General features: G+C 69.1%; 51 protein-coding genes and 2 tRNA genes (1 of these 53 cut by a window edge). 22 read left to right on the top strand and 31 right to left on the bottom strand.

Going from position 1 to position 56,582, the window contains the following annotated elements:
- Window positions 1–143: 143 nt before the first annotated feature.
- The 4 genes from IC63_RS00850 to phaC all read right to left on the bottom strand — a co-directional run bounded on the left by IC63_RS00850 (window position 144) and on the right by phaC (window position 4,046).
- Window positions 144–233: transfer RNA gene (locus tag IC63_RS00850), tRNA-Ser, on the bottom strand.
- Between the two features lie 65 nt (window positions 234–298).
- Complete coding sequence (gene phaR / locus IC63_RS00845) at window positions 299–949, bottom strand: polyhydroxyalkanoate synthesis repressor PhaR (protein WP_036716013.1); 651 nt, start codon at window positions 947–949, stop codon at window positions 299–301.
- Between the two features lie 134 nt (window positions 950–1,083).
- A complete protein-coding gene (locus IC63_RS00840) occupies window positions 1,084–1,557 on the bottom strand; it encodes a hypothetical protein (protein ID WP_036716009.1) in 474 nt (157 codons plus the stop codon).
- A 140-nt stretch (window positions 1,558–1,697) separates the two neighbouring features.
- Window positions 1,698–4,046 carry a class I poly(R)-hydroxyalkanoic acid synthase gene (phaC, locus tag IC63_RS00835; RefSeq protein WP_084115304.1) on the bottom strand — a complete coding sequence of 783 codons (2,349 nt, stop codon included), beginning with the start codon at window positions 4,044–4,046 and terminating at the stop codon, window positions 1,698–1,700.
- A 102-nt stretch (window positions 4,047–4,148) separates the two neighbouring features.
- On the opposite strand from phaC, the gene phaZ reads away from it, so the two are divergent.
- Together phaZ and IC63_RS00825 are read left to right on the top strand one after the other, a co-directional pair.
- A complete protein-coding gene (gene phaZ / locus IC63_RS00830) occupies window positions 4,149–5,492 on the top strand; it encodes a polyhydroxyalkanoate depolymerase (protein WP_036716008.1) in 1,344 nt (447 codons plus the stop codon).
- Between the two features lie 129 nt (window positions 5,493–5,621).
- Window positions 5,622–6,095, top strand: a complete 474-nt coding sequence (locus tag IC63_RS00825) for a pyridoxamine 5'-phosphate oxidase family protein (protein WP_036716007.1) — start codon at window positions 5,622–5,624, stop codon at window positions 6,093–6,095.
- 15 nt (window positions 6,096–6,110) lie between these two features.
- Here the strand turns inward: IC63_RS00825 and IC63_RS00820 are convergent, their stop codons facing one another.
- On the bottom strand, window positions 6,111–6,848 hold the full coding sequence (locus IC63_RS00820; protein WP_036716003.1) for an alpha/beta fold hydrolase: 738 nt from the start codon (window positions 6,846–6,848) through the stop codon (window positions 6,111–6,113).
- 240 nt (window positions 6,849–7,088) lie between these two features.
- On the opposite strand from IC63_RS00820, the gene thrS reads away from it, so the two are divergent.
- From thrS to IC63_RS00805, 3 genes are all read left to right on the top strand, one after another.
- Entirely contained in the window at window positions 7,089–9,041 is a 1,953-nt protein-coding gene (thrS, locus tag IC63_RS00815; RefSeq protein WP_036716000.1) for a threonine--tRNA ligase, read from the top strand.
- A 241-nt stretch (window positions 9,042–9,282) separates the two neighbouring features.
- Window positions 9,283–9,489, top strand: a complete 207-nt coding sequence (locus tag IC63_RS00810; RefSeq protein WP_036715999.1) for a cold-shock protein — start codon at window positions 9,283–9,285, stop codon at window positions 9,487–9,489.
- A 180-nt stretch (window positions 9,490–9,669) separates the two neighbouring features.
- Window positions 9,670–11,151 carry a class I adenylate-forming enzyme family protein gene (locus tag IC63_RS00805; RefSeq protein WP_036715996.1) on the top strand — a complete coding sequence of 494 codons (1,482 nt, stop codon included), beginning with the start codon at window positions 9,670–9,672 and terminating at the stop codon, window positions 11,149–11,151.
- A gap of 33 nt (window positions 11,152–11,184) precedes the next feature.
- Here IC63_RS00805 and IC63_RS16765 read toward each other — a convergent pair whose 3' ends face one another.
- Complete coding sequence (locus IC63_RS16765; protein ID WP_156965302.1) at window positions 11,185–11,535, bottom strand: hypothetical protein; 351 nt, start codon at window positions 11,533–11,535, stop codon at window positions 11,185–11,187.
- Window positions 11,536–11,708: 173 nt separating this feature from the next.
- Between IC63_RS16765 and IC63_RS00795 the strand changes: the two genes are divergently transcribed.
- The 4 genes from IC63_RS00795 to IC63_RS00780 are packed head-to-tail and all read left to right on the top strand — an operon-like array spanning window position 11,709 to window position 16,090.
- Window positions 11,709–13,961 (top strand): adenosylcobalamin-dependent ribonucleoside-diphosphate reductase, encoded by a 2,253-nt coding sequence (locus tag IC63_RS00795; protein ID WP_036715994.1) that lies wholly within the window; start codon window positions 11,709–11,711, stop codon window positions 13,959–13,961.
- A gap of 7 nt (window positions 13,962–13,968) precedes the next feature.
- Window positions 13,969–15,126: a bifunctional 2-C-methyl-D-erythritol 4-phosphate cytidylyltransferase/2-C-methyl-D-erythritol 2,4-cyclodiphosphate synthase gene (locus IC63_RS00790; RefSeq protein WP_036715993.1), complete on the top strand. Its 1,158-nt coding sequence runs from the start codon at window positions 13,969–13,971 to the stop codon at window positions 15,124–15,126.
- Window positions 15,126–15,614: a phosphatidylglycerophosphatase A family protein gene (locus IC63_RS00785; RefSeq protein ID WP_036715992.1), complete on the top strand. Its 489-nt coding sequence runs from the start codon at window positions 15,126–15,128 to the stop codon at window positions 15,612–15,614. Before IC63_RS00790 ends, IC63_RS00785 begins: the two co-directional genes overlap by 1 nt.
- A complete protein-coding gene (locus IC63_RS00780; protein ID WP_036715991.1) occupies window positions 15,614–16,090 on the top strand; it encodes a CinA family protein in 477 nt (158 codons plus the stop codon). The genes IC63_RS00785 and IC63_RS00780 overlap by 1 nt, the downstream gene beginning before the upstream one ends.
- Window positions 16,091–16,106: 16 nt before the next feature.
- Here IC63_RS00780 and IC63_RS00775 read toward each other — a convergent pair whose 3' ends face one another.
- The 10 genes from IC63_RS00775 to IC63_RS00730 all read right to left on the bottom strand — a co-directional run bounded on the left by IC63_RS00775 (window position 16,107) and on the right by IC63_RS00730 (window position 23,731).
- Window positions 16,107–17,138 (bottom strand): threonine aldolase family protein, encoded by a 1,032-nt coding sequence (locus IC63_RS00775; protein WP_036715990.1) that lies wholly within the window; start codon window positions 17,136–17,138, stop codon window positions 16,107–16,109.
- A complete protein-coding gene (locus IC63_RS00770) occupies window positions 17,135–17,575 on the bottom strand; it encodes a YcgN family cysteine cluster protein (RefSeq protein WP_036715989.1) in 441 nt (146 codons plus the stop codon). The genes IC63_RS00775 and IC63_RS00770 overlap by 4 nt, the downstream gene beginning before the upstream one ends.
- On the bottom strand, window positions 17,575–18,519 hold the full coding sequence (locus tag IC63_RS00765) for a bifunctional riboflavin kinase/FAD synthetase (protein WP_036715987.1): 945 nt from the start codon (window positions 18,517–18,519) through the stop codon (window positions 17,575–17,577). The genes IC63_RS00770 and IC63_RS00765 overlap by 1 nt, the downstream gene beginning before the upstream one ends.
- Window positions 18,520–18,560: 41 nt before the next feature.
- Window positions 18,561–19,004, bottom strand: coding sequence for a MaoC family dehydratase (locus IC63_RS00760; protein ID WP_036716142.1), 444 nt, complete (start codon window positions 19,002–19,004; stop codon window positions 18,561–18,563).
- Window positions 19,005–19,097: 93 nt separating this feature from the next.
- Entirely contained in the window at window positions 19,098–19,616 is a 519-nt protein-coding gene (locus IC63_RS00755; RefSeq protein WP_052041747.1) for a VOC family protein, read from the bottom strand.
- On the bottom strand, window positions 19,613–20,473 hold the full coding sequence (locus IC63_RS00750; RefSeq protein WP_036715982.1) for a TIGR01459 family HAD-type hydrolase: 861 nt from the start codon (window positions 20,471–20,473) through the stop codon (window positions 19,613–19,615). The genes IC63_RS00755 and IC63_RS00750 overlap by 4 nt, the downstream gene beginning before the upstream one ends.
- 97 nt (window positions 20,474–20,570) lie before the next feature.
- Window positions 20,571–21,488 (bottom strand): manganese-dependent inorganic pyrophosphatase, encoded by a 918-nt coding sequence (locus IC63_RS00745; RefSeq protein ID WP_036715980.1) that lies wholly within the window; start codon window positions 21,486–21,488, stop codon window positions 20,571–20,573.
- A gap of 92 nt (window positions 21,489–21,580) precedes the next feature.
- Window positions 21,581–22,300, bottom strand: a complete 720-nt coding sequence (locus IC63_RS00740) for a DUF1345 domain-containing protein (protein ID WP_232222461.1) — start codon at window positions 22,298–22,300, stop codon at window positions 21,581–21,583.
- Window positions 22,301–22,304: 4 nt separating this feature from the next.
- Window positions 22,305–22,637, bottom strand: coding sequence for a DUF4440 domain-containing protein (locus IC63_RS00735; protein WP_036715978.1), 333 nt, complete (start codon window positions 22,635–22,637; stop codon window positions 22,305–22,307).
- Window positions 22,634–23,731 (bottom strand): TraB/GumN family protein, encoded by a 1,098-nt coding sequence (locus IC63_RS00730; protein WP_084115302.1) that lies wholly within the window; start codon window positions 23,729–23,731, stop codon window positions 22,634–22,636. Before IC63_RS00730 ends, IC63_RS00735 begins: the two co-directional genes overlap by 4 nt.
- A gap of 196 nt (window positions 23,732–23,927) precedes the next feature.
- Here IC63_RS00730 and IC63_RS00725 point away from each other — a divergent pair, with 196 nt between their 5' ends.
- Window positions 23,928–24,215, top strand: a complete 288-nt coding sequence (locus tag IC63_RS00725; protein ID WP_036702044.1) for a co-chaperone GroES — start codon at window positions 23,928–23,930, stop codon at window positions 24,213–24,215.
- Between the two features lie 45 nt (window positions 24,216–24,260).
- Window positions 24,261–25,907 carry a chaperonin GroEL gene (gene groL / locus IC63_RS00720; RefSeq protein WP_036715976.1) on the top strand — a complete coding sequence of 549 codons (1,647 nt, stop codon included), beginning with the start codon at window positions 24,261–24,263 and terminating at the stop codon, window positions 25,905–25,907.
- A gap of 159 nt (window positions 25,908–26,066) precedes the next feature.
- On the opposite strand, the gene IC63_RS00715 is transcribed toward groL, so the two are convergent.
- The 5 genes from IC63_RS00715 to proS all read right to left on the bottom strand — a co-directional run bounded on the left by IC63_RS00715 (window position 26,067) and on the right by proS (window position 32,897).
- Window positions 26,067–27,293 carry a calcium-binding protein gene (locus IC63_RS00715; protein ID WP_036715975.1) on the bottom strand — a complete coding sequence of 409 codons (1,227 nt, stop codon included), beginning with the start codon at window positions 27,291–27,293 and terminating at the stop codon, window positions 26,067–26,069.
- A gap of 75 nt (window positions 27,294–27,368) precedes the next feature.
- Window positions 27,369–28,922: a Ppx/GppA family phosphatase gene (locus IC63_RS00710; RefSeq protein WP_052041746.1), complete on the bottom strand. Its 1,554-nt coding sequence runs from the start codon at window positions 28,920–28,922 to the stop codon at window positions 27,369–27,371.
- Between the two features lie 17 nt (window positions 28,923–28,939).
- Window positions 28,940–31,105, bottom strand: a complete 2,166-nt coding sequence (locus IC63_RS00705) for an RNA degradosome polyphosphate kinase (RefSeq protein ID WP_036715973.1) — start codon at window positions 31,103–31,105, stop codon at window positions 28,940–28,942.
- A 59-nt stretch (window positions 31,106–31,164) separates the two neighbouring features.
- On the bottom strand, window positions 31,165–31,485 hold the full coding sequence (locus IC63_RS19210) for a DUF1643 domain-containing protein (protein ID WP_408633538.1): 321 nt from the start codon (window positions 31,483–31,485) through the stop codon (window positions 31,165–31,167).
- 53 nt (window positions 31,486–31,538) lie between these two features.
- Window positions 31,539–32,897 carry a proline--tRNA ligase gene (gene proS / locus IC63_RS00700; protein WP_036715971.1) on the bottom strand — a complete coding sequence of 453 codons (1,359 nt, stop codon included), beginning with the start codon at window positions 32,895–32,897 and terminating at the stop codon, window positions 31,539–31,541.
- Between the two features lie 135 nt (window positions 32,898–33,032).
- Here proS and IC63_RS00695 point away from each other — a divergent pair, with 135 nt between their 5' ends.
- Together IC63_RS00695 and IC63_RS00690 are read left to right on the top strand one after the other, a co-directional pair.
- Complete coding sequence (locus tag IC63_RS00695; protein ID WP_084115297.1) at window positions 33,033–34,625, top strand: AI-2E family transporter; 1,593 nt, start codon at window positions 33,033–33,035, stop codon at window positions 34,623–34,625.
- Window positions 34,626–34,628: 3 nt separating this feature from the next.
- Window positions 34,629–35,348, top strand: a complete 720-nt coding sequence (locus IC63_RS00690; RefSeq protein WP_036715968.1) for a P-loop NTPase family protein — start codon at window positions 34,629–34,631, stop codon at window positions 35,346–35,348.
- Between the two features lie 182 nt (window positions 35,349–35,530).
- Here IC63_RS00690 and IC63_RS00685 read toward each other — a convergent pair whose 3' ends face one another.
- On the bottom strand, window positions 35,531–36,757 hold the full coding sequence (locus IC63_RS00685) for a Zn-dependent hydrolase (RefSeq protein WP_036715966.1): 1,227 nt from the start codon (window positions 36,755–36,757) through the stop codon (window positions 35,531–35,533).
- Window positions 36,758–37,406: 649 nt separating this feature from the next.
- Between IC63_RS00685 and IC63_RS00680 the strand changes: the two genes are divergently transcribed.
- From IC63_RS00680 to IC63_RS00645, 8 genes are all read left to right on the top strand, one after another.
- Entirely contained in the window at window positions 37,407–38,645 is a 1,239-nt protein-coding gene (locus tag IC63_RS00680) for a DEAD/DEAH box helicase (protein ID WP_036716131.1), read from the top strand.
- A gap of 93 nt (window positions 38,646–38,738) precedes the next feature.
- Entirely contained in the window at window positions 38,739–39,311 is a 573-nt protein-coding gene (locus IC63_RS00675) for a thymidine kinase (protein WP_036715962.1), read from the top strand.
- A 177-nt stretch (window positions 39,312–39,488) separates the two neighbouring features.
- Entirely contained in the window at window positions 39,489–40,598 is a 1,110-nt protein-coding gene (locus IC63_RS00670) for a D-alanyl-D-alanine carboxypeptidase family protein (protein ID WP_232222467.1), read from the top strand.
- A gap of 14 nt (window positions 40,599–40,612) precedes the next feature.
- Window positions 40,613–41,227 carry a dTMP kinase gene (gene tmk, locus IC63_RS00665; RefSeq protein ID WP_036715960.1) on the top strand — a complete coding sequence of 205 codons (615 nt, stop codon included), beginning with the start codon at window positions 40,613–40,615 and terminating at the stop codon, window positions 41,225–41,227.
- Complete coding sequence (locus IC63_RS00660) at window positions 41,224–42,327, top strand: DNA polymerase III subunit delta' (protein ID WP_036715958.1); 1,104 nt, start codon at window positions 41,224–41,226, stop codon at window positions 42,325–42,327. The genes tmk and IC63_RS00660 overlap by 4 nt, the downstream gene beginning before the upstream one ends.
- 18 nt (window positions 42,328–42,345) lie before the next feature.
- Window positions 42,346–43,182 (top strand): TatD family hydrolase, encoded by an 837-nt coding sequence (locus tag IC63_RS00655; protein ID WP_036715956.1) that lies wholly within the window; start codon window positions 42,346–42,348, stop codon window positions 43,180–43,182.
- Complete coding sequence (locus IC63_RS00650; protein WP_036715954.1) at window positions 43,179–43,985, top strand: MBL fold metallo-hydrolase; 807 nt, start codon at window positions 43,179–43,181, stop codon at window positions 43,983–43,985. Before IC63_RS00655 ends, IC63_RS00650 begins: the two co-directional genes overlap by 4 nt.
- A complete protein-coding gene (locus tag IC63_RS00645; protein WP_036715952.1) occupies window positions 43,982–44,926 on the top strand; it encodes an AEC family transporter in 945 nt (314 codons plus the stop codon). The genes IC63_RS00650 and IC63_RS00645 overlap by 4 nt, the downstream gene beginning before the upstream one ends.
- Here IC63_RS00645 and IC63_RS00640 read toward each other — a convergent pair.
- The 7 genes from IC63_RS00640 to IC63_RS00610 all read right to left on the bottom strand — a co-directional run bounded on the left by IC63_RS00640 (window position 44,923) and on the right by IC63_RS00610 (window position 52,401).
- Window positions 44,923–45,477: a hemerythrin domain-containing protein gene (locus tag IC63_RS00640; protein ID WP_036715951.1), complete on the bottom strand. Its 555-nt coding sequence runs from the start codon at window positions 45,475–45,477 to the stop codon at window positions 44,923–44,925. The genes IC63_RS00645 and IC63_RS00640 overlap by 4 nt on opposite strands.
- Complete coding sequence (locus tag IC63_RS00635) at window positions 45,474–46,445, bottom strand: ABC transporter permease (protein ID WP_036715950.1); 972 nt, start codon at window positions 46,443–46,445, stop codon at window positions 45,474–45,476. The genes IC63_RS00640 and IC63_RS00635 overlap by 4 nt, the downstream gene beginning before the upstream one ends.
- A gap of 6 nt (window positions 46,446–46,451) precedes the next feature.
- Window positions 46,452–47,729 carry an ABC transporter permease gene (locus IC63_RS00630; RefSeq protein WP_408633537.1) on the bottom strand — a complete coding sequence of 426 codons (1,278 nt, stop codon included), beginning with the start codon at window positions 47,727–47,729 and terminating at the stop codon, window positions 46,452–46,454.
- Between the two features lie 47 nt (window positions 47,730–47,776).
- A complete protein-coding gene (locus IC63_RS00625; protein ID WP_084115295.1) occupies window positions 47,777–48,937 on the bottom strand; it encodes an ABC transporter substrate-binding protein in 1,161 nt (386 codons plus the stop codon).
- A gap of 57 nt (window positions 48,938–48,994) precedes the next feature.
- On the bottom strand, window positions 48,995–50,086 hold the full coding sequence (locus IC63_RS00620) for an ABC transporter substrate-binding protein (protein ID WP_036715946.1): 1,092 nt from the start codon (window positions 50,084–50,086) through the stop codon (window positions 48,995–48,997).
- A gap of 94 nt (window positions 50,087–50,180) precedes the next feature.
- Window positions 50,181–51,260 carry an ABC transporter substrate-binding protein gene (locus IC63_RS00615; protein ID WP_036715945.1) on the bottom strand — a complete coding sequence of 360 codons (1,080 nt, stop codon included), beginning with the start codon at window positions 51,258–51,260 and terminating at the stop codon, window positions 50,181–50,183.
- A gap of 37 nt (window positions 51,261–51,297) precedes the next feature.
- Window positions 51,298–52,401, bottom strand: coding sequence for an ABC transporter ATP-binding protein (locus tag IC63_RS00610; RefSeq protein WP_036715944.1), 1,104 nt, complete (start codon window positions 52,399–52,401; stop codon window positions 51,298–51,300).
- A gap of 188 nt (window positions 52,402–52,589) precedes the next feature.
- On the opposite strand from IC63_RS00610, the gene IC63_RS00605 reads away from it, so the two are divergent.
- A complete protein-coding gene (locus IC63_RS00605; protein WP_198026209.1) occupies window positions 52,590–54,161 on the top strand; it encodes a calcium-binding protein in 1,572 nt (523 codons plus the stop codon).
- A gap of 42 nt (window positions 54,162–54,203) precedes the next feature.
- On the opposite strand, the gene IC63_RS00600 is transcribed toward IC63_RS00605, so the two are convergent.
- Both IC63_RS00600 and metH read right to left on the bottom strand, forming a co-directional pair.
- Window positions 54,204–54,290 (bottom strand) — tRNA-Leu (locus IC63_RS00600).
- 49 nt (window positions 54,291–54,339) lie between these two features.
- A protein-coding gene (metH, locus tag IC63_RS00595) for a methionine synthase (protein WP_036715939.1) crosses the window boundary here: on the bottom strand, window positions 54,340–56,582 show its 3' portion. It continues 1,477 nt past the right edge of the window; the window shows 2,243 of its 3,720 coding nt (coding positions 1,478–3,720); its start codon lies beyond the right edge, outside the window; its stop codon occupies window positions 54,340–54,342.

The raw sequence follows: 56,582 nt of genomic DNA, 5'->3' as shown, positions 1-56,582 counted from the left end.
GGTTCGGAGAATATCGGCCCTGAGAGACCGCTTCCTGGCCTTCTGGCGCCAAGGCCGGTGCTCAGCCCATCCCGCATAACCCTCGAAAACAACGGAAAAATCCGGCCGTAGCCGGATCGGGAGAACGCTTTCGCGGGGGCAAATGGCGGACGGTGAGGGATTCGAACCCTCGAGACGGTTCCCCGCCTACACACTTTCCAGGCGTGCGCCTTCGACCACTCGGCCAACCGTCCGTGCCCGCGGGGTTTAGCCTGCCACCTGGCGCTGTGCAAGCGGACTTGGCGGCCGGGCGCGGCGGTCAGAGGCGCGAGATGCGGGCCTGCAAGGCGGCGAGTTCGCGGCGGATTTCCTCGGCTTCCGACCCGGACGCGGCCTTGCCCTTGTCCGCCCCCCTGCCCGCAGCCCCGTTACCGGGGTCGCGCCCGCGCGCAATCGCCGTGGGCGCGACGGCCGGGGCGGCGGCTTCCTCCTCGTCAGGGGCGGGGCTGGATCCGCTCCACCCGCCCATCATGGCGCGCAGGAAGGCGCGCTGCTGGCGCTGCATCTCGGCAAAGCCGGGCATCGAGGCCATCGGGTGCTGCAGGCTCGACAGCTGCTCCAGCATCTTGGACTGCCCGTCGCGCAGCATCTCGAAGCTCGCGGCCAGGAACTGCGGCACCACCGACTGCGCCTGGGCGGTATAGCTGCGGACCAGGTCGGTCAGCACGTCCACCGGCAGCACGTTCTCGCCCCGGCTTTCGTGTTCGGCGATGATCTGCAGCAGATATTGCCGGGTCAGATCGTCGCCCGAGCGCAGATCGACGATGCGAACCTCGCGCCCCTCGCGGATCACGCGGGCGATCTCGTCCAGGGTCACGTAGTCGCTGGTTTCGGTGTTGTAGAGCCGGCGGCTGGCATAGCGCTTGATCAGCAAGGGCCGGTCGGCGGGCTGGTCGGTATCGGAGGTCATCTGGATCGCGCCTGCTGCGTTTGCAGCATGATGACCGCGGGCGCCTGCGATTGCAAAGAAAAAAGCGCACGCCCCGGGGGGGACGCGCGCGTTGCGGTCACGACCCGTCCGCAGGGGACGGGCGGTGCGGGCGATCAGCCCTGGGTCTTGCCGGCGACGTCGGCCGCGGCGTCCTGAACCTTGCGGGTCGCGTCCTGGACGTTGCGGGCAACGTTGTCGGCCATGCGCTGCATGTCGCCCTGGGCGCTCTTGCCGGCGTTCATCAGCAGGTCGACGGTTTCCATCTGCACCTTCTTGGCGACTTCGGCATAGGCCGACATGTGCTCGGCAGCCAGCTCGGCAGCGGCCGACGCGAAGTCGGACATCGCCTTGGCATAGTCGGCCGGTTGTTCCTTCGAGGTCGCCAGCTCGCCCATGCGGGCGATGGTGTCCTTGGCCCAGGCGGCCGAGATCTCGGTCGAACGCTCGGCGGCCGACAGGGCCACGCGGGTCATCTTCTCACCCAGCTGCGACTGGGTCTTGAACGCCTCGGTCATCGACGAGGTGTCGACCGGGAGGTTCTGCATCATGTCCTGGAAGCCTTTGGTGAAATCGGGGGTCTTGGCCATGGTATCTCTCCATCTGCGGCGGTGTGAGTCTGTCTTCTGAAAGCAAGATACATGCTGCAGCGCAGCATTTCAAGAGGCTTATGCTGCAGCGCAGCATTTTGTTGTGACGAGGGGCGACGGTAGGACGCCCCCCTGCCCGCTCAGGCCTTTTCCAGCACGTAGGTCCCGGGCGCGGGCGCCAGCGATACCGATGGCGCGCGGGCGGCGATCATCTCGCCGGAACGGCCGGACAGCCATTCCTCCCAGTGGCCCCACCAGCTGCCCTGGTGGAACGTGCCGCCCTCGCGCCAGTCCTGCGCCGTCCCGTCGAACCCCATATCCGAGGTGTAGTGGCCGTACTTGACCTTGGTCGGCGGGTTGATGATCCCGGCGATGTGGCCGGATTCCGACAGCAGGAACGTCTTGTCGCGCGAGCCCATCTGTTTGACGCCGGTCCAGCTATGCAGCCACGGTGCGATGTGATCGCTTTCGCAGGCCACGGCACACAGCGGCAGGGTCACCTCGGACAGATGGACCTTGTGGCCGAGGATCTCGAACCCGCCCTCGGCCAAGGCGTTCGCCTGGCACAGGTCGCGCAGATACTGCTTGACCATCTTGCCGGGCAGGTTGGTACCGTCCCCGTTCCAGTAGAGCAGGTCAAAGGCCGGAGGCGCCTCGCCCAGCATGTAGCTGCGGATCGCCGGCCCCCAGACCAGGTCGTTGGCACGCAGGAAGCTGAAGGTGCGCTGCATCAGCTGCGCCGAAAGATAGCCGGTTCGTTCGACCTCGTCCTCGATCCCGCCGACGAAGTCGTCCTGCAGGAAAGTCATGAACTCGCCCTGATCGGAAAAATCCGTCAGGGTGGTGAAGAAGGTAGCCGATTTCACCCGGTCGTCGCCACGCTGGTTCATCAGCGCCAGGGTCGCCGACAGGGTGGTGCCGGCGATGCAGTAGCCGACGGCGTTCAGCTGCGGCTCTTCGGTCAGTTCAAGCGCCTTGCCGATCACGTCCAGATAGGCCGCGACATAGTCATCCATCGCCAGGTCGGCGTGGCTGGCGTCCGGGTTCTTCCACGACACCACGAACAGCGTGTAGCCCTGGTCCACGATCCAGCGCAGCAGGCTGTTCTGCGGTTTCAGGTCCATGATGTAGTATTTGTTGATCCACGGCGGGAACACGATGATCGGCGTGCGGTGGACCTTGTCAGTGGTCGGGTGGAACTGGATCAGTTCCAGCATGTCGGTGCGATAGACGACCTCGCCCGGGGTGGTGCCGATGTTCTCGCCGACCCGGAACGCGTCGCGGTCCGACAGCGAGACGACCAGTTCGCCATGGCCGGATTCGACGTCGCGGACGAGGTTCTCCAGGCCCCGGACCAGGCTTTCGCCCTCGGTCTCGATGGCCTTTTCCAGCGCGTCGGGGTTGGTGGCAAGGAAGTTCGTGGGCGCCAGCATGTCGATCATCTGGCGGGTGAACCATTCGATGCGGCGGCGATCGACGTCGTCCTCGATCTCCAGATCGGCGGCGGCGCGGCGCAGGGCGTCGGCGTTGATCTGATACTGTTTCATCACGAAGCTGTAGAACGGGTTGGTCTGCCACAGCGGGTTCTTGAAGCGCCGATCGTCGGGCGCCTCGGTGTCGGGCGCCGAGAGGTTGCGCGCAAAGGCCCCCTGCGCGGCGGCCACATGGCGCAGCGTCTGGCCCCAGAACCGGACCTGCTGTTCGATCAGCCGCGCCGGCTGTTCGGTGGCAAGCTTCAGCCAGGCCTGCGCCACCGAGCCATAGAGTTCCGGTCCCGGTCCCTCGACCCCGGGGCTGCGCACCGGCTTGGCCGCCATCGCGAACAGCAGGCGCTGGCCCAGCGTCTCGATCCGCTCGATGTTCTCGGCCAGGCGCGCGGGAAGCTCGGCCAGCGCGAAGGGGTTGGAGCCCTCGTCGGCAGCGCGTGGTGCGGCCTTGGGCGCGGCTTGATCCGAGGCCGCGGGGCTCGAGGAGGGCGGATTCGCGGCGGGGGACTTCGGCGCGGCCTGCGGCGATCCGGCGGCGGACGCGGCCCGGGCGGCGGCCCGGTCAGCAGTCCGCTCGGCGGCGGGGCGCGCAGCGTCGGTCGCGCCCCCACCCGCCTGAGCGGGTCTGCGCGCGGGTTCGCCGCCAGCCTTTCCCTCGCCGCCCGACGAAGCCGTCCGCGCCGCGGGCGCAGCGGTCGCAGCCGAAGCGCCGTTCGCCGCTGGTATGGCCGCACGCGCGATGCCCTGACGCTCTGGCCTGCTTCCGCTGGCCGTCTCGGCATGGTGAGTCTGGGTACTCGCTGAACTGCGCCCCGGCGTCCCGGCGGCCCCTGCGGCCTCGGAGGCTGACGTCGGACCGGTGCGGCCAGCGCCGGGCTTGGCGGTCTTCGCGGCAGAAGCGGCCTCTGCCTCCTTGTCGGCCGCAGCGGCCCCGGCCGGGTTCCCGGCCCTGCCTCCCGCCGTCTTGCCTCTTGCCGCCCTGTCGTTCCGCTTTCTTGCCATGACAAAAGATCCTCCATACCCTGATGTCCATTAAATCCCGGTTGACGAAAGTCGTAAACCAGACTTTGCACGTCACAGGTGTTTGGGAAGGGAAGTGCGGTCATGGCTTACAAGGGATACCGTGGCATCGTCTCGTATGATGCGATGGAAACCATCCGGAACACGAACGAATGGATGGGGGCCTCGGCGCGCGCGATCGCGTCCTACCCGATCTTCGCGCTGGTGCCCTCGCCGATGTTCAAGATGCTGTCCGCCTGGGGCCGGGTGACCGAACGCAGCTTTGCGCGCATGGTCATCAAGCCGGACTGGGAAATCCCGCCGATCCCGGGGGCCGAGGGGCAGGACCACCTCGTCTATGTCGAACCGGAACTGGAACGCCCCTTCGGCGATCTGGTCCGCTTCCGCGTCGCCCGGCGCGAGCCGATGGAGCGGCGGGTGCTGCTGGTGGCGCCGATGTCGGGCCATTATGCGACGCTGCTGCGCTCGACGGTGACCTCGCTCTTGCCCGATTGCGACGTCTGGGTGACCGACTGGCACAATGCCCGCGACATCCCGGTCAGCGAGGGCAAGTTCGACGTCGAGGACTATACCCGCTACCTGACCGACTTCATGACCCATCTGGGCCCGGACCTTCACGTCATCGCTGTCTGCCAGCCCGCGCCGCTGACGCTGGCCGCGACGGCGATCCTGGCCGAGGACAACCCCGCCGCCCAGCCTCGCACCCTGACCCTGATCGGCGGTCCCATCGACCCGGACGCGGCGGCCACCGAGGTGACCGATTTCGGCAACCGGGTGACGATGGGCGAGCTCGAGCATCTCGTCATCCAGCAGGTCGGCTTCAAGTATCGCGGCGCCGGGCGGATGGTCTATCCGGGACTGGCGCAGCTCTCCTCCTTCATCGCCATGAACGCCGACACCCATCGCAAGGCCTTCGTCGACAAGATCTTAGCCGAGGCCACCGGTGCCGGGTCCGAAGGCGACAAGCACAACATGTTCTATGACGAATACCTGGCCGTCATGGACATGACGGCGGAATTCTACCTGTCCACCGTCGAACGCATCTTCAAGAACCTGGAAATCGCCCAGAACCGCTTCTCGATCGACGGCAAGCCGATCGACATCGGCAAGATCAAGGACGTCGCGGTGATGACCGTCGAGGGCGCCAATGACGACATCTCGGCCCCCGGCCAGTGCGTCGCGGCGCTGAACCTGTGCACCGGGGTCTCGGACGACCGCAAGGCCCAGCATCTGGAACCGGGCGCCGGCCATTACGGCATCTTCGCGGGGAAAAGCTGGCGGCTGAACATCCGGCCGCTGGTGCTGGACTTCATGGACGAACATGCGGGCTCGGCGCCCCGCCAGCATCCCAAGCGCCGTCGCGGCGGCCAGGTCACCGGCGACACCCGCCCGCTGGGGCCCGAGGACGACGCCAAGATCGGCGTCTGATCGCCCGCTGCGTTCCGCCCCCAGTTCCCGCGGCCGGGGCTGGGGCCGGTTGGACGGAACCCGGCGGTCCGGTCGTGGTTAGGCTCGCGAACGTCCGGCGCCCCTGCCGGCGACGCAAAGGAGCGCAGCATGAGCGACCGCGATACTTTCTGGAAACGACTCGACGGCATCAACGCGGGGATGCTGGGCTGCGCCCCCGACTGGCGGCTGGTGCCGATGTCGCACTACGCCGACCGGGATCAGTCGGTGCTGTGGTTCATCACCGCCGATGGCACCGATCTCGTCAAGGCGGTCGAGGGTGGCCCGCAACAGGCCGTCCACGTCGTCAGCGAAGGCGGCGACAAGCTTTATGCCCGGATAGAGGGCACGCTGGAACTGTCGAACGACAAGGCCAAGCTCGACGAAATCTGGAACGCCGTCGCCTCGAGCTGGTTCGAGGATGGCAAGCAGGACGAGGACGTTCGAATGCTGAAGCTCAAGCTGTCGACTGCCGAGGTCTGGGCCACCACCGGCGGGCTGGGCTTCCTGTATGAGGTTGCCAGGTCCAAGGTCACCGGCGCCAAGCCCGACATGGGCGACCAGTACGAGATCGCCTTTTCCTGACCGTCGCGGCCGGGGTCATTCTCCACTGACTTCGGCCACCGCGTCGCGGATCATCTGCAACTGCTCGGGGGCCGAGAACCTGTGATCGGCCCCCTCCACCATCCTTAGCTGAATGTCGGGGCCGTCAGCGTGCTCATGTAGCGCCTTGGCATCCGACGCGGGCACGTCCTCGTCAGCGGTTCCCTGCAGCAGCCGGACCGGCATCGTCAGCAGCAGCGGCGCGGCGAAAAGGCGATGCTCATCCCCCTGATCGAACAGCCTTTGCGAAAACACATAGTCGTCGCCATAGGCGCTGGGCCGGGTGATGACCCCGTCGCGCTGCAACTGCGCACGGTCGGCGGCGGTGAACGCGGACTGCATCCGCGTGGTGAAATCCGGCGCGGCGGCAATCGTCACCAGGCCTGACCAGCGACGCGGGTCCTCGCGCGCCAGCAGCAGCGCCAGCCACCCCCCCAGGGACGATCCGACCAGCACCTGCGGCCCGGGCGCCAGAGCGTCGATCAACTCGCGCGAATCGTCCAGCCAGTCGCCGATCCCGAAATCCTCGACGGCGCCACCGCTGTCGCCATGCCCGGCAAGGTCAAAGCGCAGGAAGGCGCGGCCGGTTTCGGCGCACCAGGCGGCAAGGTCCTCGGCCTTGGTGCCGTGCCGGTCGGACCGGAACCCGTGCAGGAAGATCACGCCGGGCAGGCTGCCGTCGACTCGGTCATAGGCCAGCCGGCGTCCCGCGCGGGTCTCGTAAAACTCTGTCATGGCTGGCCCCCTGCATGTGCCCTTTCCCTATTTCACGCCGTCAGGGGCCTGTGAAGCCTCGCCCCGACCCTGCGCACAGGTTTTCCCGTCGCAACGTGGCTGGATTTTCTCCACACCGGCGCGGCCGCAGGACGCCCGGACGTGCGCCCCCATTGACACCCGCGCCGCCGCTTGCCACAGCACCCGGCACATACCCGCAACCGGGCGTTCCGTGGGCGCCGAACCGACGAGGAGCCAGTCGTGGCCGACCAGATCTCCCTCACCTTTCCCGATGGCAATGCCCGCGACTACCCCGCCGGGGTGACCGCGGCCGAGGTCGCGCAGTCGATCGCCCCCAGCCTCGCGAAGGCCGCGATCAGCGCCACGCTGGACGGCGCGCATGTCGACCTCGCCTGGCCGATCCGCGGCTCGGGCCGGATCGCCATCAACACGATGAAGGACGAGGCGCCGGCGCTTGAACTGATCCGCCACGACCTCGCCCACGTCATGGCCCGCGCCGTGCAGGAGCTGTGGCCCGACGTCAAGGTCACCATCGGCCCGGTCCGCGACTATGGCTGGTTCTACGACTTCGACCGCGCCGAACCCTTCACGCCCGAGGACCTCGGCGCGATCGAGGCGAAGATGAAGCAGATCATCGCCGCCCGCGACCCGGTCCGCACCGAGGTCTGGGACCGCGCCCGCGCCGTCGCCCATTACGAATCGACCAACGAGCCCTACAAGGTCGAACTGATCGCCCGCATCCCCGAGGGCGAGGACGTGCGCATGTACTGGCACGGCGACTGGCAGGATTTGTGCCGCGGCCCGCATCTGCAGCACACCGGCCAGCTGCCCGCCGACGCCTTCCGTCTGACCCACGTCGCCGGCGCCTACTGGCTGGGCGACGCCAGCCGTCCAATGCTACAGCGCATCTATGGCGTGGCCTTCCGCAACCGCGACGAGTTGAAGGCCCACCTGACCATGCTGGAGGAGGCCGCGAAACGCGACCACCGCAAGCTCGGCCGCGAGATGGACCTGTTCCACCTGCAGGAGGAAGCGCCGGGCCAGGTCTTCTGGCACCCGAACGGGTGGACGATCTACACGACGCTGCAGGACTACATGCGCCGCCAGCAGCGCCGCGGCGGCTATGTCGAGGTCAACACGCCCCAGGTCGTGAACCGCAAGCTGTGGGAAGCCTCGGGCCACTGGGAGAACTACCAGGAGAACATGTTCATCGTCGAAGTGGACGAGGAGCACGCCCGGGAAAAGACCGTCAACGCGCTCAAGCCGATGAACTGCCCCTGCCACGTGCAGGTCTATAACCACGGGCTGAAATCCTACCGCGACCTGCCGCTCAGGATGGCCGAGTTCGGGTCGTGCAACCGCTACGAGCCCTCGGGCGCGCTGCACGGGATCATGCGGGTCCGCGGCTTCACCCAGGACGACGCGCATATCTTCTGCACCGAGGCGCAGATCGAGAGCGAGTCGCGCAAGTTCATCAGCTTCCTGTCGGGGATCTACGCGGACCTCGGCTTCACCGACTGGCGCATCAAGCTGTCCACCCGCCCCGACAAGCGGATCGGCACCGAAGAGAGCTGGGACCACGCCGAGGCGGCGCTGGCCAACGCGGTGACGGCAGCCGGGCACGAGTACGAGGTGTTCCCCGGCGAGGGCGCCTTCTACGGCCCGAAGCTCGAGTTCGTGCTGACCGACGCCATCGGCCGGGACTGGCAGTGCGGGACGCTGCAGGTCGATCCGAACCTGCCCGAGCGGCTGGACGCCTATTACATCGGCGAGGACGGCGCCAAGCACCGCCCGATCATGCTGCACCGCGCGGTGCTCGGCAGCTTCGAGCGCTTCATCGGGATGCTGATCGAGAACTTCGCCGGCAAGCTGCCCCTGTGGCTGGCGCCCCGGCAGGTGGTCGTCGCCTCAATCGTCTCGGACGCCGACGATTACGTCCGCGAGGTGGTCGAGGCGCTGAAAGGCGCGGGGATTCGCGCCGAAGCCGACCTGCGGAACGAAAAGATCAACTACAAGGTCCGCGAACATTCCGTCGCCAAGGTCCCGGCGATCATGGCAATCGGGATGAAAGAGGTCCAGGAGCGCACGGTTTCGCTTCGCCGGCTCGACCGGCAGGGGTCGGAATCGCTGGCCCTGGCCGATGCCATCGCGGCGCTGATGGCCGAGGCGACCCCGCCCGATCTGCGGGGCTGACTGCCGCCTCGTGCCGGGCAGATCAGGGGACCGGCAAACTCTTGCCGGTTCCCCCGCGCAGGTAACGTAACGTCACCCGAGTCGTTAATTTGTCACTTGAATTTGGCGGCGAATCGCGCAACCTCGCAGGCGCGTGAGCGAAACTTTCTACCGCCTCCCTTCACGGGGCAGCCGGACTGCGAAAGGGCTGCACGGCCCGGAACGGCAATCTCGCCACCGGGAGACTGAAGGAGACAAGGTCATGGCGACCGGCACCGTCAAATGGTTCAACGCCACCAAAGGCTATGGTTTCATCGCGCCCGATGATGGCGGCAAGGACGTCTTCGTCCATATTTCCGCCGTCGAGCGCGCCGGCCTGACCGGGCTGAACGACAACCAGAAGATCGAATACGAACTGCAGTCCGGCCGCGACGGCCGCGCCTCGGCGTCCGATCTGAAGCTGCTCTGATCCCGCAGCTCCGCAGGGACCGCCCGTTACCTTTGCGGCCTGCCCTCACGGGCGGGCCGTTTGCGTGTCCAGGGGGCTTTGCCCCTCGTGGCCGTGCCGGCCAGTTCACCCCAGGATATTAGCGACCGCCCGAACGCGCCGTCCTTGCGGCCCGCGCGCGAGGGCGGCAAAGCTGCGCGCATGACTCAGGGCTTCAATCTCGCGGAACACGTGCTGGCGGCCGGCCAGGAGATGCCGGACCGGCTGGCGCTGGCGGTGGTGTCGTCCACCGGAGCGGATCGGTGGTCCTATGGGCGGCTGACGGCCGCGGTGCGCGGGGCGGCCGCGGGGCTGCTGGCCCGCGGGCTGCGTCCCGGCGACCGGGTGCTGCTGCGGATCGGGAACGAGCCGGCGTTTCCGGTGGCCTATCTCGCCTGCATCGCGGCGGGTCTGGTCCCGGTGCCGACCTCGGCGATGCTCACGGCGCGCGAAGTCACCAAGATCGCGGCCGAGATCACCCATGCGCTTACCATCGCCGGTCCCGGCATCGCGCTGCCCGAGGGCCACCCCGCGCCGGTGCTGGCGGCCGCCGAACTGGCCGCGATGGCCGGGCTGGCGCCGGCCGACTGGAACCGCGGCGATCCCGACCGGCTGGCCTATATCGTCTATACCTCCGGCACTTCCGGGCAGCCGCGGGCGGTGATGCACGCGCATCGGGCGATTCTCGCCCGCGCGATGATGTTCGACGGCTGGTACGGGCTGACCGGCGCCGACCGGCTGTTGCATGCGGGCGCGTTCAACTGGACATTCACGCTGGGCACCGGGCTGATGGACCCGTGGACAGTGGGCGCGACGGCGCTGATCCCTGCCGAGGGAACGGCGATCGAGCAGATCCCGCTGCTCGCCCGGCGCCACGGCGCGACGATCATCGCGGCGGCGCCGGGTGTGTTCCGGCGGATGCTGCGCGCCGACTGGGCGCCGATCCCGTCGCTGCGCCACGGCCTGACCGCGGGCGAGCGGCTGGACCCCGACCTGCGCCGGGCCTGGACCGACCGCACCGGCACCGGCCTGCACGAGGCGATGGGCATGTCTGAATGTTCCACCTTCCTGTCCGGCTCGCCCGCCCGGCCGGCGCCCGAGGGCACCGCCGGCTATCCCCAGCCGGGGCGGCGGGTGGCTATCCTGGGCGATGACGGAGCCGAGCTGCCTCCCAGACAGCCGGGCGTGCTGGCCGTGCATCGGTCCGACCCCGGGTTGTTTCTCGGCTATCTGGGGCAACCCGAGGAAACCGCGTCCAAGTTCCGCGGCGACTGGTTCCTGACCGGCGATCTGGCGGTCGCTTCGGACGACGGCGCGATCGCCACGCTGGGCCGCGCCGACGACATGATGAACGCCGGCGGCTTCCGGGTCGCGCCCTCAGAGGTCGAGGACGTGCTGGCCCCGGTCCCCGGCACCGGCGACGTGGCGGTGACGGAACTGCCGGTGCCGGGCGGCGCCTCGATCATCGCCGCCTTCTGGACCGGCCCGGCCGACGGGGCGGCGCTGCAGGCGGCGGCCGAGACGGGACTCGCCCGCTACAAGCAGCCGCGCGAGTTCATCCATGTCGATGCCCTGCCCCGCACGCCTACCGGCAAGATCAACCGTCGCGCCTTGCGCGCCGCCCATCGCAAGGATGGCGGGTGACGCCGACGCCCGGCTCGGCGGCGGCGCCCGCGCTCAGTCGGGGAAGCGGATCTCGTCCATCGGGAAGTCCATGACCGCCTGCAACGGCTGGTCCAGGTCCTCGCTGAACGCAAAGACATGCAATGCGTCGTCGTGGATCGTCGCCCGGCAGAACCGCCCCTCGGCGGCCAGGGCCTTGGGACATTCCGGCAGATCGGCGTGGTCCACCGTCGCCTCGAACGTCTCGTAGTTCATCACCGCCATCGGAACGGGCCGGCGTGGCGCAAGGTTGATCGGGGCGGCGACGCCCTCGGTCTGGGGGCCGGTCTTGTAGTCGCCGGGCTGCGAAGCCGCTGCGGGCACGGCGAGGCAGGCGATGACTGCGGCAAGGATCATGCGGGCCATATGCGGCACCTTTCTGTTGAGTCGCGGTTTATCCCTAGAAGTTTCGTCGGGTTCTGATCCTGTGGCAGGGTGTCGCAGCCTGTCCAGCTTGTTGGGCCCGGTCATGGCAGGCTTGTTTCGGCAACGCCAATCGCGCATGAGTGACCTCCGCCCCACCGACCCCGGACCCTGCCATGACCCGTCTTGCCGCCCCCATCGCTGAACAGATCTGGGATATGAAATATCGGCTCCGGTCCGCCGACGGCACGCCGCTGGACGGCTCGGTCGAAGACACCTGGCGCCGCATCGCCCGCGACCTCGCCAGCGTCGAGGCAGACCCCGCGTCGTGGGAGGACCGCTTCTACGCCGCGCTCGAGGATTTCCGCTTTCTGCCCGCCGGCCGGATCATCTCGGGCGCCGGGACCGGCCGGTCGGTGACGCTCTTCAATTGCTTCGTCATGGGCACCATCCCTGACAGCATGGAGGGCATCTTCCAGGCGTTGAAGGAAGCCGCGCTGACCATGCAGCAGGGCGGCGGGATCGGCTATGATTTCTCGACCATCCGCCCGCGCGGGGCCGAGGTGAAGGGCGTCGCCGCCGACGCGTCGGGGCCGCTGTCCTTCATGGACGTCTGGGACGCGATGTGCCGGACGATCATGTCGGCGGGCTCGCGCCGGGGCGCGATGATGGCCACGATGCGCTGCGACCACCCGGACATCGAGGCCTTCATCGCCGCCAAGCAGGACGCCGCCCGGCTGCGGATGTTCAACCTGTCGGTGCTGGTCACCGACGACTTCATGGCCGCGCTCAAGGCAGATGGCGACTGGCCGCTGGTCTTTGGCGGCCAGGTCCATCGCACCGTCCGCGCCCGCGCGCTGTGGGACCGGATCATGCGCGCGACCTATGATTATGCCGAGCCGGGCGTGATCTTCATCGACCGCATCAACGCGATGAACAACCTCGGCTATGCCGAGACCATCGCCGCGACCAACCCCTGCGGCGAACAGCCTTTGCCCCCCTATGGCGCCTGCCTGCTGGGGTCGGTGAACCTCGCGCGGCTGGTCAACGACCCCTTCGGCCCCGAGGCGGCGCTGGACGAGGACGCGCTGGACGATCTGGTCGCGACCGCCGTGCGGATGATGGACAACGTCGTCGACGCCAGCCGCTTTCCCCTGCCCCAGCAGGCCGCCGAGGCGCGCGCCAAGCGCCGCATCGGGCTGGGCGTCACGGGGCTCGCCGACGCGCTGATGATGGTCGGGCTGCGCTATGGCGCGCCCGAGGCGGCCGAGGCCACGCGCCGCTGGATGAAGCGCATCGCGCGGGCGGCCTATCTGACCAGCGCCGGGCTTGCGCGCGACAAGGGGGCGTTTCCGCTGTTCGACGCCGAGGCGTTCCTGGCGTCGGGCTTCATGCAAAAGATGGACGAGGACGTGCGTGCGGCGATCCGCACCCACGGCATCCGCAACGCGCTGCTGACCTCGGTCGCGCCGACCGGCACGATCTCGCTTTACGCCGGCAATGTCAGTTCCGGGATCGAGCCGGTCTTTGCCCACGCCTACACCCGCAAGGTGCTGCAGAAGGACGGCACCCGGACCGAGGAGGAGGTGGTCGACTACGCCGTCGCCCTGTGGCGCGAGCGGATGGGCGACGCGCCGTTCCCCGACTGGTTCGTGGATGCCCAGACGCTGGACCCGCTGGACCACGTCGCCATGCAGGCGGCGGCGCAGGAATGGGTGGATTCGTCGATCTCGAAGACCATCAACTGCCCCGAGGACATCTCGTTCGAGGCGTTCAAGGACGTCTATCTCGCCGCCTGGGACCAGGGCTGCAAGGGCTGCACGACCTATCGGCCGAACGAGGTCACCGGCTCGGTCCTGTCTGTGGCGCCCGCGCCTGCGCCCGAATCGCAGTTGCCCGCGGTCTATCTTGACCAGCCGATGAGCCGCCCGGTGGCGCTGGAGGGCGCGACCTACAAGCTCAAGTTCCCGGGCAGCGAGCACGCCATCTACATCACCCTGAACGACATCGAGGAGGACGGCCGCCGCCGCCCGTTCGAGGTCTTCATCAATTCCAAGAACATGGAACATTACGCCTGGACCGTGGCGCTGACGCGGATGATCTCGGCCGTGTTCCGGCGCGGCGGCGACGTGTCCTTCGTGGTCGAAGAGCTGAAGGCCGTGTTCGACCCCCGTGGCGGCGCGTGGATGGAGGGGCGCTACGTGCCCTCGATCCTGGCCGCGATCGGGGGCGTGATCGAACGCCACATGGTCGCCATCGGCTTCATGGCCGCCGAGGGGGCGGGGCTGAAATCGGACCCCACGGCCGAGATGCGCGAGGTGGGCGAGCCGCCGCGCGGGCCGTCCTGCCCGGCCTGCGGGACCCCGGGGATGCGGATGGTCGAGGGCTGCCTGACCTGCCCCAGCTGCGGCCATTCCAAATGCGGATGACCAGGCGATGAGCACGCACCCCCTCGCCGCCCGGACGGCGGTGCTGATCTCGGCCGCCGGGCGTGGCAGCCGGATGGGCGGCGATCTTCCCAAGCAGTGGCAGGCGCTGTCCGGCCGCACGGTGCTGGACCGGGCGATCGGCGCGTTTCAGGGATTCGCGCGTATCGTGGTTGTGGTCCACCCGGACGACATGGGACGGGCGATCGCGGAGCTTGGGGGCCGGGTCACGCTCGTCGCGGGCCGCGACACCCGCAGCGGCAGCGTCCGCGCGGGGCTCGAGACCCTGGACGGGTCCGGCCTGGGCCATGTGCTGATCCATGACGGCGCTCGGCCGCTGGTCGCACCGCCGGTGATCGACGCCGTACTGGATGCCCTCGCCGCCGGTGCCCCCGCCGCCGCGCCCGCGCTGGCGGTGACCGATGCGCTGTGGCGAGGGGCCGTTGACCGCGTGACGGGCTTTGCGGACCGCGAGGGGCTGTATCGCGCCCAGACGCCGCAGGGCTTTGCGCTGGACGCGATCCTCGCGGCGCATCGTGCCGACAGCCGGGGGGCGGCCGATGACGTCGAGCTTGCCCATCGCCACGGCATCCCGGTGACCATCGTGCCGGGCGACGAGGACAACCTGAAACTCACCTGGCCGGGCGACATGGCGCGGGCCGAACGGATCACGAAAAGGCGCAACATGGATGTGCGGCTGGGCAACGGCTATGATGTGCACGCCTTCGGACCGGGGGACCGGGTCTGGCTGTGCGGAATTGCGGTCCCCCATGATCTCGGGCTGGTCGGTCATTCCGACGCCGATGTGGGGATGCACGCGCTGACCGACGCGATCTATGGCGCGCTGGCGCAAGGGGATATCGGGCGGCACTTCCCGCCCTCGGACCCGCAATGGAAGGGGGCGGCGTCCGACATCTTCCTGCGCCACGCCGCGGAACTGGCGGGGCGGATGGGTTATCGCCTCGGCAATGCAGACGTGACGCTCATCTGCGAACGGCCCAAGATCGGACCCCATGCGGCGGCGATGCAGGCGCGGCTGGCCGAGATCATGGGCGTCGCGCCCGACCGGGTCAGCGTCAAGGCCACGACCTCGGAGCGGCTGGGCTTCACCGGCCGCGAGGAAGGCATCGCCGCAATCGCCACCGCCACGCTGATCGGGGGCGCGTGATGGACCGGCTGATCGCGACCGGCTTCGGGCTCGGCTATCTGCGGCCGGCGTCGGGGACCTGGGCCTCGGCGGCGACGATCCTGCTGGGCTATGCCCTGCACCGGATCGGGCATTTCCCGCTGGTGGCGCTGGCGACGGTGGCCGCGATACTCGCCGGGTTCTGGTCGGTGCGGCGCTGGACCGCGGGCATGGCCGACAAGGACCGCAGCGAAATCGTCATCGACGAGGTCACGGGCCAGCTGATCGCGCTGTGCGCCACCTCGGCCGGGTTCTGGTTCGCCGGGCTGCCCTCGGACGTGGTGCCGTGGCCGGGGCTGGTGGTCCCGTTCGTCCTGTTCCGGCTGTTCGACATCTGGAAGCCGTGGATCATCGGCCGCGCCGACCGCCGCGCCGATGCCGCGGGCGTCATGCTGGACGACATCTGGGCCGGGGTCTTTGCCGCGGTCTGCTCCGTCGTCGCGGCAGGCATCTCGCACGGGCTGATGTGATGGAATTGGCGGATCTCGCAACCCGTCTGCTGGCGCGGATGCGCGCCCGGGGCGAGATGATCGCCACAGCCGAAAGCTGCACCGGCGGGCTGATCGCGGCGACGCTGACCGAGGTGCCGGGGTCGTCCGACGTGGTCGACCGCGGCTTCGTCACCTATTCCAACGCCGCCAAGATCGATATGCTGGGCATCCGCCCCGCCACGCTGAAGGCGTTCGGCGCGGTCAGCGAAGAGATCGCGGCCGAGATGGCGGGCGGCGCGCTGGGGCGGTCGAGGGCGGCGGTCGCAATCGCGGTGACCGGGATCGCCGGGCCGGGCGGGTCCGAGTTCAAGCCCGAGGGGCGGGTCTGCTTCGGCCTCGCCGATGCGGGCGGGGTGCGGACCGAGACGGTGGATTTCGGACCGCTCGGCCGCCGCGCGGTGCGCGAGGCCACGGTGGACCATGCGCTGCGGATGGTGCTGGTCGCCGTAGACTGAGGCGCCGGGCCCCTCGCTACAGGACCGCCCGCAGCGCCGCGATCTCCTCGTCCGTCGTCGCCCAGCTGGTCACCAGCCGGATCGTCCCGTTCCCGGCATCGTCGCCCCGGTTCGGCCAGTCCGCCGCCCGGAGCCCCGCCGCGCGCAGGCGGGCGATCTCGGTCCGCGGCAGGCGGACGAAGACCTCGTTCGCCTCGACCGGCCCCAGTGGCGGGCGCCCTGCCCCGCCCAGCACCGAGGCCAGCTCGGACGCCGCCGCGTTGGCGTGGCGGGCCAGGTCCAGCCACAGATCGCCGTCCAGCCAGGCCAGCATCTGCGCGGCCAGAAAGCGGTGCTTGGACCACAGATGCCCGGCCCGCATCCGGCGAAAGCTGAAGCTGTGCGCGCGTTCGGGATCGAAGAACACCACCGCCTCGAGCGCCATGCAGCCGCTTTTCGTCCCGCCCAGCGAGAGCGCATCTACCCCCGCGCGCCAGGTCATGTCGGCGGGCGCGGCGCCGGTCGCGGCCAGCGCGTTGCCCAGCCGGGCGCCGTCCATGTGCACGGCCAGGCCCGCCTCCCGCGCGACCCGCGCCAGCGCGGACACCGCCGTGGGGCCGTGGACGGTGCCCCATTCGGTCGCGTTCGTCACCGACAGGACGGCGTTGAGCCCGTCATGCTCGTCTTCCTGCGGGTAATCCGCGATCCGCGCCGCCAGCGCCTCCGGCGTCATCCGCCCCCAGTCGCCGCCGACCAGCGCCAGCTGCGCGCCCCCCGCCATCCAGGCCGGGGCGCCACTTTCCGAGGTCTCGATATGCGCCGTCTCGTGGCAGAAGATGCGCCCCCAGGGCGGGCACAGCTGCGCCAGCGCCAGCGCGTTCGCCCCGGTGCCGGTGCCCAGCAGGAATACCGCCGCTTCGGGGGCGTCGAACACCTCGCGCACCCGGTCCTGCGCCTGCGCGGTCAGCGCGTCCCGGCCATAGGAGGCCGCGATGCCGTCATTGGCGGCGGCCAGCGCGGCCATGATCCGGGGATGCACGCCCGAGGCGTTGTCCGATCCGAAATTCACGACAGATCCTCGATCACGTACTGGTCCCAGTCGTCCTCGGTCACCGCCAGCTCGCTGACCGTCCAGCCGCGCACCGAGGCGCCGGCGCGGTGGATCGACTCGGGGTCGCCCGAGATCAGGTGGTGCCAGTCATACAGCGGCTTGCCCTCGGCGCGCAGGCGATAGGCGCAGGTGGCGGGCAGCCACCAGGCAATCTCCTTCAGCTTGGCGGGGGTCAGCACCACGCAGTCGGGGACGAAGTCGTGGCGGTTGGGATAGGACGAACAGCGGCAGCTTTCCCCGTCCAGCAGGCGGCAGGCGACGCGGGTGAAATCGACGCTGCCGTCGTCGTCATACTCGATCTTGTTCAGGCAACACTTGCCGCAGCCGTCGCAGAGCGCTTCCCACTCGGCGGCGGACAGGTCGGCCAGCGGCAGTTCCCAGAAGCGTTCGCGCATCAGGCCGCACCCAGGATCCGGCGGGCGGCGGCCTCGTCGGCCTGCATCTGCGCGATCAGCGCGTCCAGCCCGTCAAAAGTCGCCTCGGGGCGCAGATAATCGACCAGCGCGACCGAAAGCTGCTGGCCGTACAGGTCGCCCTCGAAGTCGAACAGATGTGTTTCCAGGTTCGGGGTGTTCTCGCCGAACATCGGGCGCACGCCCAGGCTGGCGACGCCGCGATAGCTGCCGCGATGCGGGCCGGTCATCACGTCGACCAGCACGGCATAGACCCCAAGTTTCGGCAGGTGCAGCCCGTCCACGGCCATGTTGGCGGTCGGATAGCCCAGCTCGCGGCCGCGCTTGGCGCCGTGCACCACCTCGCCCTCGATCCGGTGCCAGTGGCCCAGCATCCGCTCGGCGTCGCGGGGGCGGCCCTCGGCCAGGGCGGTGCGGATGGCGGTCGAACTCGCCCGCGCCGCGCCGTGGGCGACCAGGGGCACGATGGTGACGCCAAAGCCCAGCCGCTCGCCCAGGGAGGCGAGCGCGGCGGCATCCCCCGCCCGGTCGCGGCCAAAGCGGAAATCGGCGCCGATGGCGACATGGGCGACGCCCAGCCCCTCGGCCAGCACCTCGCGGGCGAAGTCCTCGGGCGTCAGGGCGGCCAGCACCGGGCCGAAGGGCAGCTCATAGAGCTGGCTGACCCCGTGGCGGGCCAGCCGGTTGGCGCGGGCCTGGGGGTTCATCAGCCGGAACGGCGGATCGTCGCGGTTCACGAGCGCGGCGAAATATTCGCGCGGATGCGGCTCGAACGTGACCACGCCCAGCGGCGCGTCGGGCCGGGCGGCGCGGGCCGCGTCGATCACCGCGCGATGGCCCAGGTGGACGCCGTCGAAATTCCCCATCGCCACCGTCGCGCCCCGGGCCGAAGCCGGAAGGCCGCGCCAGTCGCGGTGAAGGTGCATCGGAGGATTCTGCATCGGCCCTCGGCGGCCACGCAGGCCCTTCAGTCGAACTTGCGCGAGGGTGCCAGGACGACCGCCTCGCCTTTCAGCACGACGGTATCGCCGACCAGGCAGCGGGTGGCAAGGGTGACGCGCCGTTTCCCGTGGTCGATCGATTCCACCTGCACCTCGGCCCGGACCACGTCGCCGGGCCGCACAGGGGCCATGAATTTCAGCGTCTGGCCCAGATAGACCGTGCCGTGGCCGGGCAGCTGTTCGCCGATCACGGCCGAAATCAGGCCGGCGGTCAGCATCCCGTGGGCGATCCGCCCCTCGAAGATCGTGTCGCGGGCATAGGCCTCGTCTAGATGCACCGGATTGCGGTCGGTCGAGACCTCGGCGAACATCTCGATATCGGCGTCGGTGACCTGCTTCTGCAGATACCGCATCATCCCGACCTCGAGATCCTCGATGACGATGGTGCCGCGCGGTTGGTTGTCCAGCATCATGATGCGCCCGTCGTTGCTGCATTGCGGCATAGCACCGGCGGGACCGTCGCGCAAGAAAATATCCGCCCGGGCGCGGGCGAACTAATATTGTTACCGCTGCGTTTCCGCCTCGGCCAGCAACGCTTCGAGGTCCAGCGGCCGGTTCACCATCGAGATGCCGCCGTGCGCGTCCAGCGGCCATTCTTCGGACGGACGGTCGCGATACAGTTCCACCCCGTTGCCGTCGGGGTCGCGCAGATAGATCGCCTCGCTGACCCCGTGATCGGCGGCCCCGTCCAGCGGGATGCCGGCGGCGATTACGCGTGCCAGAACCCGGCCCAGCGAAGCCCGGTCGGGATACAGGAAGGCGCTGTGATACAGGCCGGTATGGCCGGGCGGCGGCGGGGTGCCGCCGGCGGACTCCCAGGTATTCAGGCCGATATGGTGGTGATAGCCGCCCGCGCCCAGGAACGCCGCCTGCGGCCCGTAACGCTGCATCAGCTCGAAGCCCAGCACGCCGGAATAGAAGGCGATGGCGCGGTCGAGATCGGTGACCTTCAGATGGACATGGCCCACCCGCGTCCCGGGCGGCGCCGGCTGGGGCGGAGAGGCGACGGGCCGCGCGCTCACCGCAGCCGTCCGATGGCGTAGGTCGGCGCCAGGCCCTCGGCCTTCAGCCAGTCGGCCAGCAGCGCGTCCTCGGGTCGTTCCACGTTGCCCCCCATATGCTCGGCCGCGAGCCCGCCGGTCACGAAGATCGAATCGATCCCCTGTGCCACGGCCCCCGCGATATCGGTGCCGATCCCGTCGCCGATGGCAAGCTCGCGCCCGCCCGAGACGCCCAACCGGCGCCGGGCGAGGTCATAGATCGGGGCGTGGGGCTTGCCGAAATACAGTGCCTCGCCGCCCAGCTGTTCATAAAGCTGCGCGAGCGCGCCGGCGCAATACAGCCGCTGTTCGCCGAAATCGACGACGATGTCGGGGTTGGCGCACAGCAGCGGCAGGCCCCGCGCGGCAACCTCGCTCAGCGCCGCGTGATAGTCGGCGGGGGTTTCGGTCATGTCGTCGAAAAGGCCGGTGACGACCACGCCCTCGGCCTCGGCCGGGGCGACGCGGGTGATCGCGGCCGCGCGCGGGTCCGGGGTGTCGGTAAAGAACGACAGGTCCTTCTCGGGCCCCACGTGCCAGACGCGCCGGCCGACCCGGCCGGAAAACATCGCGTCCTGCGCCGCATCGCCCGAGGTCACGATGTCGTCCCAAGCGTCCTCGGGCACGTCCAGAGCCGCGATCTGCGCGGCCACCGCCCGGCGCGGACGGGGGGCGTTGGTCGTCAGCGCCACCTTGCCGCCGCCGCGCCGGAAATCCTGCAGCGCCGCGATCGCCGCCGGATAGGCCACCTTGCCGTTATGCACGCAGCCCCACAGGTCGCAGAACAGCACGTCATAGCCCTGGGCGATCTCGGCCAGGCTGTCGATGATCCGCGTCACGATGGCTCCTTTCCCGCCGCGTCGGGCGGTTCCAAATATCCTCCGGGGGTCCAGGTGTGGAAAACCCCCGGTCCGGCGGTCCTCACAGGCGATGGCCTTACAGCTTCAGCGCCGGGATGATCTGCTTCTTGCGGCTGACCACGCCAGGCAGGACGACGCTGTCGCCCTCGACCGGGACCCCGAAGGACGCGGCGGCGACCGCGCGGACGAAGTCGTTGGGCACCAGCAGGGTCGAGCGTTCGTTGAGGATGTCGACGATGAACAGCATCACCTCGTCGGCGCCGTCCTCGGCCGCGACGCCGGGCATTGCGGCCAGCAGCTGCGCCTTGCGGTCCAGCAGCACCTGCGGCGCGGTGGTTTCCAGCACGGAAATCCGTATCTGCTTGCCGCCAAGCTCGTATTCCTTGCTGTCCATCTTCAGCAGCGCCGCGTCCGAGAAGGACGAGACGTCGGATTTCGCCGTGAACATCTCGGTCGCATACTCGGGGATCGAGACGCCCAGAGCGGCCCCCAGTTTTTCGGCCACCCAGCGGTCATGCGGCGTGGTGGTGGGCGAGCGGAATTCCAGCGTGTCGGACAGGATGCAGGTCAGCATCACGCCCTTGACCCAGTCCGGCGCGCGGTCGAGGTCGTCGCCGATCAGGTCGTGCATGATCGTCGCGGTGCAGGCCAGCGGGCGGATGGTGATGTTGATCGGCAGGCGGGTCTTGATGCCGCCGGCCAGCAGGTGGTGGTCGATGATCTCGATCACCTCGGCGTCGTTGATCGAGGCCGGCAGTTCGCCCGGGTTGTTGGTGTCGACGATCACGCACTGATCGCCCGCCTTCACGTCCTCGATCACCTCGGGCAGGTCCAGCTTCCACTTGCCCAGCATCCACACCGCCTCGGTGTTGGGCGTGCCCTGCAGCACCGCCTTGGCCGGGGTCTTGCGGACCTCGGACAGGTACCAGGCCCAGATCAGCGGCGAGCCGGTCGAGTCGGTGTCGGGGGCCTTGTGGCCGAAAACCTGGATCATGGGTAACCTTTCATGGCGCGCGCGATGCGGGGATTTTGCGCGGCTTATAGGCCCGGCGCCGGGCGATGTGAAGAACGCGCCTTGCGGAGCCCTCAGCCGCCGCCCTGCCCCAGCGCCATGCCGGCATTCACCGCCAACGCGACGATGACGGCGTTGTAGAAGAAGCTCAGCACCGAGTGGAACAGCGTGACGCGCCGCATCGGCGTGGTGGTCAGACCGATATCCGAGGTCTGCGCGGTCATCCCGAGCGTGAAGCTGTAATACAGGAATTCCCACGGGCCGGGCTCGGTGGTGTCGCCGGGAAAATCGAGCCCGCCCGCGTCGCCGGACTTGCCCGCATCGCCGGTGGCGTCGGCGTCGCCATCATCTCCGGCGTCATCACCGGCATCCTGCACTTGCGCATAGAACATCCGCGCATAGTGGAAGGCCATCACCGTGTGGACCATCGCCCAGCCCAGCGGCACCGCCCCCAGGGCCAGCACCGGGCGCAGCCGCAGCCCGGACTGGGCTTGCGCCGACAGCACCGTTTCCGCGATGGCGAACATGCTGATGCCGGCCGCCCACAACGCCATCAGGACGATCAGCAGGCCGCCCTCGTCGGCGTCGGCGAAGTGCTCGCGCAGGTCGTCGCCGGACCGGCCGCGGATCCACAGGGCGGTGGTGGCGAGATAGACGACACAGAACAGGTCGGCGCCGATCAGGATGCGGTCGGTAGGCGGCAGGCGATACGCAAGCAATGCCGCCAGCACCCCGACGACGAAGGCGCCGTGAAAGCGGATGTGGCGGCGCAGCGCGCCCATGCGGTCCGGCACCGGCTCAGCCTTCGGGGGTCTGCTGGTGCTGGATCAGCTGCCAGCCCTCGGCCTGCCGCACCCAGGTCGAGGAGCACAGCGCCGCGTAAGCCGCGCCCTTGCGGGTCGCCGCGGCGCGATAGGCCAGCACGACGCAGTCCTCGGTCTCGACCCCGTGCCGGTCGGTCATCTGCACACCGTCCCAGCGCGGGGCGGTGTCCATCCCGTTCAGGATCGCTTCGCCCTGCAGCACGCTGCCCGCCAGCACCATGACGCAGGACGGATGCATCCGCCGCCGCGCCTCGGCCGCGCCCATCGTCCACCAGCCTTCTTCCAGTGCCCAGAGTTCGTCTGTCACGGCGCAGGTCCCTTCGTGATCGTCCAGCCGTCCCGTTCCAGCAGCCGCAGCACGCCCTTGTCGCCCGGCAGGTGCAGCGCGCCGAAGGCCGCCACGATCGGCTTGCCCTGCGCCGCGGCCTCGTCCGCCGCCTGGGTCAGGGGCGCGATCCAGGCGGCGTTGCGGGCCACCATCATCCGCTCTTCGGCCAGCGCGATCTGGCGGTCGACCTCGGCGCGGTCCAGTCCCGAGTTCTCCTCGGCGTCCAGCCGCATGAACTGCCAGATCGCCCAGATGTCGCCGCGGAAATACGCCTCGATCGTGGTGTGGGCATAGTCGTCGGCCAGGATCGCCCCGGGCAGGGCGCCGCGGATCATGTCCAGCTCCTGTTCGGGCGTGAGGCCGGCGAACAGGGTCAGCACGGTGTCCCAGGGCTCCAGCCCGTGGACCGGGGTGCCGGCGGCCTCGGCCACCGCCATCAGGTCGCGGTCCAGCCCCTCGACCGCGCCGGCGGTCTTGATCTGGTCGATCATGCAGGGCGAAATGCCCAGCATCATCGACACGTACCAGGGCCGCATCCGGCTGACCATGATCGCGGGGATGCCGCGGTCGGCCATTGCTTGGGACAGCTGCTTCCAGTCCTGCGCGTCCAGCCGCTCGGGCAGGGTCGGGCCGGTGGGGTCGATCATCAGGTCGGGTTCGGATTTCAGCGCCTGGGTGATCCGGGCCTCTTCCTCGGGGCCGGCCTCGACCATCAGCGCACCGGCCCCGGCGATCACCGGGGTCAGTTCGGCGATCACCGGGTCGTGGCGTGGGTCGTCGAAGTGATAGGTGCCGATGATCTCGATCCGGGCATCGCCGCGGGTGGTGGTCCAGCGCGTGCCCTGAGCATAGGGCGTGGCCGCCACCGCCGCGTCGATTTCGGCCCGGCGGTCGGCCGGCAGCTCGGCCAGCAGGTCGCGACCAACGCAATCCGGGTGATCCTGCGTCGGGGCCGGCATGGTGGTCGGCGGGGCGGTCCCGCCCGCCCCGGTCGCCGCGGCCACGGGGCCGCCGAGCCACAAGGCTGCCATCAGCACCGCCGCGCGGCCGATCCCTGTCCGTGTCAGGCGCATGATCCGCTCCGTCAACCTCAGCACCCCGGACCATGCCGCGCCGCGGGCCGGTTGGCCACCCCTGACGGGCCGTCCTTTCGGGGGCCTCATGATGGTTGACAGCCCGCCGGCCGCCGCCTACATCGCCGCCATTGGCACTCACCACCATCGAGTGCCAACACGCGACACTGCAACCTGTAACACCGGAGTGTTCACGATGGCATTCAAGCCGCTTCACGACCGCGTCCTGGTCCGCCGCGTCCAGTCGGACGAAAAGACCAAAGGCGGGCTGATCATCCCCGACAGCGCCAAGGAAAAGCCGTCCGAAGGCGAGATCGTCTCGGTGGGCGAAGGCGCCCGCAAGGATTCGGGCGAACTGATTGCGCCCAGCGTCAAGGCCGGCGACCGCATCCTGTTCGGCAAGTGGTCGGGCACCGAAGTGACGCTGGACGGCGAAGAGCTGCTCATCATGAAGGAAAGCGACATCCTCGGGATCATCGGCTGATCCCTCGCAGGCAGCGCTTACAACCCTATGACAAGGAAGAGATAAATGGCTGGCAAGGAAGTCAAGTTCAACACCGATGCCCGCGACCGGATGCTCAAGGGCGTCAACATCCTCGCGGATGCGGTCAAGGTCACGCTGGGCCCGAAGGGCCGCAACGTGGTGATCGACAAGTCGTTCGGCGCCCCGCGCATCACCAAGGACGGCGTCTCGGTCGCCAAGGAAATCGAACTGTCGGACAAGTTCGAGAACATGGGCGCGCAGATGGTCCGCGAAGTCGCCTCGCGCACCAATGACGAGGCCGGGGACGGCACCACCACCGCCACCGTGCTGGCCCAGGCGATCATCAAGGAAGGCCTCAAGGCCGTCGCCGCCGGCATGAACCCGATGGACCTCAAGCGCGGCGTCGACCTGGCCACCCAGCGCGTCGTCGAGGCGATCAAGGCCGCCTCGCGCCCGGTCTCGGACTCGGCCGAAGTCGCCCAGGTCGGCACCATCTCGGCCAACGGCGAGGCCTTCATCGGCCAGCAGATCGCCGAGGCGATGCAGAAGGTCGGCAACGAGGGTGTCATCACCGTCGAAGAGAACAAGGGGATGGAGACCGAGGTCGAAGTCGTCGAAGGCATGCAGTTCGACCGCGGCTACCTGTCGCCCTATTTCGTGACCAACCCCGACAAGATGGTCGCCGAGCTGGAAGACGCCTACATCCTGCTGCACGAGAAGAAGCTGTCCTCGCTGCAGCCGATGGTGCCGCTGCTGGAAGCCGTCATCCAGACGCAGAAGCCGCTGCTGATCATCGCCGAGGACGTGGAAGGCGAGGCGCTGGCGACGCTGGTCGTCAACCGCCTGCGCGGCGGCCTGAAGGTCGCGGCGGTCAAGGCCCCGGGCTTCGGCGATCGCCGCAAGGCCATGCTGCAGGACATCGCGATCCTGACCGGCGGCCAGGTGATCTCGGAAGACCTGGGCATGAAGCTGGAAAACGTCGGCATCGACATGCTGGGCCGCGCCAAGAAGGTCTCGATCAACAAGGACACCACCACCATCGTCGATGGCGCCGGTGAAAAGGCCGAGATCGAGGCCCGCGTCAGCCAGATCCGTCAGCAGATCGAGGAAACCACCTCGGACTACGACAAGGAAAAGCTGCAGGAGCGCGTGGCGAAGCTCGCCGGCGGCGTGGCCGTGATCCGCGTCGGCGGCATGACCGAAGTCGAGGTGAAGGAGCGCAAGGACCGCGTCGATGACGCGCTGAACGCGACCCGCGCCGCGGTGCAGGAAGGTGTCGTGGTCGGCGGCGGCGTCGCGCTGGTGCAGGCCGGCAAGGCGCTGGAAGGTCTGGAAGGCGAGAACGCCGACCAGAACGCCGGCATCGCGCTGGTCCGCCGCGCGCTGGAGGCCCCGATGCGCCAGATCGCCGAGAACGCGGGCGTCGACGGCGCGGTGGTCGCGGGCAAGGTCCGCGAGAGCCAGGACAAGACCTTCGGCTTCAACGCCCAGACCGAGGAATATGGCGACATGTTCAAGTTCGGCGTGATCGACCCGGCCAAGGTCGTGCGCACCGCGCTGGAAGACGCCGCGTCGGTGGCCGGCCTGCTGATCACCACCGAGGCGATGATCGCCGAGAAGCCCGAGCCCAAGGGCGCCGCCGGCGGCATGGGCGGCGGCATGGGCGGCATGGGCGGCATGGACATGATGTAATGTCCTGCCCCTGTGGCTGACAGGAAAGGCCGCCCTTTGGGGCGGCCTTTTTCATTTCGGCTGTGGCGTCACACATCGGCGTCACACGTCAGCGCAAGATGACGCCTGCGGCGGGCGGTCGCGCCACGATCCGGCGGATCGGTCCGTATGGGCGTCGGGTCAGGTGTACGTCGGCTGCCACAGCACCAGCGTGACACTGGCCGCGTCTGCCGTCGGCGTGCCGGTCAGGTCGAAGCTCTGGTCTTCGGATTCGAGGTTGACCGATGCGCCTGTGACGCCGGTCAGCCGCACGGCAAGCTGGCCGTCGATCAGGACGCTGGTGTCGCCGTCGGCCTCGACCACGTCGATGCGCCCTGCGAAGGCCGCGACGTCGGGCGTTTCGCCCAGGAATCCGTCGCTGACGATCAGCCGCATGCTGTCCTGCGCGGGGTCAAAGTCGGTCACGACCGAATCCGGTCCTTTGCCCGTCACCCAGCCCCTGAGATCGTCGGCGCCGGTTCCCGTGGTGACGATGTCACCGTCGGCAAAGACGATCCCGTCATTCCCGGCCCCGCCGTCCAGCGTGTCCACCGCATCGTCGATGCGCCATTCGTGCCAGTCGTTTGCCGTTGACGCATGTTCCATGTGGTTGGGGGAGCCGACGAGATGATCGTCGCCCTCGCCCCCGCGCAGGTGCCCCGCCCCGCTGACCGAGACCAGCACGTCGTCGCCTGCCCCGCCTTCGACCGGCGCAACCGTTTCAAAGACCTCGACGACGTCCTGGCCGGCGCCTCCCCGATACTCGGTGTTTTCACCGATATGGGCGACCACCGCGTGGCCGGCGCCAGCGCCCAGGATGGTGTCGCCGTCCGAGTCCCGGACCCAGCCCTGCGTCGCGCCGGACAGGTCGATCAGGTTCCCGCCGCCTTGCGCATCGACCACGACAAAGCCTGACCCGACGGTCAGCGTGTCATCGCCGTCCAGATCGACATGGCTCGCCCCGACCGCGACCTGATCGCCGCCAGGTGCCGTCCATGTCCCCGCCTGCGGATCGGGGACGACGACGCGAACGGGCATGGGATCGTCGTGATTCCAGCCCAGTTCCAGCCCGTCCGGCGGCGCGCCCGTATCGACGAGGATGTCGTCACGGCCGCCGCCGCCATCGACAAGGCCGCCATCGGGATCGGTCAGCACCAGCCCGTCATCGCCCGAGGTGCCGTCGAGCACGAACCCGCTGCCATCCTGGACCTGTTCGGGTTCGGGTTCCGGCTCCGGCTCGGGCTCGGGCTCGGGCTCAGGTTGTGGTTCCGGCTCAGCCGACGCGGTCTCGTCGCTGTCGAATGCCCCTGCCAATGCGGCAAGACCGACGCCCAGCAGCATCGGCAAAAGCAGGATCAGGTTGTCCATCGTCAACTCCCCAGGCTTGAAATACAGGTGCAGTCAGGCGGGGTCTTCCGGGCTGTCCAGTTGCCCGTTTCGCACCTAGCTCACCACGCCCTCGACGCCCATCGCCTTGCACAGCGTCTGAAACCGCGCCTCGGCGACCTCGCCCATCAGGGCACGGCCGGTGCGGGTCAGGCGCAGCGCCAGCGTGCCGGCGTCGCGGTCCAGCGTCAGCGCGCCCGCCTCGGCCGGGTCGGCGATCGAGAACATCGCGCCAAAGCGCATCGCCTTGCCCAGGACCTCGGCGTCGCGGATCTCGTCTTCGCTCAGCAGCTCGAACAGCGGGGTCATCGCCGACCCGGCCCGGCTGTTCTTGTAGCGGTGCAGCAGCGCCAGCCCCAGGAACACCCGTTCCGGGTGGCTCAGCGCCGCGAGGTTGGCGCGGGTGACGTTGTCGAAACACGCCTCGGCCCGGTAATCGGGGTGGGCGCGCCAGCTGGTATCATGCAGCAGGCAGGCGGCGCGGATCAGGCGGTCGCGTTCGGGCGCCACGTCCCCGAAAAGTGGCAGCAGGAACTGGTACAGCTTCTTGCCGAAGCCGGGCATCCGCGCCATTTGGCGTTCGGTAAAGCGCGCGGCCTCGATCAGCGGGTCGCGCTTGCGGATGCCGGGCGACATCTGTTCGTACAAAAGCCCCTCGCGGATCCCGTACGAACTGATCGCGATCTCGGCCGGCTTGAAGGTCAGCACCAGCTGCCGCAGCACCTGCATGGCCAGCGGCACCAGCTCGATCCGCGAGGTGGAAATGCCCGTCAGCGTCCTTAGATCGGCGATGTCGCGGTCGCCGATCCACTTGACCGTCGCCATCACGTCGTCCGGCGTCATCCGGTATTCGTGCAGCACGGTCATCGGATAGGCGCGGCGTTCCATGTCCAGCCGCGCGATCGCCCGCCACGACCCGCCGACCAGGTAGACCCGTTCATGGTCGGCGCCGACGGTGTCGCGCAGCCCGTCCATGATCAGTTCGATGTGCTTCTTGAGGTTCTTCGGCTCGATCTGCTGCAGCCGGAACGGCCCCATGGGCGAGGTTGCGCGGCGGCCGATCCGTCCGCCCTCGACCTCTGCCAGTTCCATCGAGTTGCCGCCGATGTCGCAGACCAGCCCGCGCGCGTCCGGCCAGCCCAGCAGCACGCCCTGGGCGGACAGCCGAGCCTCTTCCTCGCCGTCGATGACGATCAGCTTGAGCCCGGTCTGGCGTTCCACCGCCTTGTGAAAGGCCGGGCCGTCCTCGGCCTCGCGCACCGCGGCGGTGGCCACGCAGGTCAGGGCGGAAATCCCCATCCCCTCGGCCAGCGCGGCAAAGCGGGTCAGCGCGGCCATGCCGCGGACCGCGCCCTCGGGGTTCAGCCTGCCGGTGGCGGCGAGCCCCTGCCCCAGCCCCGCCATGACCTTTTCGTTATAGAAATAGGCCGGGCTGCGCGCGGCGCCGTCGAACACCACCATCCGGATCGAGTTCGAGCCCACGTCGACCACCCCCACCCGGGCCAGCTCGCGCGCCGACAGGAACGGCAGCCCCTGCTTGCCGAAGGGCGACACCCCGACGCCCTGGCCCGTCCCGACATGTGCTGCGGCATTCTTCTTGCGCTCCGGCATCGTTCCTCGCTCGCGGTTCAGTCGGCGGTGTGGGTGAGCGCGGGCACGTCGCCCGCACCGGCGGTTCCGCGTCCCGACAGGGACGGGTTTTCCATGAAGAACTTGTGACAGCTGAACAGGTCGTCACGGTCTTCGGGAAGATGACGCAGATAGCGGCCATCGGGTTGAAGCAGCCAGCTTTGCGCCTCGTCGGCCATGTTGGCGGCCATGATCTGGCTGGTGATCTGGGCCTTCACGGTGTCGTTCAGGCACTCGACCAGGGTTTCGACCCGGCGGGTCAGGTTGCGGTCCATCCAGTCGGCCGAGCTGATGAACACCCGCGCCTTGCGCGACGGCAGGGCGTGGCCGTTGCCGAAGCAGACGATGCGCGAATGTTCCAGGAACCGCCCGACGATGGATTTCACCCGGATGTTTTCCGACAGCCCCGCGATCCCCGGCCGCAGCGCGCAGATGCCGCGCACGACGAGGTTGATGCGGACGCCGGCCGCAGACGCCTCGTACAGCGCCTCGATCACATCGCGCTCGACGAGGCTGTTCATCTTGGCCCAGATCTCGGCCGGGCGGCCGCGGCGGGCAAGGTCGGCCTCGCGCCCGATCAGCTCGAGCAGCGTCGATTTCAGGTCGATTGGGCTGATGGCGAGGTTTTCCAGCCCCTCGGGCTGCACATAGCCGGACAGGAAGTTGAACACCTTGGTCGCGTCCCGGCCCAGCGCCGGGTCGCAGGTGAACAGCGACAGGTCGGTATAGATGCGCGCCGTGATCGGGTGGTAGTTGCCGGTACCGTAATGGGTATAGGTCACCAGGCGGTCGCCCTCGCGCCGCACCACGGTCGAGATCTTGGCGTGGGTCTTGTAGTTGGTGAAGCCATAGACGACATGCGCGCCGGCGCGTTCCAGCCGCCGCGACTGGCGGATGTTGGCGGCCTCGTCGAAGCGGGCCTTGAGTTCCACCAGCGCCATCACCGACTTTCCCGATTCCGCCGCCTCGCACAGCGCCGAGACGACCGGGCTGTCCCAGCTGGTGCGGTACAGGGTCTGCTTGATCGCCACCACGTCGGGATCGCGAGCCGCCTGCTGCAGGAACCGGATGACCATGTCAAAGGTCTCGTAGGGGTGGTGCAGCAGCATGTCCTTCTGCCGGATCGCCGCGAACATGTCGCCGTCGTGGTCCTGCACCCGCTCCGGCACCCGGGGGGTGAAGGCCGGCCATTGCAGGTCGCGGCGGCTGTCCAGCACCAGTTCGCGCATGTCGGCCATCCCCAGCAGGCCCTCGACCTCGACCACCTCGTCGGCGCCGACCTGCAGTTCCTGCATGATCACGCGGCGCAGGCGCTCGGGCGCGCCGGCGGTGATCTTCAGCCGGATGACGTCGCCGCGGCGGCGGCGCTTCAGCGCCGTCTCGAATTCGCGGACCAGGTCCTCGGCCTCGTCCTCAACTTCCAGGTCGCTGTCGCGCAGCACCCGGAAGGCGCAATGGCCGATGTCGCGGTAGCCCGGGAACAGCCGCGGCAGGTGCATCAGCAGCAGGTCTTCGAGCCGCAGGAAGCGCTGGCCGCCGGGCAGCGGGATGAAGCGCTTGAGCTGCCCCGGGATCGGCAGCAGCGCCTGCATCTGCCGGCCGTCAGATTCGCGCGCCAGTTCCAGCGCCAGGGAAAAGCCGGTGTTGGGGATGAAGGGGAACGGATGCGCGGTGTCGATCGCCAGCGGCGTCAGGACCGGGAACACCTGTTCGACGAAGTGTTCGCGCAGGAAATTTGCCTCGGCCGCAGTGACGCGGGAGCGGGACAGGATGACGATGCCCTCGGCCTCCATGTCGCGGCGCAGCTTGTTCCAGACGGTCTGCTGGGCGTCCATCAGCCGCCGCGCATCGGCGTTGATGAGCGACAGCTGTTCGGCCGGCGACAGCCCGTCATCCGAGGGCAGCGTGTTCCCCTCGCGCACCAGTTCGCGCAGGCCGGCGACGCGGACCGTGTAGAATTCGTCGAGGTTGGTGGCCGAGATCGACAGGAAGCGCAGCCGTTCCAGCAGCGGCACGCGCGGGTTGCGGGCCTCGTCCAGCACCCGCCAGTTGAAGGACAGCCAGCTGAGTTCGCGGTTGAAGAAGCGCGCCGGACCGACGGGCGCACCCTCGGGCAACGCACGGGGGGCGGGGAAGTCGGATTTTAGGAAATCGGCCTGGGTCATGGTCGGGCTGCGTTGATCCGCGGTGAAGCCAAACCATTTGGCCCGGCCGGTGAGGGCTGTCAAACAGTCAGGGCGCGCGGGGGGTGGTTTCCGCGGCCCTGCCCAGCGCGGACCCGTTCCCTCGTGGCGTCGGCGTGCGCGCCGTTCGCCGTCCTGCGCCGGGCAGCGCATGGCTCCAGGTGCGGACAGGAGTTACACTCAGGGTCAGGCATCGGGCCAGGTGTCCCGCCGTTCCCCCGATTCCCAACCCTCGCCCGTGTGCTGACCGACTGCCGCTGATCGGCGGTCGAGGGGTTCCGCATCACCCAGGCCAGCCGCGGCAGGTCCGGGTCCCACTGGCGGATCAGCGCATAGCGATAGGCGCCGCAGGCCGAAAACACCGCCTCGGAGGATACCCCCGCAGCCTGGTGGCGCCGGATCAACAGCGGCCCCGTCACCCCCCGTAGGAAGCGGCGAAGACCGGCGCGTAGATCTCGACCAGCCGGGCGACGGCGTCGGCGGGCGACATCTCGACCGACCCGCCGCTGCGGCGGCTGGTCAGCTCGACCACGTTGTTCGCCAGCCCGCGCGGGCCGACGGTGATCCGCCAGGGCAGGCCGATCAGGTCCATGGTCGCGAACTTGGCGCCGGCGCGCTCGTCGCGGTCGTCGTACAGCACGTCCAGCCCGCGCGCGGTCAGCTCGCGCTCCAGCGCCTCGCAGGCGTTGTCGGTCGAGGCGTCACCCTGCTTGAGGTTCACCAGCCCGACATGGAAGGGGGTCACGCCCTCGGGCCAGATGATGCCCTTGTCGTCGTGGCTCGCTTCGATGATGGCGCCGAGCAGGCGGGACACGCCGATGCCGTGCGATCCCATGTGGACCGGCACCCGTGCGCCGTCCGGGCCGACCACGGTGGCGCCCATCGGTTCGGAATACTTGGTGCCGAAATAGAAAATCTGCCCGACCTCGATGCCGCGGGCCGAGCGGCGGCGATCCTCGGGGATCTCGGCGAATACTGCTTCGTCATGGGTCTCGTCGGTGCGGGCATAGCGCGAGGTGAACTCTTCCAGCACCGCGCGGCAGGCGGCGGCGTCGTCATAGTCGATCTGGCGGTCGCCAAAGGTCAGGTCGGTGATCTGGCTGTCATAGAACACCTCGGATTCGCCGGTGTCGGCCAGCACCAGGAATTCATGCGTGTTCTCGCCGCCGATGGGACCTGAGTCGGCCCGCATCGGGATCGCCTGCAGGCCCATGCGTTCATAGGTGCGCAGGTAGCTGACCAGGTGCCGGTTATAGGCGTGCAGCGCAGCCTCGCGCGTCAGGTCGAAGTTGTAGCCGTCCTTCATCAGGAACTCGCGGCCCCGCATCACGCCGAAGCGGGGGCGGACCTCGTCGCGGAACTTCCACTGGATCTGGTACAGCGTCAGCGGCAGATCCTTGTAGCTGTTGACGTGCGCCCGGAAGATGTCGGTGATCATCTCTTCGTTGGTGGGGCCGAACAGCATCTCGCGGTCGTGACGGTCCCTGATCCGCAGCATTTCTTGGCCGTAATCGTCATAGCGGCCGGATTCGCGCCACAGGTCGGCCGATTGCATGGTTGGCATCAGGACCGGGATGTGGCCGGCGCGCTGCTGTTCCTCGTGCACGATCTGCTGTATGCGGTTCAGCACCTTCAGCCCCAGCGGCAGCCAGGAATAGATGCCCGCGGCCTGCTGCTTGATCATCCCGGCGCGCAGCATCAGCCGGTGGCTGACGATCTGCGCCTCGGACGGGTTCTCTTTCAGGACGGGCAGGAAATAGCGCGACAGACGCATGGGGGCGTGGCCTCTGGCAGGGGAACGCCGCCGGGGATAGCGGATCGGCCGTCCTGCGGCAAGCGCAGCGCGCTTGCATCGCCGTCCCGCGCAAGGCAGTCAGGCGGCAACTGCCATCCCCCGCAAGAGGCTGCCATGCGCGTTCCGGTTCAAAAGCAGGTCTGGTGGTGGACCGCCACCGCGGCCTTGGTGATGCTGGTCCTGTGGGCCCTGGGGGACGTCATGACCCCGTTCCTGATCGGGGCGGGCATCGCCTATGTGCTGGACCCGCTGGCCGACCGGCTGGAACGCAGCGGGCTGTCGCGCACCAAGTCGGTGGCACTGATCACGTTGATCGCCGGCCTGGCCTTTGTCCTGGCGCTGGTATTGGTCGTGCCGATGGTGGTGCGCCAGCTGACGCAGCTGGTGACCAACGCGCCGCACTACATTGAGGTCGCGCAGTCCTGGCTGACCGGCCGCTTCCCCGAGCTGGTCCCCGAGGGCGGCACGCTGCGCAACGCCATGACGCAGGTCGGCGCCCAGCTGTCCGACAAGGGCGGCACGATCATGGTGACTGTGCTCAGCTCGATCAGCAACATCGTGGGGGTGGTGCTGCTGGCGGTCATCGTGCCGGTGGTGGCCTTCTATCTGCTGCTGGACTGGGACCGGATGGTGGCGCGGCTGGACACGCTGCTGCCGCGCGAACACGCCGGCACGATCCGCTCGATCGCCCGGCAGATCAACGAAAGCATGGCCGGGTTCCTGCGGGGGCAGGGGCTGGTGACGCTGATCCTGGCGACCTTCTATTCGACCGCGCTGCTGTTGGTCGGTCTGCCCTTTGCGCTGGTGATCGGGATTTCGGCGGCGGTGCTGTCGATCATCCCCTATGTCGGCGTGTTCACCGGCGGCGTCACCTCGGTCGCCGTGGCGGCCTTCACCTTCTGGGACGATCCGAAATGGATCGTGGCGGTGCTGGCGATCTTTGTCGTCGGCCAGATCCTCGAGGGGAACTATCTGCAGCCCAAGATCATCGGCGGGCATGTCGGGCTGCATCCTGTCTGGCTGATGATCGCGCTGGCGGTGTTCGGCAAGCTGCTGGGCTTTGTCGGGCTGGTCGTCGCGGTGCCGCTGGGGGCGATCATCGGGGTGCTCGTGCGGTTCTTCATCGAACGCTACAAGGAAAGCTCGCTGTATACCGGCCGGGGGCTGGTGCCCGAGCCCGCCCCGCCGCTGCTGATCGAGGTGGTGCCGCGCGGCACCACGGCCGAAACGCGCCGCCGGTCCGAGGCCGCCCACGCCGCCGCCGTGGCCGAGGTCAAGGTCGAGGAAGCCCGCTTCGCCGCCCGCGAGGCGGCCGGGGAAGCGGCGCGCCGCGACGGCGCCAAGGTGGCCGTCGCCCGCGTCGCAGTGGCCGCACCCGGCCCGGAGGGGGCCGCCGCAACGCTCAGCGCCGAACCCGAGGTGCGCACCTGGGGGGGCAAGACCGCCGACGGCACCGACCCGGATGACCCGACCGGCAAGAAACGCCGCAAGGCCGAGCAGGAGCGCGCCGAGGCCGGGGACGAGGCGGCAGAGGCCCGCGCGTCCTTCCATTCCGGCCCCGTGGAAGAAGCCGTCCTGGCGCCGGGCAGCGCCCCCGAGGCGCCGCCACCGGCCCCAGGCATCGTGCCGGACGGCGTGACGGCGCCGCGAGACCCGACGACGCCAGGCATGGCCGTTGCCGGACAGGCCGCGCCGCGGTCCCGCTGAACCTTGGCCCGGCAACTGACCTTTGACCTGGGGCTGACGCCGGCGCTGGGGCGGGCGGATTTCCTGCCCGCGCCCGCCAATGCGGCGGCGCTGGCCATGGTGGACCGGCCGCAGGACTGGCCGCAGGGGCGGCTGTTGCTGGTCGGCCCCGAGGCGTCGGGCAAGTCGCACATCGCGTCCTTCTGGGCGGGCGAGCACGGCGCGCGGGTGGTGCGCGGCGGTGCGTTGCGGGTCGACGCCGCCGACGCGCTGGCGCCCGAGGCGGGGGCGCTGGTGATCGACGACGCCGACCGCGTCGCCCATGCCGCGGGCGCCGAACAGGCGCTGTTTCACCTGTGGAACCTGTCGGCGGCGCGCGGGACGCTGCTGCTGATGGCGGCGCGGGCTGCGCCGCGCGACTGGGGGCTGGTGCTGCCGGACCTTGCCTCGCGGATGGCGTCGGTCGCGGTGGCGCGGCTGGGCGCGCCGGACGAGGCGCTGCTGGGGGCGGTGCTGGTCAAGCTGCTGGCCGACCGGCAGCTGACCCCGGGTCCGGGCGTGGTCGAGGCGCTGGTGCGGCACATGGACCGCGACCTCGCGCTGGCCCGCCGGCTGGTGGCCGAGATCGACCGCACCGCCCTCGCCGAGGGCCGCGGGGTGACCCGGCCGCTGGCGCTGGACGCGCTCGCGCGGCTGACCGGGGCGGGGGGTGAGGCATCCGACCCCGTCGCAAATGGGAGCTAGCCTGCCGAGACGGACGGCCGATGTCCTCGTGGCCCAGGAGGTCGGCGCGGTAAGGACCCGGGTTATGGATGGGCAATGCAGTCAAGCGGCAGAACGGACTTACGTAAGCACCCGAATACAACTCGTGCCCGACCGAATGAGCTCCAGGGGCACAGCCGGCCACGTAAGTCCCTCCCCTCCCCTCACTCCCCGGCATCCAGCGCCAGCACCGTTTCCGCCAGGACTTCCGCGCCCAGCGCGATGCTGTCATTCTCGGTGAACTCCTCGGCGCAATGCGAGCGTCCGTCGCGAGACGGCACGAACACCATCGCCGCTGGTGCGATGCGGGCCATGAAGGCGGTGTCGTGGCCGGCGCCCGACACCATCGGCCGGTGGGTGGCGCCGACCCGATCCGCGGCCGCGGCGAGCCGGGTCAGCAGGCCGGCATCGGTCCGGGTCGGGTAATTGTCCGACACCAGCCGCACGGCGCCCGAGATCCCCTCGGGCAGCCGGCCCGCCCGCGTCTCGACCCAGGTCACGAAATCCTCCATCGCGGCGCGGTCGGCAGAGCGGGCGTCGATCAGCAGCCGGGCGCGGTTGGGGATGACGTTGGCGGCGCCGGGCTCGATGGAAAACTCGCCGACCGTGGCGGTGAAATGGCCGCGCGAGGCGCGGGCGCCGGCCTCGGCGTCGATGTCGGTGACCAGCCCGGCCGCCGCGACCAGCGCATCGGCACGGCGGTCCATCGGGGTCGTGCCGGCGTGGCCGGCCTGGCCGGTCAGCACCACCTCGATCCGCTCGATCCCGGCGATGGCGGTCACCAGCCCCAGATCGGTGCCGCTGCCTTCCAGCACCGTGCCCTGCTCGATATGCAGCTCGAGGAAGGCGCGCACGTCTGTCCGCGGCGCGACCGTCGTCGGATCGCCGCCCACGTCGCGCACCGCCTGTTCCAGCGTCCGCCCCTCATGTTCCCGGGTCAGCCACTCGACCGGGCGCACGCCGGCCATCCCGCGCGAGCCGATGCAGGACACGCCGAAGACCGAGACCTCCTCGGCCAGGAAATCGACCACCGCAAGATCGTGGCGCAGCGCGATGCCGCGCTCGGCCAGCATCCGCGCGACTTCGAGCGCCACCACGACCCCCGCGACGCCGTCGAACCGGCCGCCATCCGGGACGGTGTCCGAGTGGCTGCCCAACATGATCGTCCCCGCCCCCGGGACGGTGCCCGCCCGGGTGCCGATCAGGTTGCCGCTGGCATCGGTTTCGACCGACAGCCCGGCGCGGCGGAACGCGTCCGCGATCCACACCCGCCCCTCGTCGAATCGGGGCGAGAAGGCCCGCCGCGTCCACGGCCGCCCCGGATCGGTGATCGCGGCCAGCGCGTCGATATCGGCGGCGATGCGGTCGGCGCTGACCCTCAGGTTACGCATGAGGGGCAGCTTTCGGGACGCGGCCGGACCGCGGCAGATCGAGGTTGAACATGCAGGAAAAGCCTTTCGCAGCCGGGATCGGACCCGCCCATATCACCAATCCGCGGCACGCTCGGCAAGCGCCCAACGGTGCAGAATATCTGACTTTTCGCACAGGGACGCTTGACTTTTCCGCCGTATTCTCCAACTAGAGCCAGGTCCGAGACCCGCTGCCGCGTGAGCAGCCGCAGAACGCTTCTGCCAGGGTCCGGGCTTCGACGGTTTCCCCTTTCACGCAGGGTTGCCCGCGGGTTCGTATTCCACCCGCGCCCCCTACGTTGCCGCGCCGGCCTCTGCTGCGCGTGGCGTGTTTTTCGTGCCGCCCGATACGGGGCCGGCACGCGCAAGGACATGAGAGATGACCGACCATACCGACGCCGCAAAGGCGAAAAAACCCCAGCGCTCCGGCGATTTCCGCAGCCGCGGCCCGCGTCCGGAAGGCGCCGGCGCGCGCGCCGACCGCTCTGCCGACCGCCCTGCCGCGGGTGACAAGCCGAAATCGGCGGGCTTCGGCGCCCGCCGCGGCCCCGGCCGCGCCAAGAAGGCCCGCGCCGAGGCCGAGCCCTTCATCCGCCGCGCCATCCCCGACATCGACACGCCCTTCACCCGGATGGGCATCGACAAACGCGTGGCGATCAACCTGCCCGAACTGGGCCTGATCGAGCCGACCCCGATCCAGGCGGAATCCATCCCGGCGATCGTGGACGGCCGCGACCTGCTGGGGCTCGCTCAGACCGGGACCGGCAAGACCGCCGCCTTCGGCCTGCCGATGCTGACCCGGCTGCTGATCGCCGGCGAACGTCCGGCGCCAAAATCCTGCCGCGCGCTGATCCTGGCGCCGACCCGCGAGCTGGCGACCCAGATCGCCCAGAACGTCGAATCCTTCGCCAAGGGCACCGGCCTGCGCACCTTCCGGGTCGTCGGTGGCGCCTCGATCAACGTGCAGGTGGACCGGCTGGAACGGGGCGTCGACATCCTGATCGCTACCCCCGGCCGCCTGATCGACCTGATCGAGCGCGGCGCCGTGCAGTTTGACCAGACCGGCTACCTGGTGCTGGACGAGGCCGACCAGATGCTGGACATCGGCTTCATCCACGCCCTGCGCCGCATCGCCAGGCTGCTGCCGAAATCGCGCCAGACGCTGCTCTTCTCGGCCACCATGCCGAAGCTGATGGAGGAACTCGCCGACAGCTATCTGACCGATCCGCTGCGGGTGGCCGTCAACCCTCCGGGCAAGGCCGCCGAAAAGATCGACCAAGGCGTGCATTTCGTCAATCAGGGCGACAAGGCCGCGCTGCTGGCCGAATATCTGGCCAAGCATCCGGGCGAGCTGGCGATCGTCTTCGGCCGCACCAAGCACGGGTCGGAAAAGCTGTCCACGCTGTTGCAGAAATGGGGCTTCAAGGTCGCGGCCATCCACGGCAACAAGTCGCAGGGCCAGCGGGAACGGGCGCTGTCGAGCTTCCGCTCCGAGGAAACCCAAGTACTGGTCGCGACCGATGTCGCCGCGCGCGGGCTGGATATCCCGCAGGTGGCGCATGTCTATAACTACGACCTGCCCAACGTGCCGGAAAACTATGTCCACCGCATCGGTCGCACCGCGCGGGCGGGCCGCGACGGTCGCGCCGTTGCCTTCTGCGCCCCGGCCGAGGCCGGCGAGCTGCGGGCCATCGAGAAGTCGATGAAGGCGCAGATCCCGGTGATCGGCGGCGAGCCGCCGGCAGGACCCGTTCCCTCGCCGCGCAGCCCCGGCGGCCGGTCGGGCACGCGGCCCGCAGGCGCAACCCCGGCCCGCAAGCGCCCGGCCCGCCGGCCGTCGCGCGCGCCCAAGGGGCAAGCCAAGGCGTAATCTCTATGGGCCCGCAGCGGCGACGCTGCGGGCTTTTCTGACGGCCGCCCTGCGGGCTTGCAGAGCCGCCTTCGGCTTGGCAATGCGGCGCGCATGGCGAAGCTCTATTTCCACCACTCGACGATGAACGCGGGTAAAAGCACGCTGCTGCTGCAGGCGTCCTACAACTATCGCGAACGCGGCATGACCACGCTGCTGCTGACCGCCGGGCTGGATACCCGCGCCGGCGCCAGCCGCATCGGCAGCCGCATCGGCATTTCCGCCGAGGCGCTGGCCTTCGGCCCTACCACCGACCTGTTCGCGTTGATCGCCGAGCAGGGCGCGGGCGCCGCCTGCATCTTCGTCGATGAGGCGCAGTTCCTGGCCCCCGACCAGGTCTGGCAATTAGCCCGGGTGGCCGACGATCTCGGCCAGCCGGTCATGGCTTACGGCCTGCGCACCGATTTCCGCGGCGAGCTGTTTCCCGGATCGGCCGCACTGCTGGCGATCGCGGACGAATTGCGCGAGGTCCGCACGATCTGCCATTGCGGGCGCAAGGCGACGATGGTCGTGCGGCTCGGCCCGGACGGCGCGCCGCTGCGCGAGGGCGCCCAGATCCAGGTCGGCGGCAATGAAACCTATGTCTCGCTGTGCCGCCGCCACTGGCGCGAGGCGATGGGGCGCTGATCGGCGCCGATTCAGGAAATCTTTACCGCCCTGCTCTAGAGCCCGAGAAGCGGCGGCGTTGCGAGAGGCGGCTCGCTGCGTTAACCCTGTCGCCGAACAGGCAGAGGAACAACCATGCGCATCGGCTCGGTCTTCGGTATCGTGAACGTCCTGCTGGGCGCGGCCGTGGCGCTGGCGATGACGGCGCTGTCGGCGGCCGCCTTCGACACCAATGCCCGCGCGGCGTGGGTCTATGACGTCGCCACCGGCACCGTGCTGCTGGAAAAGAACGCCGACCAGCCGATCCCGCCGGCGTCGATGTCCAAGCTGATGACGGTCTACATGCTGTTCGAGGCGCTGCACGAAGGCCGGGTCACCAAGGACACCCAGTTCCCGGTGTCCAGCAAGGCCAAGGCGATGCAGGGCTCGACAATGTTTCTGGACGAACGCGACCGTCCGACCGTGGAAGAGCTGATCAAGGGCATCGTCGTGCTGTCGGGCAACGACGCCTGCGTGGTCGTGGCCGAAGGCCTGTCGGGCACCGAACAGGCCTTTGCGCGCGAGGCGACGGCGCGGGCCAAGGCGCTGGGGATGACCCAGACCCACCTGACCAACGCCTCGGGCTGGCCCGACCCCGAACATCGCATGTCGGCCCACGATCTGGGCATCCTCGCCCAGCATCTGATCGCTGATTTCCCCGAGGATTACGGTTATTTCGCGCTGCAGGAATTCGTCTATGGCGACCGGGCCGAGAAGAACCGGCACAACCGCAACCCCTTGCTTGCGCTTGGAATCGGCGCCGACGGGCTCAAGACCGGCCACACGCAGGAGGCGGGCTATGGGCTGGTCGGCTCGGCCGTGCAGGACGGGCGCCGGGTGATCTTCGTGCTCAGCGGCCTGCCCACCGAAAAGGCCCGCGCGGAAGAGGCCGAGCGCATCGTCAACTGGGCCTTCCGGCAGTTTGCGATGAAGACCGTGGTGCCGAAAGGCGAGCGGGTGGCCTGGGCGCCGGTCTGGCTGGGTGCCGCGCGGCGCGTGGCGCTGACCACGCAAGGCGGCGTGAACGTGCTGATCCCGGCTGGCGCTGCCTCGGGCGTCACCGCCGAGGCGGTCTTCGACGGCCCGATCGAGGCCCCGATCACCGCCGGGCAGAAGCTGGGCGAGCTGATCGTGACGATCCCCGGCTCGGTCGAATCGCGTCTGCCGCTGGTCGCGGCCGAGGACGTGGCGCGGGCCGGCTTCGTCGGCCGCCTGCAGAACGCCGCGCTGCGGCTCGGGCGCCGCGCGATGTCGGCCGCCGGCGTCTAGCTGGGCGGCAGGCGGTGTTCATCAGCCTCGAGGGCATCGACGGGTCCGGCAAGTCCACCCAGGCCCGGATGCTGGCCGACGCCCTGCGCGCCGAGGGGCGCGAGGTCGTCCTGACCCGCGAGCCCGGGGGCTCTCCCGGGGCGGAGGAGATCCGCCACCTGCTGGTCGATGGCCGCGCCGACCGCTGGTCCGCGGAAACCGAGCTCTTGCTGTTCACCGCCGCTCGCCGCGACCATCTGGAGCGGACCGTCCGCCCGGCGCTTGACCGCGGCGCCTGGGTGGTGACCGACCGGTTCGCCGATTCGACCCGCGTCTATCAGGGCGCGACCCGCGGCGATCTGCGCGGCCGCGTCGATGCGCTGCACCGGCTGATGATCGGTGTCGAGCCGGACCGGACGCTGGTGATCGACCTCGACCCGGCCGAGGCGCTGGCCCGGACGACCCGGCGCCACGCCGCGCCCGCGACGGCGGCCCCCGAGGATCGCTTCGAAACGATGGGCCTGCCCTTCCAGACCCGGCTCCGCGCCGGCTTCGCCGCACTCGCCTCGGCCCATCCCGACCGCATCCGCCTGATCGACGGCCGCGGCAGCGCCGAGGATGTCGCCGCCCGCGTCCGGGCCGCGCTGTGAGCGCCGCCGAGACCGACCCGCCCGTCGAATCCGACCGCGTCCCCGGCGCGCCGCATCCGCGCGAGACCCCGCGCGTCATCGGCCAGGATGCCGCGATCGGCAGCTTCATGGCCGCCGCCGACTCGGGCCGGCTGCCCCACGGCTGGCTCATCACCGGCCCGCGCGGTACCGGCAAGGCGACACTAGCCTGGGCCATCGCGCGCTGGCTGATCGCGGGCGAGGGCGGCGGGCTGGACCTGCCCCCCGACCACCCCGTCGCGCGGCGGATGCGGGCGCTGGCCGAGCCGCGGCTGCATCTCGTGCGGCGCAGCGTGGACGACAAGACCGGCCGGCTGCGGGCCGAGATCGTCGTCGACGACATCCGCCGGCTGCTGTCCTTCTTCCATCTCAGCGCCGCCGAGGGTGGGCGCCGCGTCGCGATCATCGACGCGGCCGACGACATGAACACCGCCGCCGCCAATGCCGTTCTGAAGATGCTGGAGGAGCCGCCGCGCGACGCCGTGCTGCTGCTGATCGCGCATCAGCCGGCGCGGCTGCTGCCGACGATCCGGTCGCGCTGCCGCGAATTGCGGCTGGCGCCGCTGTCGCCCGACGACATGGCCGCGGCGCTGGCCCCGCTCGACGCGCCCGGCGATCCGGCGCGGCTGGCGGCGCTTGCCGGCGGCTCGGTGGGCGAGGCGCTCCGTCTGGCCGGGCAGGACGGGCTCGACCGCTATGCCGATCTGGTGGCGCTGTTCGCCACCCTGCCCCGGATGGACCGGTTGCGCGCCGCGGCGCTTGCCGACGCGGCCGCCGGACGGCCCGGCCCCGACGGCGACCCGTTCGACCTGACGATGACGCTGCTCGACCGCCTCCTCACCCGCGCCGCGCGCACCGGGCTGATGGGTCCGCCCTTGCCCGAGGCCGCCCCGGGCGAGGCCGAATTGCTGACCCGCCTGTCGCCCGACGAGGCCGCCGCCCGCCACTGGGCCGCCGCCCAGGCCGAGCTGTCCGCCCGCGCCCGCCGCGGCCGGGCGGTCAACCTTGACCCTGCGGCGCTGGTGATGGATATGCTCCTGACCCTCGCGCAGGGGCCCGGCGCCCCGGATGCCCGCGACTGATCCGCCGGGAATGATCCAATGACCGAAGCCCCCTCCGATCCGATGCTGCCCCTGCTGGTGGACAGCCACTGCCACCTGGATTTCCCCGATTTCCAGGGCCAGGTGCCCGATCTCGTCACGCGCGCCCGGGCCGTCGGTGTCACCCGCATGGTCACCATCTGCACCCGGCTGCGGCAGGAACCGCAGGTCAGGGCGATTGCCGAGGCGCATGCCGGCGTATTTTACGCCGCCGGCACCCACCCGATGCAGGCCGCCGAGGAACCGATGGCGACGGTCGACCAGCTGGTCGCCCTGTCCGCGCATCCGAAATTCGTCGGCATCGGCGAGACCGGGCTGGATTACCACTATACCGCAGACAGCGCGGCGGTGCAGAAGGACAGCCTCGCCGTCCATATCGAGGCCGCGCGGCAGACCGGCCTGCCGCTGATCATCCATTCCCGCGATGCCGATGACGACATGGCCGCGATCCTGACGCGCGAACACGCGGCCGGGCCGTTCTCCTGCGTGATGCACTGCTACACGTCGGGTCAGGCGCTGGCGCGCACGGCGCTTGACCTGGACTTCTATCTCTCGATGTCCGGGATCGCCGCCTTCCGGCGCTCGACCGAGCTGCGCGAGATCTTCGCGGGCGCGCCGCGCGACCGCATCCTGGTCGAAACCGACGCCCCGTTCCTCGCCCCGCCCCCGTATCGCGGCAAGCGCAACGAGCCCGCCTATGTTGCCCACACCGCCCGTGTCGGGGCCGAGCTGTTCGGGATGAGCCAGGCGGACTTCGCCGCCCTGACCAGCGCCAATTTCGACCGGCTGTTCGCCAAGGCGGCGGGCGCCCCGGCGGCCCGAGCGGCAGCGGGATGATCCGCGCCGTCGTCCTCGGCTGCGGGTCGTCGGGGGGCGTGCCGCGGCTGGGCGGCCACTGGGGCGACTGCGATCCGGCCAACCCGAAGAACCGCCGCCGCCGCTGTTCGCTGCTGGTGGAACGGAGCTCGGACGCCGGCACCACCCGCGCGTTGATCGACACCGGGCCGGACCTGGTGCCGCAGCTGACCGATGCGGGGGTGGGGCTGCTGGATGGGGTGGTCTGGACCCATCCCCATGCCGATCACCTGCACGGCATCGACGACCTGCGCCAGATCGTCCACAACCGCCGCGCGATGCTGCCGGGCTGGGCCGATGCGCCCACGACCGAGGCGCTGCTGACCCGCTTTGGCTATGTGTTCGAGACGCCGCCGGGATCGGCCTACCCCCCGATCGTGGCGCTGAATCGGATCGAGCGGCCGTTCCTCATCGAGGGCCGGGGCGGCGCGCTGCGCTTTACCCCGTTCACGGTCGATCACGGCGGCACCCCGGCGCTGGGGTTCCGGATCGCCGCCGACGAAGCACCGGCGCCGGCGCTGGTCTATCTGCCCGACGTGCTGGCGATCCCCGACGCCGCCTGGCCCGCGATTATGGATGCCGAGGTCTTCGTCTGCGACGCGCTGCGCCGCACGCCGCATCCCAGCCACGCCCATCTGGCCCTGACGCTCGACTGGATCGCGCGCTCGCGGACGCGCCGGGGCATCATCACCAACATGCATATCGATCTGGATCACGACGCGGTCATGGCCGAGACGCCTGACAACGTCGTCCCCGCCTTCGACGGGATGGAGATCCTGCTGTGAGCGCGCTCTTCGACGTCATCCTGCCGGTCTTCCTGGTGATCGGCTTCGGCTATGTCGTCGCCTGGCGCGGGCTGTTCGCGCCCGCCGGTGTCGACGGGCTGCAGCGCTATGCGCAGAATTTCGGCGTGCCGGTGCTGCTGTTCAAGTCGATGTCGGCGCTGGACCTGTCGGCCGAATTCAACCCGGTCCTGCTGGTCTCGTTCTATGCCGGCGCCATCGCCTCGTTTCTCGTCGGCTGGTTCGTCGCCCGCCGCGTGATCGGCCGCAGCCCCGAGGATGCGGTCGCCATCGCCTTCGCCTGCCTGTTCTCGAACTCGCTGCTGCTGGGCATCCCGATCATGGAACGCGCCTATGGCACCCAGGCGCTGGCCGGCAACTTTGCCATCATCGCGCTGCATTCGCCGATGCTCTACACCCTGGGCATCACGGTGATGGAGTTCACGCGCGCCCGCGGCAGCGACCTGTCGGCCGGCCGCGTCGCGCTGCGCGCGCTGAAGGGCGTGCTGAAGACGCCGCTGGTCATTGGAATCCTGTGCGGCATCACCATGAACGTGCTGACCCAGGCCGGGCTGGTGATGCCCGGCGGCTTCTGGGCAGCGGTCGACATGGTCGCGCGGTCGGCCCTGCCAGCCGCGCTGTTCGCGCTGGGGGGTGTGCTGCTGCGCTACAAGCCGCAGGGCGACAGCGCCTCGATCGCGCTGATCTGCGCCTGTTCGCTGATCCTGCATCCGGCGCTGACCTGGGGTCTGGGCAAGACGCTGGGGCTGGACGCCGCCGGCTTGCGCTCGGCCGTGGTCACCGCGTCGATGGCGCCAGGGGTCAACGCCTATCTGTTCGCCAACCTCTACGGCGCGGCGGTGCGGTCGGCGGCGTCGGGCGTGCTGATCGCCACCGCGCTGTCGATCCTCACGATCTGGGGCTGGCTGGCGGCGCTGCCCTAGACCCGCACCTCGTAATAGCCGAGCGCCGGGCCGATCGAGTCCTCCTCATAGCGGAAATGCGACCTCACGGCGGCATCGAGCGCCGCGAAATGCCGCGCGCAGGCGTCGAAGTTCCCCGCCTCCGGGTCGACGGCCAGCGCGTCGGCGGCCCCTGCCAGATCCTCGATCAGCCCATGCAGCATCCGGTGTTCCGCGCGCAGCCGCGTCAGCACCGCGTTCAGCGGCGCGTTGCCCTGCACCTCGAGCTGCGGGTAGAGCCAGCCATCCTCGATCTGGTGGTGGTTGGTGAGCGCCAGGCATTGCTGGCCGCAGGCGGTGCCGAAAAGCGCCAGGTTCTGCGCCATCGGCATCCCCCGCACCGCCGGGGCCAGGTCGCCCGGCGCGGCCAGGCCGGCGCGGATGTCGCCCATCAGCGCACCCACCGCGCCGAGGTCGCGCAGATACCAGCGGTGGATCGCGGCCAGCCCCTTGCTGTTCAGCTCCTGCAGCGGGTCCAGCGCGAACTCCGGCGCGCGGGGCCGGGCGTCGGGATCGTCGATGCCGCCGGTCATGCCGGCGACAGCCCGCGCAGCCTTTCGCTGCGCCGGCGCAACACCTCGACCGTCGCCAGCAGCGCGATGGAGAAGATCACCAGCAGCGTCGCGACCGCCAGGATCGCGGGCGAGATCTGTTCGCGGATCCCGTTCCACATCTGCCGCGGGATGGTCTGCTGGTCGGGGCCGGCGATGAACAGCACCGCGACGACCTCGTCGAACGAGGTGACGAAGGCGAACAGCGCACCCGAGATCACGCCGGGCAGGATCAGCGGCATGGTGATCCTGAAGAAGGTCCGGCGCGGGTTGGCGCCCAGCGAGGCCGCGGCCCGGTTCAGCGACTGGTCGAAGCCGATCAGCGTCGCCGTCACGGTGATGATGACGAAGGGAATCCCCAGCGTCGCGTGGGCCAGGATCACCCCCAGATAGGTGTTCGCGAGGCAGCCGGAATTCGACAGCATCGGCGCCAGCAGCCGCCCCAGCCCGCTGCCGGTGTTCACGCAAGCCGAGGAGTAGAAGAAGAACATCCCCGTCGCGGTGATGATGATCGGCACGATCATCGGAGAGATCAGGATCGCCATGATGATCCGCCGGAACGGCATTTCCGGCCGCGACAGCCCCAGCGCCGCCAGCGTCCCCAGCACGGTGGCGAGGATGGTCGAGAAGAACCCGACGATCAGCGAGTTCTTGGCCGCGTTGACCCACTTGGCGTTATGCCACGCATCCGCCCACCAGCTGGCATCCCGCGGCGCGTCGGCCCGCGACATGCCGAAGGTCAGCAGCGTGTCGTACCAGCGCATCGAATAGCCGTCGGGATCGAAGGACAGCATCTTCTCGGGGAAGGTGAAATACGGCTCGGCGTTGAAGGACAGCGGGATCACCACGATAATCGGCGCGATCAGGAAGACGAAGATCGCCACGCACAGCGCGATGTAGGTCCAGTGCCAGACACGTTCCAACGGAGAGGCATAGGTGGGCAGCGCCATGTCGGATCACCCCAGCTTGAGATTGTCGATCCCGACCAGCCGGTCGTAGATCCAGTACAGCACCAGGACCGCGCCCAGCAGGATCGCCGCCAGCGCGGCCGCCATCGACCAGTTCAGCGTCTCGGTCATGTGCATCGCGATCATGTTCGAAATCAGCTGCCCGGTGGACCCGCCGACCAGCGCCGGGGTGATGTAGTAGCCCACGGCGAGGATGAAGACCAACAGCGCTCCTGCCCCCAGCCCCGGCAGGGTCAGCGGGAAATACACCCTCCGGAACGCGGTCCACGAGGTCGCGCCCAGCGACCGCGCGGCGCGGACATAGCTGGGGTTGATGGTCCGCATCACCGAATACAGCGGCAGGATCATGAACGGCAGCAGGATATGGGTCATCGCGATGATCGTGCCCATCTGGTTATAGATCATCTGCAGCCGGCCGTTGCTGTCGATGATCCCCAGCCAGACGAGGATGTCGTTGATCACCCCCTGCTGTTGCAGCAGCACCATCCACGCCGTCGTCCGCACCAGCAGCGAGGTCCAGAACGGCAGCAGCACCAGGATCATCAGCAGGTTCGACTTGCGCGCCGGCAGCGTCGCCAGCAGATGCGCGATGGGGAATCCCAGCAGGAAGGTGGTGAAGGTGATCAGCAGCGACAGCAGCAGCGTTCGCTTGAACAGCATCACATAGACCTGCTGGCGTTCCGGGGCCATCACCACCTTCCCTTGGTCGTCGCGGGTCCGGTCCAGCGCGGCAAGGTAGAAGTTCGAGGTATAGGCCGTCGAGGCGTTGCGCATCGCCCGCCACAGTTGCGGATCGCCCCACTTGGGGTCGGCCTCCACCAGCGCCGCCTGATAGGGCGGCTGAAACCCGGACTTGGCCTTGCGACCGGTCGAGGTGAACAGCGACCGCGTCCCCGGCACGTCATAGTTGATGCGGGTGCCGACGATGCCGATGGTGCGGTCGTCCGCCGCGGTCTTCAGGTCGGCGGCGAGCGCGGCGAAGGCGGTCTCGTCGGGCTGTGTGCCGGGCGGGTTCTCGTGAAACCAGGCCGAGACCTGCGGCATGTGGGCCGCAAAGCCGTCATTGTACATCGAGCGGTGCAGCATCTGCCCGATCGGGATCACGAAGGTGATGATGACGAAGGCCAGCAGCGGCAGCACCAGCAAGAACGCCCGCCGGCGCGCCCGCGCCTGGCTACGCGCGAGCGCCCGGGCCAGCGGCCGCCCGTCGGCGGTGGTCAGCGGCGCGGCCGTGACGTCCGGCGCGGCGCCCGAGGCGCCGGCCACGACTGCGGCATGTGGATCAAGAGCGGCCATCGGCGGCTTCCTTTCCGTCACTCGGCGGCCAGCCACGCGGCGAAGCGTTCGCGCAGCTGGGTTTCGTGTTCGGCCCAGAATACCGGGTCGACGGTGAGGGCGTTCTTCATGTTGTCCGGCACGGTCGGCAGATGCGGCGCCATGGCGGGCTTGCCGGCTGCGGCAAAGCCGTCGACCAGCGCCTGCGCCGACAGGCGGGGCGGGCCATAGGGCAATTCGGCCGCGAACCGCGCCAGTTCCTGGGGCGAGGTCGAATGGGCGACGAAGTCCCGGGCCAGATCGGCGCGGGGGGCGCCCTTGGGGATCACCCAGCCCTCGATCTCGTTGATCTGGCCGTCCCACAGGATCGCCAGCGGCAGCTTGTCGACCTGCGCGGCCTTGAAGACGCGGCCGTTATAGGCGTGCGCCATCGTTACCTCGCCATCGGCCAGCAGCTGGATGGGCTGGGCGCCCGCCTCCCACCAGATCGTCTGGTCCTTGATCGTGTCCAGCCGGGCAAAGGCGCGTTCCACCCCCTCGGGCGTGGCCAGCACCTGATAGACCTCGGTCGGGGGCACGCCATCGGCCAGCAACGCCAGTTCCAGCGTGAATTGCGGGGTCCGCCCCAGCCCGCGCCGGCCCGGGAACCGCTCGAGATCGAAAAAATCGGCCGCCGTCTGCGGCGGGGCGCCGGCGCCGGTCCGGTAGGCGATCACGGTGGCATAGATGTCGGTCGGGACGAAGCAGTCCGACAGCGTGCCGGGCCAGAAATCCTGCGCCGCCGGCTGGCCGTCGGCGCCCGGGGCGAGCGTCGCGGGGTCGATCGGCAGCACGTCGCCTTCGTCGCACAGCCGCATCGCCGCGCCCTGCCCGACGCTGGCCACGTCGGTGGTGACGTTGCCCGCCTCGACCTGCGTCTTGACCACCCCGGCCGGATCGTCCGAATCGGCAAAGCGCACCTCGACCGCTCTCGCCGCGGTAAAGGACCGCGCCATCGTCGCGGCCTGCGCGGCCGAGAAATCGCCGCCCCAGGACAGCACCTGCACCACCGGCGCGTCGCCTGGCGCGGCGTCCGTGGCGGCGGTCCGGGCGGGCGCGGTCTGGGCGGGGACGGTCTGGGCAGGGACGGCCTGGTCAGGCGCGGTCTGGGCCAGCGCCGGGGCGGCCAGCAGGGTCAGCAGGATCAGGGGGCGGATCATCGGTCTTGCGCTTCCTGGTTGGGCCGGGGCAAGCACGCTCGCCCCGGCCGAGTGTGTTCAGCTGGCAAGCCAGGCGTTGAAACGCTCGGTCAGTTCGGTGCCGTGGTCGGCCCAGAAGCTGGCGTCGTTCACCATCCCCTTTTCGGCGTTTGCCGGCGTCGAGGGCAGATAGGGCGCCATGTCGGTGGTGCCGTCCTTGTACTTGCCGACGCTCGCCTGCGCCGACTTGCGCGACGGGCCATAGGCGATCAGGCTGGACATCACCGCCTGCCGGGCCGGGTCCGAGGCGAAAGCGATGAACTTCATCGCCGTGTCCTTGCCGGGCGCGCCCTTGGGGATCACCCAGTAATCCATGTCCAGGTTCACGCCGTCCCAGACAAAGCCGAAGTTCTTGCCCTCACCCACGATGGCGTCAAAGATCCGGCCGTTATAGGCCAGCGTCATGCTGACTTCCTTGTCGGCCAGCAGCTGCGGGGCCTGGGCGCCGGCTTCCCACCAGACGACGTCGCCCTTGATCGCGTCGAGCTTCTTGAAGGCCCGGTCGACGCCCTCTGGGGTGGACAGCACGTCATAGACGTCGGCCGCCGAAACCCCGTCGGCCAGCAGCGCGAATTCCAGCGCGTATTTCGGCCGCTTGATGATCCCGCGCTTGCCGGGGAACTTGGCAGTGTCGAAGAAATCCGCGACCGTCTGCGGGGCGCCGTTCGGGAAGGCGTCCTTGTCATAGGCGATGACGGTGGACCAGACCATGATCGCGGTGCCGCACTCGTTGAGCGCGCTCGGCAGATAGTCGTCGGCCGCGGCCGAGCCGTCCGCGCCCTTGGCCAGCGCCGCCGGATCGATCGGCTCGATCAGCCCCTCGTCGCACAGCCGGATGACGTCGGACTGTTCGACCTCATAGATGTCGCTGGTGATGTTGCCGGCCTCGACCTCGGCCTTGAGCTTGGCCGGCGGGTCGCTGGCGTCCAGCACGGTCGCCTCGATGCCGGTCGCCTCGGTGAACGGCTTGACATAGGCCTCCTCGACCGTCCTGGCGAAGGCGCCGCCATAGGTGGTGACGTTCAGCGGCCCCTCGGCCATCGAGGGGGCCGCGATCAGCGTCGGCGCGGCGGCCAGCGCAAGAGCCGTGCCGATCAGTCTGTTTCTCATGATATCCCTTCCCATCGGGGCCGCCGGGATCGGCAGCCCATGTTCGCCCGCCGCGCCCGGATCACGAGGCGCGGCGAGCCGTTTCCAAGCCGTGTCAGCCGGCCAGCCAGGCGTTGAAGCGCTCGGACAGTTCGCCGTCATGGTCGACCCAGAAATCCAGGTTCGAGCTGAGGCCCTTGCTCAGGTTCGCCGGGTCGGTCGGCAGGTGCGGACCCATCGGCTGGTCCTTGCCGGCGATGTTGCCGACCAGGCCCGCGGCCGACTTGCGCGGCGGACCATAGCTGATCTGCTCGGCGGCCTTGGCCAGCTGCGGCGGTTCGGTGGTAAACGCGATATACTGCATCGCGTTGTCCTTGTTCGGCGCGCCCTTCGGCACCACCCAGCCTTCCATCTCGTAGATCTGGCCGTCCCAGATGATCTTGAACGGTTTGCCCTCGCCCACGGCGGCGTTGAAGATCCGGCCGTTGAAGGCATAGGCCATCGTCACCTCGCCATCGGCCAGCAGCTGCGGCGGCTGGGCGCCGGCCTCCCACCAGATCACGTCCTTCTTGATCGAATCCAGCTTCTTGAAGGCCCGGTCCACCCCCTCGGGCGTGCCCAGCACTTGGTAGACCTCGGCCGCCGGCACCCCGTCGGCCATCAGCGCCAGTTCCAGGTTGAACTTGGCGCCCTTGCGCATGGTGCGCTTGCCCGGGAACTTGGCGGTGTCGAAGAAATCGGCCGGGGTGGCGGGCTTGGCATCGGCGAACTTGGTGTCGTCATAGGCCAGCACCATCGAATAGACGTCGGTGGCGACGAAGCATTCGGTCACCGCGCCCTCGATGAAGTCGTCCTTGGCGGCCTCGCCGCCCGGGCCGGCGGCCAGGATCGCCGGATCGATCTGCTCCAGCGCGCCCTCGTCGCACAGCCGCACCGCGTCGGCATATTCGACCGAGGCCACGTCGGCGGTCACGTTCCCGGCCTCGACCATCGCCTTGATCGGGGTGGCGGGGTTGTCGGCATCGGTCACGGTGATCTTGATGCCGGTCTTTTCCTCGAACGGCGCGTTATAGGCGACCTTGTGGCTTTCGCCGTAGGCCCCGCCCCAGTCGAGCACGTTCAGGACCTTGTCCTGCGCCGAGGCAGCGCCGGCGAGCACCACCAGCGCCGTGGTCGAGATCAGCAGCTTCTTCATGTCTCTCTCCTGTTGGTCTTGTCGTTGATTGGGTCTGTCAGACCGGGTCGAGCGCCCGGGCATCCTGCGGGTTCCAGCCGATCCGGATATGCTGGCCCGGTTCCAGCCGGGTCTGGCCCAGCGTGTTGCGGAACTTCATCACGAAATCCTCGCTGCCCGCGACCTTCATGCGGGCGCGCAGGATGTCGCCCATGTAGATCACGTCGCGCACCTCGGCGTCGATGGTGTGGGCGCCCTGGGGCATCATCTCGGGCTTGAACTCGACCCGTTCCGGGCGGATCGAGACCAGCGTGTGCTGGCCCGCCTCGCGAACGTTGACGGCGGTGGCGTCAATCAGCTCGCCCGTGGGCAGGCGGACGACGGCGCGGTCGCCGTCCAGCTTCTCGATGGTGCCGGCCAGCTTGTTGTTCTCGCCGATGAAGCCCGCGACAAAGCTGTTCTGCGGCTTTTCATACAGCTCGGACGGCGCCGCCAGCTGCTGGATGCGCCCGTCGTTGAAGACGGCGATGCGGTCCGACATCGTCAGCGCCTCGCCCTGGTCGTGGGTCACATAAACCACGGTGATCCCAAGGCGGTCGTGCAGGGCCTTGATTTCATACTGCATATGCTCGCGCAGCTGCTTGTCCAGCGCGCCCAGCGGTTCGTCCATCAGCACCAGCTTGGGATCGAAGACCAGCGCACGGGCCAGTGCGATCCGCTGCTGCTGGCCGCCCGACAGCTGCGCCGGGCGGCGGTTGCGCAGCTGGCCCATCTGCACCATGTCCAGCGCCCGTGTGATGCGCGAGTCCCGCTCGGCCCGCGACATGCCGCGCACCTCGAGCGGAAAGGCGAGGTTCTCGCCCACCGACATGTGCGGGAACAGCGCATAGTTCTGAAACACCATGCCGATGCCGCGCTTGTGCGGCGGCACGTCGTTGATGTTGCGCCCGTCCAGCCGGATCTCGCCATGGGTCGCGGTCTCGAACCCGGCCAGCATCATCAGGCAGGTGGTCTTGCCCGAGCCCGAGGGGCCGAGCATGGTCAGGAACTCTCCCTTTCCGATCGAGAGGTTGAGGTCCTTCACGACCAGCGTCTGGCCATCATAGCTTTTCTGGACGTGGTCGAAGACGACAAAGCCGTCGGTCGCTGCGGGCACGGACAAGGTTCGGCTACTCCGATGGGCTGACGGGCACAGACTAGTCACCCCGACGGGGCGGTCGCAATGCTGAATCTCGCGCCGTCCCCGGCCGTCGCGCTTTGCAACCTCGGCGCGATCGTTGCATCGATTCTCTTGCTCTGGCTGCAGGATCGTTCATGGTGCGGCAGATGCCAGCCAAGGAGGTCAGGTCCATGCCCGTTACGACCGACGGTTACGCCAGCGTCCGCGGAGATATCCAGCCGGGCGAGAACCCCGTCGTCACGCTGACGTTCTGGCGGGAAAACCCCTATATCCGCTGGTGGGTCGGCCATGACGGAACCGCTGTCGGGCATGGCGCCGTCTATGAGCGGCTGGGGATCGTGAACGTGTCCAGCACCGGGCCGGTGCCGATGCAGCTGGTCGTCGTCAGCCCGCAGGGGCAGATCCACGGATCGGACGGCAACGAACATATCCGCCTCGCCGATCGCCCGGGCGAACGGGGGGCGCATTTCCGCGGCAATCTTGGCAACGACACGCTGATCGGTGCGTCTGCGGACGACCTGCTATTCGGCGATGGTCAGGACGATGTCCTGCATGGGGGCGAGGGCGACGACGCACTCGACGGCGGTAACGGCAACGATCTGATCCTGGGCGAGAACGGCAGCGACAACCTGGTCCCCGGCGCCGGCAACGATACCGTCGATGGCGGCGTGGGCTTCGACACGGTGAGGTATGCCTTGCGCTACGATCAGCTGATCCTCGCGCAGCAGGGCGACCGGCTGCGCGTCGCCGGTGAAGGCACCGACCAGCTGACCGGTGTCGAGATCATCCAGACCAGCGACCGGACCGTGTATGTTGGCTCGGGCTGGCTGAGCGAGGCGGTGATGGACGGCGATACGCTGCGGGTCACGGCGACGCCGACCCGGCTGGTCAGCGCGATCGGGATCACGACGGATGCGGCGACCGGCGAGGCGCGGATCAGCGACGGGCTGACCTACTGGCGCACCGGCGATCTGGTCGTCGACGCCACCGGGGCCACCACGCTGGACCTGTCCGGGCTGACGGTGATCGGGGGATACAGCTACCAGACTGCCGTCAGCGTGACATGGACCCTGGGCGGCCTGAAGCTGATTGGATCGAACCAGAACGACAGCGTCCGGGTGACCGGGGCCGACAGCACGCTGCGCGGCGGCCTCGGCAACGACAATCTGCGCGCCGAGGCCGGCGCCAACCTGCTGGACGGAGGCGAGGGCAGTGACACCCTGATTTCGGGTGACGGGGCCGACTCGCTGGACGGCGGCGCGGGCAGCGACGTGCTGATCGCGGCGGGCGGCAACGATTCGCTGCGGGGCGGCGACCACCGCGACACGCTGGAGGCAGGGATCGGCGACGACGGCCTGTGGGGGGATGCGGGGGACGACCTGCTGCGGGGCGGCGCCGGCAACGATTCGATCCAGGGCTGGCTGGGATTTGACACCATCGAGGGCGGCGACGGCGACGACTGGATCAATGGCGAGCAGTTCCGTGACACCATCATGGCCGGTGCCGGGAACGACATGATCCTGAACGGCGGCAATGATGACATCGTCAATGGCGACGCGGGGATCGACACGGTGATCCTGTGGGGGCCGCAATCGCACTGGTCGATCGACCGCCAGCAGGGTCAGGTCGTCGTCTGGAACGAAGTGATCGACGTCTACGGCACCGACAAGCTGATCGGGATCGAGATCCTGCAGTTCTCGGATGGCAGCATCATCGACCTGCGCCTGCCCGAGCCGACCTGAAAAAAAGGCGCCCCGGTGATCTGCCGGGGCGCCTTTTGTTCATGGTGCGGTCGAAAAGACTCGAACTTTCACTCCGGTTAAGGAACAGCGACCTCAACGCTGCGCGTCTACCAATTCCGCCACGACCGCGTTCCGTGACCGCCGTGACATAGCGGCGGGCAGGCTGTTTGAAAAGGGGTTATTCCGCCGCGACCACCCGTCCGGGGATATAGTTCAGCACCGGCGCCAGCCAGCGTTCAGCCTCGGCCAGGGTCATGCCCTTCCGGGCGGCATAGTCGGCGGCCTGGTCGGCCTCGACCTTGGCGACGCCGAAGTAGTAGGCGTCGGGGTGGCCGATATACAGGCCCGACACCGACGAGCCCGGCCACATCGCCATCGACTCGGTCAGTTCCACCCCCGTCGCCTCGGTCGCACCCAGCAGGTCGAACAGGGTGCGCTTCTCGGTGTGGTCGGGCTGCGCGGGATAGCCCGGGGCGGGCCGGATGCCGCGATAGGTTTCGGCCACAAGCTGTTCGTTCGACAGGGTTTCCCCCGGGGCATAGCCCCACAGCTCGCGCCGGACCCGTTCATGCAGCATCTCGGCCATCGCCTCGGCAAAGCGGTCCGACAGCGCCTGCAGCAGGATCGCCGAGAAATCGTCATGCGCGTCCCGGAAACTTTGCGCGCGGGCGGTTTCGTCACCCGCGGTGACGACAAAGCCACCGACCCAATCGGGCAGCCCCTCCGGCGCCACGAAGTCGGCCAGCGCCACGTTCGGCCGGCCGTCGCGCTTGGGCACCTGCTGGCGCAGGGTGTGGAACGTGGCCAAAGGCTGCCTGCGATCGTCGTCCGCCCACAGCCGGATGTCGTCGCCGACCGCATTGGCCGGCCAGAACCCCACCACCGCGCGGGGCGCCAGCCAGTTTTCGGCGATGATCCGGTCCAGCATCGCCTGCGCATCGGCGAACAGCGCCCGCGCCGCCTCGCCCTGCGCCGGGTCGTCCAGCAGCTTGGGATAGACGCCCTTCATCTCCCAGGTCTGGAAGAAGGGCGTCCAGTCGATATAGCGGGCGATCTCGGCCAGGTCCCAGTCGCCCACCACACGGGGGCCGGTGAATTGCGGCCGGGTCGCCTGATAGGCGGACCAGTCGAGCCGCACCGCGTTGGCGCGGGCTGCCTCCAGCGACAGGCGGTCGCGATCGCCCTTGCCACGGGCGTGGCGTTCGGCAACCTCCTCGTATTCGGACCGCAGCTTGCTGATATAGCTCAGCTTTTCGTCGCCCAGAAGGTTCGACACGACACCCACCGCGCGGCTGGCGTCGGTGACATAGACCGTCTGCCCGGCCCGGTAGCGCGGGTTGATCTTGACCGCCGTATGCACCCGGCTGGTCGTCGCGCCGCCGATCAGCAGCGGAATGTCGAAGCCCTCCCGCTCCATCTCGGAGGCCACGTGGACCATCTCGTCCAGCGAAGGGGTGATGAGGCCCGACAGCCCGATCGCGTCGACCCTTTCGGCCCGCGCGGTTTCCAGGATCTTGGTCGCCGGGACCATCACGCCGAGGTCGATGATCTCGTAGTTGTTGCAGGCCAGGACGACGCCCACGATGTTCTTGCCGATGTCGTGGACGTCACCTTTCACGGTTGCCATCAATATCTTGCCGGCAGAACTTGATCCGCCTTCGGACTTTTCGGCCTCCATGTAGGGCAGCAGGTGCGCGACGGCCTGCTTCATCACCCGGGCCGATTTCACCACCTGCGGCAGAAACATCTTGCCCGCCCCGAACAGGTCGCCGACCACGTTCATGCCCGACATCAGCGGGCCTTCGATGACGTGCAGGGGACGCACGGCGGCCAGCCGCGCCTCTTCGGTGTCCTCGACGATATACTCGGTGATGCCGTTGACCAGCGCGTGTTCCAGCCGCTTGTCCACCGGCCAGTCGCGCCAGCGCAGGTCCTTTTCGCGGGCCCTGGTCCCACCCTCGCCCTTGAACCGCTCGGCCAGGTCCAGCAGCCGCTCGGTGCCCTCGGCACGGCGGTTCAGGACCACGTCCTCGCAGGCCTCGCGCAGCGCCGGGTCGATCTGGTCATAGACGGTCAGCTGGCCGGCGTTGACGATGCCCATGTCCATCCCGGCCTGGATGGCGTGATACAGGAACACCGCGTGCATCGCCTCGCGCACCGGCTCGTTGCCGCGGAAGCTGAAGCTGAGGTTCGACACCCCGCCCGAGACGTGGACATGCGGCAGCGACTGGGTAATCCGGCGGGTCGCGCCGATGAAGTCGTTGCCGTAATTGTCGTGCTCTTCGATCCCGGTCGCCACGGCGAAGATGTTGGGGTCGAAGATGATGTCCTCGGGCGGGAAGCCGGCGCCGGTCAGCAGCTCGTAGGCGCGGGTGCAGATCTCGACCTTGCGGTTCTCGGTATCGGCCTGGCCGGTCTCGT

Origin of the sequence: Paracoccus sphaerophysae, from assembly GCF_000763805.1 — a bacterium.
Classification (GTDB): domain Bacteria; phylum Pseudomonadota; class Alphaproteobacteria; order Rhodobacterales; family Rhodobacteraceae; genus Paracoccus; species Paracoccus sphaerophysae.
This window is presented reverse-complemented; position numbering and strand designations above follow the sequence as displayed.

Excerpts from the sequence above, each read along its gene's own strand:
- IC63_RS00655 (WP_036715956.1), top strand. The coding sequence starts at position 42,346 with ATGACCGAAGCCCCCTCCGATCCGATGCTGCCCCTGCTGGTGGACAGC.
- IC63_RS00635 (WP_036715950.1), bottom strand. The coding sequence starts at position 46,445 with ATGGCGCTGCCCACCTATGCCTCTCCGTTGGAACGTGTCTGGCACTGG.
- groL (WP_036715976.1), top strand. The coding sequence starts at position 24,261 with ATGGCTGGCAAGGAAGTCAAGTTCAACACCGATGCCCGCGACCGGATG.
- IC63_RS00730 (WP_084115302.1), bottom strand. The coding sequence starts at position 23,731 with ATGCGCCTGACACGGACAGGGATCGGCCGCGCGGCGGTGCTGATGGCA.
- IC63_RS00820 (WP_036716003.1), bottom strand. The coding sequence starts at position 6,848 with ATGACAGAGTTTTACGAGACCCGCGCGGGACGCCGGCTGGCCTATGAC.
- IC63_RS00715 (WP_036715975.1), bottom strand. The coding sequence starts at position 27,293 with ATGGACAACCTGATCCTGCTTTTGCCGATGCTGCTGGGCGTCGGTCTT.
- IC63_RS00625 (WP_084115295.1), bottom strand. The coding sequence starts at position 48,937 with ATGATCCGCCCCCTGATCCTGCTGACCCTGCTGGCCGCCCCGGCGCTG.
- IC63_RS00680 (WP_036716131.1), top strand. The coding sequence starts at position 37,407 with ATGGGCATCGACAAACGCGTGGCGATCAACCTGCCCGAACTGGGCCTG.
- IC63_RS16765 (WP_156965302.1), bottom strand. The coding sequence starts at position 11,535 with ATGGCCCGCATGATCCTTGCCGCAGTCATCGCCTGCCTCGCCGTGCCC.
- IC63_RS00705 (WP_036715973.1), bottom strand. The coding sequence starts at position 31,105 with ATGACCCAGGCCGATTTCCTAAAATCCGACTTCCCCGCCCCCCGTGCG.
- phaC (WP_084115304.1), bottom strand. The coding sequence starts at position 4,046 with ATGGCAAGAAAGCGGAACGACAGGGCGGCAAGAGGCAAGACGGCGGGA.
- IC63_RS00670 (WP_232222467.1), top strand. The coding sequence starts at position 39,489 with ATGACGGCGCTGTCGGCGGCCGCCTTCGACACCAATGCCCGCGCGGCG.
- phaR (WP_036716013.1), bottom strand. The coding sequence starts at position 949 with ATGACCTCCGATACCGACCAGCCCGCCGACCGGCCCTTGCTGATCAAG.
- IC63_RS00675 (WP_036715962.1), top strand. The coding sequence starts at position 38,739 with ATGGCGAAGCTCTATTTCCACCACTCGACGATGAACGCGGGTAAAAGC.
- IC63_RS00695 (WP_084115297.1), top strand. The coding sequence starts at position 33,033 with ATGCGCGTTCCGGTTCAAAAGCAGGTCTGGTGGTGGACCGCCACCGCG.
- IC63_RS00710 (WP_052041746.1), bottom strand. The coding sequence starts at position 28,922 with ATGCCGGAGCGCAAGAAGAATGCCGCAGCACATGTCGGGACGGGCCAG.
- IC63_RS00745 (WP_036715980.1), bottom strand. The coding sequence starts at position 21,488 with ATGATCCAGGTTTTCGGCCACAAGGCCCCCGACACCGACTCGACCGGC.
- IC63_RS00685 (WP_036715966.1), bottom strand. The coding sequence starts at position 36,757 with ATGCGTAACCTGAGGGTCAGCGCCGACCGCATCGCCGCCGATATCGAC.
- IC63_RS00825 (WP_036716007.1), top strand. The coding sequence starts at position 5,622 with ATGAGCGACCGCGATACTTTCTGGAAACGACTCGACGGCATCAACGCG.
- IC63_RS00810 (WP_036715999.1), top strand. The coding sequence starts at position 9,283 with ATGGCGACCGGCACCGTCAAATGGTTCAACGCCACCAAAGGCTATGGT.
- proS (WP_036715971.1), bottom strand. The coding sequence starts at position 32,897 with ATGCGTCTGTCGCGCTATTTCCTGCCCGTCCTGAAAGAGAACCCGTCC.
- IC63_RS00790 (WP_036715993.1), top strand. The coding sequence starts at position 13,969 with ATGAGCACGCACCCCCTCGCCGCCCGGACGGCGGTGCTGATCTCGGCC.
- IC63_RS00650 (WP_036715954.1), top strand. The coding sequence starts at position 43,179 with ATGATCCGCGCCGTCGTCCTCGGCTGCGGGTCGTCGGGGGGCGTGCCG.
- phaZ (WP_036716008.1), top strand. The coding sequence starts at position 4,149 with ATGGCTTACAAGGGATACCGTGGCATCGTCTCGTATGATGCGATGGAA.
- IC63_RS00760 (WP_036716142.1), bottom strand. The coding sequence starts at position 19,004 with ATGCTGGACAACCAACCGCGCGGCACCATCGTCATCGAGGATCTCGAG.
- IC63_RS00785 (WP_036715992.1), top strand. The coding sequence starts at position 15,126 with ATGGACCGGCTGATCGCGACCGGCTTCGGGCTCGGCTATCTGCGGCCG.
- IC63_RS00725 (WP_036702044.1), top strand. The coding sequence starts at position 23,928 with ATGGCATTCAAGCCGCTTCACGACCGCGTCCTGGTCCGCCGCGTCCAG.
- IC63_RS00765 (WP_036715987.1), bottom strand. The coding sequence starts at position 18,519 with ATGCACCTTCACCGCGACTGGCGCGGCCTTCCGGCTTCGGCCCGGGGC.
- IC63_RS00780 (WP_036715991.1), top strand. The coding sequence starts at position 15,614 with ATGGAATTGGCGGATCTCGCAACCCGTCTGCTGGCGCGGATGCGCGCC.
- IC63_RS00840 (WP_036716009.1), bottom strand. The coding sequence starts at position 1,557 with ATGGCCAAGACCCCCGATTTCACCAAAGGCTTCCAGGACATGATGCAG.
- IC63_RS00770 (WP_036715989.1), bottom strand. The coding sequence starts at position 17,575 with ATGCGCGAACGCTTCTGGGAACTGCCGCTGGCCGACCTGTCCGCCGCC.
- IC63_RS00805 (WP_036715996.1), top strand. The coding sequence starts at position 9,670 with ATGACTCAGGGCTTCAATCTCGCGGAACACGTGCTGGCGGCCGGCCAG.
- IC63_RS00620 (WP_036715946.1), bottom strand. The coding sequence starts at position 50,086 with ATGAGAAACAGACTGATCGGCACGGCTCTTGCGCTGGCCGCCGCGCCG.
- IC63_RS00615 (WP_036715945.1), bottom strand. The coding sequence starts at position 51,260 with ATGAAGAAGCTGCTGATCTCGACCACGGCGCTGGTGGTGCTCGCCGGC.
- IC63_RS00795 (WP_036715994.1), top strand. The coding sequence starts at position 11,709 with ATGACCCGTCTTGCCGCCCCCATCGCTGAACAGATCTGGGATATGAAA.
- IC63_RS00605 (WP_198026209.1), top strand. The coding sequence starts at position 52,590 with ATGCCCGTTACGACCGACGGTTACGCCAGCGTCCGCGGAGATATCCAG.
- IC63_RS00640 (WP_036715951.1), bottom strand. The coding sequence starts at position 45,477 with ATGACCGGCGGCATCGACGATCCCGACGCCCGGCCCCGCGCGCCGGAG.